Source organism: Glutamicibacter sp. Je.9.36, assembly GCF_051129975.1.
In the GTDB taxonomy this organism is placed as follows: domain Bacteria; phylum Actinomycetota; class Actinomycetes; order Actinomycetales; family Micrococcaceae; genus Glutamicibacter.
Genome location: NZ_JBCPSN010000001.1, coordinates 1 through 57245 on the forward strand (window position 1 = coordinate 1; position 57245 = coordinate 57245).

Consider the following 57245-nt stretch of genomic DNA (forward strand, 5'->3'; position numbering starts at 1 on the left):
CGTTATCCGCAGTGTTCACATCGGTGTTCGCATCGGTGTTCGCGTCAGTATTCGCATCCGTGTTGGCATCGGTGTTCGCATCAGCGTTATCCGCAGTGTTCACATCGGTGTTCGCATCGGTGTTCGCGTCAGTATTCGCATCCGTGTTGGCATCGGTGTTCGCATCAGCGTTATCCGCAGTGTTCACATCGGTGTTCGCATCGGTGTTCGCATCGGTGTTCGCGTCCGTGTTATCTGCAGTATTCTCATCACTGTTCTCAACTACCACGAAGCTCACGGAATCGGTTGATTCGTTCTCGTCTGTTGCAGTAGCTGTGTGGTCACCGGCTGGCATGTTAGGGAACGTGACAGCCCAGTTTCCGTCTCCGTCAACAGTGGTCACCTGATCATCCTGGCCCGGAATCGAGACAGTTACCTCGGTGCCAGTCTCACCGGTACCCGTCACCTCAACGGGGCCAACAGGAAGTACATCACCGTCGACCGGAGTCAGGATATCGACTACGGCCACTGCAGGCGCTTCATCAAGGGCCTTGATCGACGAAGATCCAAGATCAACACCGACACCACCAGCGATACCTGGTAATACATCAACTGCCAGTGCACGAACAGTGAAGCTGTCGGTTCCAAGGTCACCCACGGCGGGTTGCTCATTAATGGTGATGGCAACGACCTCTGACAGTACTGGATTCAGCGCTTCGTCAAGCAGACGACTAACAATTGGCTGGATTGCATCCATAACAGTAGGCTGCAGATCATCAAGAACAGTATCTATTGCCGGTTGCAACGCTTCACCGATGCCACTAACAAGACCAGTTAGAGCATCAGTAATTGGATCCAGAACTGTACCCACGGGAATTCCAGCAACATTAATACCGCTAACGTCGATGAGGTCCGTGCTGTTGTGCCCTTCCATACCTAGGAATCCGCCGAGGGTTCCGCTGACAGTCACCGGTGCATCCACGAGCAGAAGAACTTCTGCCTGAATGTCAACAGTCAGCTCGACATCGTAAATTCCCTCAGTAATCACTCCGGAAATCTTTGAGAGAAGCGAATTCTCTCCGGAACCGGTCAAAGCCTCGGTCACACCAGCCAGAATGGCGTTGACAGTGTCGCCGCTTAGAACCTCAGTATTCGGTTCCAAATCATTGAGGTTGGTTGCACCCGGCTGCCCATCTACGACGAACTCAGCCAAATCTACATGGATCGTGCCATTTGCAAGATCTAGGACTACGCTGCCCGACTCATTGGATACCGGGCTGGCAAGCAACTCCGCACTAATTGCGGAGATAAGTGGTGTCGCATTTATGGATAGGTCGTTTAGTTGAGCATTGGCGAGAGGTACCAAAACGGAGCCCAAAGAGTCAATAGTATCGACGACTCCTGAGACCAGAGTTTCGATTGTTCCACCCGTACCGATCAGACCGTTGATAGGTGTAATGAGATCGTTGACTAGGCCGTCAACTTCTCCCACAATCCCGCCGACTAGCGGCGAAGTCACGTCAAGCTGAAGGTCAGCTACACCGTATTCAGATTCAACAACGCCTTCTGTTTCCGTAGCCGTCGAGCCAAGCGCACCTAGCGTAATTGAAGCCTCGCTCAGAACTTCATCGACCAGCTCGTCGGATATAACCTGCGACAGCAGATCAGTCAGGTTGAGCTTTGATGGGTCAATGCCGTTACCTGGATCCCCATCAACATTCAAAGCGCCGTTTTCACCGAGAATACCGGCAGAAGCGGTGGAGGTGATTTCGGATTCCGAAATCGCGTAACTAGACAACGCGCCGAGGTTGCCCAAATGTAGCAATCCGGGTTCAGCATCCGATCCCTTAATCAGCGGCAGGTCCAAAGTACCCACGTTAAGCCCGAGGGTCTTCAACAGCTCAACGTCGATGTCGTTGCCATTTTCACCGACGTTATCTGGGAACTCGGAGTCCGCCTTGGCGCTTCCAACTACATCAAGGCCCAAGCCTTCAACGAAGATGCCATGACCGTGTGCGGCAGAGACTGCGCCCGTCTCCACAGTGTCTGCCATTGCTGGAGGAGCACAGAGCAGTGAGCCGAACACAACTGCTGCAGTCGTACCCAGGGCGACAGTGCCCGCCCCCTTCTTTCGACTTAGTGCGGGGTTTTTTTGATTCATCACAGTAATCTGTCCCGTTACCTTCCGATGGTTGTAACCTTCTCAAGTGCGTCGACCTATTGGTCACCAGGCCGTAGGACCGTAGACCACCGTTTAAGGTGCCGAGCGCGAAGAACGCACGGGTGCACGATCTCCATGTTTGACTCTACGGTTGATGAACCTCGGCTCACAGGTTTCTTTCAGTCATTTCTTTGCATACTCAGGTCAAATTTCTTAGCCACGCGGTCAGAATCGATGGCCAGCAGGTAATACTGAGCAGTAATTTAACTTCTTGCCATTAGAGAAAATAATGCATTTACAACAGCTGACCTGAAAATTTACCCAAACAGTGATGTAACAATATGACAACAACGCCGCAATGCTATCTGTCAAGCCAAGGGATTTGACTAGTTGGCCATAGACTGTGAATCACCTGCTAGCTATCCCCAACTCAGGATGCATTGAGAAGGATTGGCCAGGACAGTACCAGTTCGTAGTGATGGAGGATTCTTGTATGTCGCATATCCGTATTCATCTGGCTGATAGTGACCATTTCTCACGGGCCGGGATTGCTGGCGTCTTAGCCGAGGCCAGCGACATGATGATCGAGCATGTTTCGGATTGCATGTCCGAGGCCGTTCAAGCTGCAACCGAGTTGGAGCCGGACCTCGTCATCCTGGAATCGTCGCTGAATGGGACGGATCTATTCTCCTCGATCCGCGAAATCTCCGAGAGCGCACCGAATACCAAGATCGTGGTGTTGGCTACCCGATACCAGCGGGACGATATCGCCAAGGCCTACGATGCTGGCAGCTCGGGGCTGATCTCGAAAAGCTCCATCAGCGCGGAACTGCCCAGCGCACTGCGCATGCTCGCTGCAGGCTACCAACTTTTTGCCCAGCCGTCGGACGGTTGGGAATCGACCGCGAAAATCGTGCGCCGCTCAGACCAGCAATCCGTTGTACGCAAGCTCAGCGAACGCGATCGGAGCCTGGTGCGCCTGGTAGCAGCCGGGCTCACCAATTCTCAGATCGCCCGTATCGCTCACATCTCCGAGGGCTCGGTGAAGCTCCACTTGGCGCGCATCATGGAGGAACTAAGCGTCACCAATCGTGTGCAACTGGCAGTAGTGGCTACAGAATCCGGATTGGTTTCGTCTGCGGATCTGCAGATCGCCTGAAACAGAATCGAATCTGGTCAGTACACCGTACGAAGCTGGCTGGCAGGGATCCACATTTCTTCGCCATCGCGGTCAATCTGCCGCCACGCGCCCTGGCGCGCGACGATGACCACGGCCGTGTCTGCTGGGAGAATCCGCACTAGCGAGTAATGGTCGCCAGGACCGCGTCTCGCGTTCAATCCGATAGTGGTCAGTGCCCGCTGGTTGGGAACGGCGATCAGCCCGCCCTTGGCTGGACGGGACGGAATCTCCTGCAAGTACATGCTGGGAACCCAGCCCAGCAATTTGCCGCACTGCACCTGGGACCATAATCCCTGCTGGAGCATCGAGCGGACCTTGGACCCCTGGTCAATGACCTTGAGCACCGGATACCCAGTGCCGCTGCCATTGCGCAGATTCAACGTTGCCGTCGTGGCATGGGTGGCTTCGATCAATGAATAGCGTGAAAGAACTGGCTCGGCCAGCTCGTCATCGTCTTCGGCAACTACCGGCTCGTCAAAGACCGCCGGGATCGCTTCAAGATAGATATTCGGCAGCCAACCGTAGATCTGGTGCACGAGAACATGCGCCCACGAGCCGTTGACCTCAATCAGGACCAGCTCTGTGCCGTGCTCCAAATGGCTCTGCACTACGTAGTGGCGGCCGGCGCCCTTGCGCAGCTTGAGCGAGGCAGTCGTCCGGTGGGTATTGGCAATGGACGACGTCCGAGCCGACTGATGTGGATAGCCCACCTGGTTCACAACCACCTCAAATGAAAAAACTTAGGGAAGCAACCACCGGTTGCTTCCCTAAGTTTATTCCATTTTTAGAAGATGCGTGCCTCGCCGCCTCTTAGGATGCGGAAGAGCGCGAGCCGAGCTCTGCATCCAGTCGCAGCAGGCCGCTTCCATCGTTGCCGATCATCCTGACGCGATCCAGGATTTCACCAACGGTGGCTTCCTCTTCAACCTGCTCATCGATGAACCAGTGCAGCAGCGGCAGGGAGTCGATGTCGCCCTCGGTCTGCGCCAAACGGTACAGCTCGCGAATCGCTCCGGAGACCTTCTGCTCGTGGGCCAAGGAAGCTGCGAAGGCATCTGCAACGCTGTTCACATTCACAGTCGGGGCAGGCTGCTCGCCAATCTTCGGGTGGGCCGAGCGGTCGGTCATGTGGGTCATGAACTTTTCCGCGTGCACGATTTCCTCGCCGGCCTGGGCGCGGAACCAGCCAGCAATGCCGGGAAGGCTCAATACGTCCATTTCAACTGCCAGCTGACGGTAAACCGTTGCTGCGGTTAGTTCGAGAGTTACCTGGGTGCTGAAGGCTTCTGCCAGTTTTCCTGTAAGTTCCATGTCATCAGACTAAACCTGTTTTCCCACCTTGTCACCGAAGTTCGGACTCACTTAGTCAAACCTGAATTAGGGAATCATCCCAAGTTGGGATCGAGTTAATGTAGCCGATACTAACCTAACTTAGGCATGCCGATACGCTGCTTAACTACTTGCCCAGTCCTGCTCTGCGCAGCGCCTCGGCCATCGCGGTGTTGCCCGGTGCAGCCGGTTTGCCCTGCGCGGGCTGGGCCTTGCGGTTCTGCCCAGAGCGGTTCTGCCCAGTGCGGTTCTGGCCCGAGCGCGCCGAACGGCCAGCTCCCGGTCCCTTGCGTTCGCCTGGTCCGGAGTTCCTGGCCTCCGCGCCAGCAGCAGGCAGTTCGTCATCCAGCCGCAGAGTCAGCGAAATGCGCTTGCGCACGGTATCCACTTCAAGCACCTTGACCTTGACAATCTGGCCGGAACTGACCACTTCGCGAGGGTCCGAAATGAACTTGCTGCTCATGGCCGAGACGTGGATCAGGCCGTCCTGGTGGACGCCCAGGTCCACGAACGCACCGAAGGCGGCAACGTTGGAGACGGTGCCTTCCATGATCATCCCCGGCTTGACGTCCTTGATGGTCTCGACGCCTTCCTTGAGCGTGGCCGTCACGAATTCGCCACGGGGGTCGCGGGCAGGGCGGCGCAGCTCGGCAATCACGTCACGAATGGTTGGCTCGCCAAATTGGTCCGTGGCGAAGTCCTGCGGGTTCAGCTCTTCAAGCCGGCGGCCCTGCGCCTCGGCGCTGCTCTGCAGGGTCTTGGCCAGTACATAAGCTTCGGGGTGCACCGAGGAAGCATCGAGTTTTTCCTTGCCGCCGGTAATGCGCAAGAAGCCCGCGCACTGTTCAAAGGCCTTGGCTCCCAGACGCGGTACCTTCAGCAGATCCTTGCGGGTAGCGAAAGGGCCGTTGGCGTTACGGTGATCCACGATGTTGCGGCTCAGCAGCGGTCCCACGCCGGCTACCCGGGCCAGCAAGGCCGGGGATGCGGTATTCACGTCGACGCCTACGGCATTCACGCAGTCCTCGACCACCGCATCCAGCGCGCGGTCCAGCTTCGAGGCAGTGACATCGTGCTGGTATTGGCCCACGCCGATGGACTTCGGATCGATCTTCACCAGCTCGGCCAGCGGGTCCTGCAAGCGGCGGGCGATCGATACCGCGCCGCGCAGCGACACATCCATATCCGGCAATTCCTGGCTGGCCAGCTCGGAGGCCGAGTAGACCGAAGCGCCGGCTTCCGAGACGATGACCTTGCTGACGCCCTCGCCGCCAAGCATCTTGATGACCTCGGCAGCTAGACGGTCTGTTTCGCGCCCCGCAGTGCCGTTGCCTACCGCAATCAGCGTGGTGCCGTGCTTCTGGGCTAGCTTGGCCAGTACCGCGATGGATTCATTCCATTTATTGGCTGGCGCATGGGGATAGATCGTTGCCGTTTCCACCGATTGGCCGGTCAGGTCCACCACTGCAACCTTCACACCGGTGCGCAGGCCCGGGTCCAAGCCCAGCACGGCCTTGTTGCCGGCAGGCGCCGCCAGCAGCACATCGCGCAGGTTCGCCGCGAAAATCTTCACCGATTCATCTTCAGCGGCTTCGAACAGGCGTGAGCGCAAGTCTGATTCAAAGCGGGTCAGCAGGCGGGCTTTCCACGCCAAACGCACAGTCTGCGCAATCCATTTGGCAGCAGGCGCACCGGTGGGAACGTTCAGCCCCAGGGAGGAGGCGATAGCGTTTTCGTAGGCGCTGCGCGCTTCGTCCAAGGCCTGTTCGTCGCGTGGATCAGCTTCAGCGAGCTGCAGATTCAGCACGCCTTCGCGTTCACCGCGCAACAGGGCCAGGACCCGGTGTGATGGCAAGCGATCAAGTGGTGCCACATAGTCCAGGTAATCGGAGTACTTTCCCTGGCCCTCTGCGGTGGCGCCCGAGGCGACGCTGGCACCGATCTTGCCGCTGTTCCACAGGCGTTCTCGCAGTTCGCCGGCGAGAACGACATCCTGGGATACGCGCTCAGTCACGATGGAACGCGCTCCGGAAAGCGCATCTGCGTCGGTGGCAAATCCTGCATCCGGGTTCAGGTAGTCGGCAGCCGCCTGCACCGGATCCGTCATTGGGTCCGCGAGCAGCAGATCTGCCAAGGGTTCAAGGCCTGCCTCGCGGGCAATCTGGGCCTTGGTGCGGCGCTTGGATTTGAATGGCAAGTACAGGTCTTCGAGTTCCGCCTTGGTGCTGGCGGCGCGAATCGCTTCGGCAAGCTGGTCGGTCAGCTTGCCGGCTTCGGCGATGGCTTCCAGTACAGCTGCGCGGCGGTCTTCCAATTCACGCAGGTAGCGCAACCGTTCTTCGAGCAGGCGCAGCTGGCTGTCGCTGAGCATGCCGGTAACCTCTTTGCGGTAACGGGCAATAAAGGGAACGGTGGATCCGGAGTCCAGGAGCTCGATCGCTGCCTTGATCTGCCAGGGGGCTACCGCGGATTCCTCGGAGAGTTCCCGGGCCAGTTGGGCAATGATTTGCTGCCCCGTTGCGCTGTCATTTGCGGTGTTCTTCTGCTCGCTAGTCACCGATCCATTGTGCATCATGCCATCCGATCTTCAGATGATCGACTCGGTTGGCATTCAGCAGAAACTCAATCTCCATGGCTATGATTTATTGTTATGGGGATTGAGAAAGTTCGAAAGGCAACAGCGCTCGTTGCGATTTCGTGTATGGCTCTATTGAGCACCGGATGCGCATTTGTTGAAGACACCGCGGCCGACGCGGCTAACCAGCTGACCGATGCAGCGTCCAAGGAAATCGTGCGCCAAGCCTGCGCACCGGTCCAGGACGGCACCATCGACGCTAGCGAACTTCGTGTCCTCTCGTCCATTGTGAAATCGGTCCAGGGCGGTGGCCTGCCGCAAGACTTGGTCGATGTGCTCCAGGAGCTCGCAAATTCAGGAGACCAAGCACCCGAAGCGCTGCAGCAGCGCCTGATCGGGATTTGCGACGAGGCTGCGGTTTAGCAGCTTCAGCGGCACTAGCCATCCGCTGATCTAGAATTTTCCCATGGTCGAAATTCCAAGAAGCGGCAAAGTACGTCTCGATGCGTGGCTGTGGTCAGTACGCATCTACAAGACCCGTTCGTCCGCGACCACTGCCTGCCGTGCCGGACATGTTCGCTTGAACGGCGATCCGGTGAAGGCTTCGCAAACCGTTGTCTCCGGTGATCGCATCCGTGTGCGCAAAGACGGTTTCGACCGCGAGCTGGAAGTCAGCGGGCTGATTTCCAAGCGCGTCGGCGCGCCGGTTGCCGCAAAATGCTACATCGACCACACCCCGCCGCGCGAACGCCTGGTCATTCCCCAGGTGCCGATCCGCGAACGCGGCGCCGGCCGGCCCACCAAGAAGGACCGCCGCGAAATGGATCGCTTGCGGGATTCCTGGCAGGCCCCGGGTCCAGGTCCTGATTTGTCCTAGGACAGCACGATCGCCGGAACGTCCGACTGGAATTCGAAGACCTGCGCGTAGAAGGCCAATGAGCTTTCCAACGCCTTGATGATGTTCTCCGACTTCCTGAAGCCGTGCTGTTCTCCTTCGAAGAGGATGTAGGCATGGGCAATGCCGCGTTCGGCCAGCGCGTCCGCCACGATCTGGGACTGCGCCGGCGGCACCACCTTGTCTTCATCCCCCTGCAACAGCAATACGGGGCAGGAAATCTTCGCCACGTGGTTGATTGGCGCGCGCTTCTCGTAGAGATCAGCAGCTTCCGGGTACGGTCCGACCAACGTGAACATGTACTGCGATTCGAAGTCGTGAGTGTCCTGCACCAGGCCCACCAGATCCGAAACACCGTAGCGGCTGATGCCCGCGGTGAAGGCATTGGAGAAGGTCAGCGCGCACAGCACGGTCCACCCGCCGGCGCTGCCGCCTTCGATGCCGATGCGTGCGGGGTCGGCAATGCCCTGCGCTACCAGCGCGTTGACCACCGCGACGGTATCGGCAACATCGACTACGCCCCAGGAGCCGCGCAGGCGGTTGCGGTACTCGCGGCCATAGCCGGTGGAGCCGCCGTAGTTCACGTCGACTACCCCGATCCCGCGCGAGGTGTAAAAGGCAACCGCGGCACTGAGCGTCGGGGAAGCCTGGCTGGTCGGGCCGCCGTGCACGAAGGTGACGAAGGGCGGCAGTTCGCCCTCCATCCCTGAGTAGCCTTCCTGGGAAGGCCGGTAGAGCAACGCGTGGACGGACTGTCCGGCGAGGTTCTTGCACTCGAACTCTTCAACCTCCGGAAGCACCGCTGGATCCGGCAGCTGCGCGATCGCACGGGTCACCGGGTGGTGCTCCAAGGTGTCGAGGTTGATCAAGGTAATTTCTTCGCCCTGGGTCATCGAGGACGTGCCGGCGAGCAGCCACCCGTCACGCAGCGCGAACGGGCGGATGCCGGTGAATGGCAGCGCGAGGTCTTCCAATCCCCCGGTGTCCGCGTGCAGGCGTGCCAGCTTGGTGGTGCCGGTGCCGTAGGAGCACAGCAGGGTGCGGGCGCTTTCTGCCAGGTACCATCGTGTGCCCACCTGCCAGAGCGGGCCGGCGAATTCTGCGGCACGGTCAACCAGCCGGGTGGTGCGCGCCGAGCTGTCCTGGTAGAGGTAGGGGTTCCACCAGCCACTGGCATCGGAGATGAACGCCAACTGGTCATCATCGAGCCATTCCGGCTGCATGACCGAGACTTCTGCTCCACCGGCAATGACGGTGTCCTCCAGTACGCCTTCTTCGGCGAAATCAGCCAGATGCAGCTCGGTGGAGTCCCACGGCATATTCGGATGTTCCCAGCTGATCCAGGACAGCCGGGTTCCCGCGGGGTTCAGCCGTGGCGCGGCAACGAATCGCGCCGGAGCGCTGAGGATGCGGATCTTGCCCGGGTCCTCGGCTGCGCTGCCATCCAGGGGGATTTGCACGATGTGGCGTACCGGCTCTGCCCGCAGGTCTTCCATGATCGCCAGGATGCTGCCTTCTGGACCCGGGGTGAATTCGGCGAAGCGCAGCTGCGGGTCTGCGTCGGCTACGCTGGCGGGGGTCAGGGCCGCGGCATCGTGCTCCCCGACAGTTTGCCGGTAAACCCTCTGGTCAGCGAAGTTCGCAAAGACAATGGCCGGGGTGCCGCCCTCGATGAGCATCCAGCTGGAGCCACCGTATTCGTGGACCCGGGAGCGCACGTTGAATGGTGCTTGGATGAGCTCTGCACCGGCAGTGCCGTCGGTGGCGTATTCCATGAGCGTGATGCGCCCGCCTTCGGCAGGACGGCCTTCCTGGACAATGAGCTTTCCCGAGAAGAAGCAGGCTCCGCCCAGCGGCTTGGTTCCGGCAGCGACGTCATGCGCGGAAATCGATGATGGCCATGATCCAAAGGGTAAGTGCGTAGGCATATTCTTGATCCTAGCGATCTTTATGATTCATAACGACCCTCGACAAGCATCAATCCGATGCGCTTGGATTGATCCATGACTAGATACGCCGTATTCCTGCGCGGGGTGAATGTCGGTGGGGTCAAGGTCCTGATGAAGGACCTGGCCCAGCTGCTTCTCGCTGCTGGTTTCACCGACGTGAAAACGCTTTTGGCCAGCGGCAATGCGGTGCTCAGCGCATCCAGTTCTGATCCGTTGGAAGTCCAGGAGCACTGCAATGCGGTTCTGGCCGGGCACTACCAGCGGCCGATTCCCACGCTTGTCTGCACCGTCGCGGAAATCGAGCAGCTGTCCCAGCCCTTCCCGCTGCCCTTGCCCGATCCGGCCAGCGAACACCATGGCTACTTCACGCTCTGCGAATCGGCTGAGGATGCCCAAGCGGTGGGCGCCGCTATCCAGGGACTCGCTGGGCCAGGAGCCTACCTGGTCCAGGGCCGTGCCGTAGCGTGGATTGTCCGCAAGGGCGAAAGCACCGCGAATCCCATCGGGAAGCTCATGGCCGCACAGGCAAAGCAACGCATTGTGACGACCCGTAACCACAACACCCTGGTCAAGCTCGCCAAGATTCTTGGCTGAGCTCGCCGGTGAGCAATAATTGAGCCTTGACCCACTGATTGACCTGCAAAAGGCCCGGAATGTACATCCTGATCGAGCTCATTGGCATTTTCTTCTTCGCCGTCGCGGGTTCATTGATGGCCGCTCGCCGTGGCTTCGATCTGCTCGGTTCGGCCTTCCTCGGCGGGGTCTGCGGATTGGGCGGCGGAGTGGTGCGGGATTTGATTCTGAATCAGTCCCCGGCGACTTTCGCTCATCCGGTCTACTTTGTGCCTCCGGTGCTCGCGGCGCTGTGCGTCTACGCGTTTACCCCCGCGGTGCAGAAGCTGCACCGCCTGGTCCAGCTATTCGACGCGGCAGGCCTGGGCCTGTTCTGCGTCACCGGTACGCTCAAGGCCCTGGAACACGACTTCAATCCGGTCACCGCGGTCCTGCTTGGTGTCATCACCAGCGTAGGCGGCGGCTTGATGCGCGATGTCATTTCCAACGTCACCCCGGATTTGTTCAACCCGCGCGATATCTACGCGTTGGCCGCCATGGTGGGTGCCGCGCTCACCGCCGTGGCCTGGCATCTGGGGCTGATGAACGTTCCGGTGGGCGCCGGCATTGCCGCCTTGGCTTTTGCCATCCGCGTGGCTTCCATCCGCTTCGGCTGGTCGGTCCCGTTGGCCGCGGGCCATTGGCATCGCTCCCGCCCCACGCCACCGTCCAGCGAGGGTCCGCAGCGCCACTTCTAGTCGATGCGCTCGAGCTTGCCCAGGGCCTCGGTGCCTGGCGAATCGTCTTCGATGGTGCGCGGCGGGTTGATGATGATCGCCCCGACCAGCATCACGATGACGCAGCCGCCGAGCATCGAAAAGGCCGCACCCCATGAATCGGTGGCTTTCTGCACCACGCCGAAGAGCATGGGAACCACCGCGGCACCGGCATAGCCAAGGCCCTGGGCGAAGCCCGAGAGCACGCCTGAACCGTAGGTTGTGCGCGAGCGCAGGTTCATCATCAGCAGGGCAATGGCGAAGGTGCCCTGCCCGAGGCCGGCCAGGCAGATCCACAGCGCAGTGTTCTGGGTTGGCGACAGATAGATGCCAAGGTGCCCGGCAATCCAGCACGAGGTGAAGACCAGGACTGCAATGATCGGGTGCTTCAGCCGAGGCACCCAGAGCGGAACCAGCAGGCTGACCGGCAGGCCGAGGATCGCGAAGAGCGCCAGCATGTTGCCCGCTGCCATTTCGTCGAGGCCGCGGTTCTGCAGGTAGGGCGGAAGCCAGGTGAAGTAGACGTAGGTCTGCGCCGAGTTGCCGGCCAGGAAAATTGCCAGGCCCCAAGCCACTTTGGACTTCCAGGGGTTGATCTTGGCGATAGGTTGCGGATGCCCGCTGGCGTGGACCGGGTTATCCGGGCGCTGTGTCCCGCGGTCGGCAAGCAGCTGCACCAGCCATGGCACCAGCACGATGCCCGACAGGGCGGCCCAGGAACCAATGGAGATCTTCCAGTCGCTGAGATTGGCCAGTGGAACAGAGAACTGGGGGGCCATCCAGGTGCCGATGGCCAGCATCGTGACATAGCCGCTGGTGACCATGCCGATACGGTCAGGGAAGTACTTCTTGACCAATGGCGGCAGCACCACGTTGCCCATGCCGTAGCCGGCCAAGGTGATGATGGACAGGGCGAGGAAGGAGTAGACCTCGGGCATGAAGATCCGGGCGACCTGGCCGATGACAGCTAGGCCCAGCGAGATCATCAGGGTTTTTTCCAGGCCGAAAGCCTTGATCAGCCGCGGAGTGAGCAGGCCGAAGACTGCGAAAGCAATGGGCGCGAGCATCGCCAGCAGGCCGGTGGTGAACTCGGTGAACGCGATATCCGCTTCAATGCGGGAGAGCAATGGGGATACTGACACCACTGCGGCGCGCAGTGACAGTGCCAGCAGCAGGATGCCAAGCAGCGCTCCAACTCGTCCTCTGATTGGAGAAGCAACGCTCTTGTTCTTCATTGATTTCTACCTGCCCGCTATTCGTTGAGGTTTCCCAACTTTTTTATTCTCGAGACCAACTCTAGTAAGCGATTGAGCTCGCCATCAAAATTGCGCTCGTACCAAGTCCCGGGCAGGGCCAGGTTCGCGTAGAGCCCCTCGCCGGCGAGCATCACCAGATGCGCGATGTCCTTGCTGCCGACTTCATCCAGAATGCACCGGAACCAGCGCTCATTGGTGCTCTCGATTTTTTCCGTCGCGGCTTTGACCCCGGCCTGGGCCAGGCGTTGCAGGGCCACCAGGTGCCGATCCAATTCGGTATCGACTTCCGCGCTGGTGCGCACGTAATAAACGGACGCCCCTTCCGCTGAGGTGCGCATCCCCTCGACATCACGGGCGACATGTTCTTCCGCGGCCTCGATGACCGCGTCCGCCAGCGCATCCTTGGAGGCGAAGTGGTAGAGCAGCCCGCCCTTGGAGACTCCGGCGCGTGCGGCCGTGGCATCCAGCGTGGCTGCCCGCTCCCCCTCTTCGCACAAGAGCGCGATATAGGCGTCAAGCACTTTGCCGCGGGCGGCAGGTGGGCGAGCCATAGTTCTCCGTTCCAAGGTGTAGTTCGTGATCGATCTGACTTTACCAACAATTGTAACTATACCGTCTAGACGGTACAGTTAACAATTGCGGGCAAATCTCCGCGCATTCCACTACCTATCCAAGGGCGAACGTCATGACCTCGAATATCTCCGAACGCGTTACAGTGCTCAGCAAGCCGCGCCGTTGGGCGGCACTGGTGGTCCTGCTGTTCCCTGTCCTGCTCATTTCCGTCGACAACACCGTGCTCTCCTTCGCGGTCCCGGCAATCACCGGAGCCCTGTCCCCCTCGGGGAACCAGCTGCTGTGGATTATCGACATCTACCCGCTGATCCTGGCCGGGCTGCTGGTCCCCATGGGATCACTGGGCGACCGCATCGGCCGGCGCAAGCTGCTGCTGATCGGCGCGACCGGCTTCGCGCTGGTTTCCGCCCTCGCCGCTTTCGCCACGGATGCCACCCAGCTGGTGGCAGCCCGTGCCCTGCTTGGCGTCTTCGGCGCAATGCTCATGCCGGCCACGTTGTCCTTGATCCGCAATATCTTCCCGGACGATACCGAACGCCGGACCGCCATTGCGGTGTGGGCGGCGGCCTTCTCCGGCGGTGCGGTGCTTGGCCCCATTGTCGGCGGCGTGCTGCTCGAGCACTTCTGGTGGGGCTCGGTCTTCCTGATGGCCGTGCCAATGCTCCTGCCCCTGCTGATCGGCGGCATGATCCTTGTCCCCGAATCCAAGGACCCGAACCCGGGCCGCGTGGATCCGTTCTCGATCCTGCTGGTGGTCTTCACCCTCCTGCCTTTTGTCTACGCCATCAAGACCGCGGTAACTGCCCCGTGGTACTTCTCGGCCGCGGCCATCGTCCTGGCCATTGTCTGCGGCGCGGCTTTCGTACGCCGGCAGCTCAAGGCCGAACAGCCGATGCTCGATGTCCGCTTGTTCACCAACGCACTGTTCTCTGGCGCGTTGATGGTCAACCTGATCGGCATCTTCTCCCTGGTGGGCTTCATCTACTTCGTCTCCCAGCATCTGCAGCTCATTGCAGGATTCTCCCCGCTGGTGGCGGGACTGTGGATGACCCCGGGCCTGGTGCTGACCATGGGCTTCGGATTGCTCTCGGTGGCGCTCTCGCGCCGATTCGGCACGCCGAACATCATGGCCATCGGCCTGATCCTCTCCGCGGTCGCCTACCTGCTGGTGATCCTCGCCGGGGAGGGATCGAATTCCTTCCTGCTCATGACCGCATTTGCTGTTCTCGGTACCGGAATCGGCATGACCGAGACCTTGTCCAATGACATGGTGCTCTCCGCAGTCCCGGCTTCCAAGGCCGGCGCGGCATCGGCGATCTCGGAAACCGCCTACGAAGTGGGCTCGGTACTGGGCATTGCAGTGCTGGGTACCATCCTGAATACGGTCTACACCTCGCGGTTGCTCGCGCCCGGCTCGCTGACCGACGCCCAGCTGCAAACTGCCGGCGAGACCTTGGGCGGAGCGCACCAGGTCGCCGCCGATTTGAGTGCCGCCGACGCGCAAGCGCTGCTGGGCTCCGCAGCCATGGCCTTCGACCACGGAGTCCTGCTGACTTCCGGCATCGCCGCGGCGTTGTCCCTGATCGCTGCCGTGGTCGTATTCCGCGTCATCAAACCGGCATTTCGGTGAACTCGGCTCACCGCTTAACCAAATTTCTGATTAATTGGTTCAAAGTTATTCATTTGTCGTCACCAAACACGTAGGCTAGGCAATGTAGTTCCAAAGTAATTCGCGAAGTACCCGTTAGAAGTTTGTGAATGTCGTACCACCTCGGTTGACGCGAGCCCCCTTCTAGACGTGAAGTGAATGACTTGGCTGCTTCGCATTATCCGTCTTCCATCCTGGAATTCGGAGGATGCGCAGATTACAACCAAGCTCGCCAACTAAACCGGCGAGAAACGTCTGAAAGGACCAAATAAGAAAATGGCAACCGGAATCGTCAAGTGGTTCAACGCTGAAAAGGGCTTCGGCTTCATCGCTCCAGACAGCGGCGATCCAGACGTCTTTGCACACTTCTCTGCAATCCAGACCCAGGGTTTCCGCACCCTGGACGAGGGCCAGAAGGTGGAGTTCGAAGTTGTTGAGGGTCCAAAGGGTCTGCAGGCTGCAGACATTCGCGCTCTCTAAAGAAGGTCTTTGGCGCTAACGCCAGACTTAGCCAGGGAACGGCTATCCGCACTGCGGATAGCCGTTCCTTGCGTTTGAGGCGGAAGTTACTGGAATACTTCCCGTACGCCACCGGTTGTACCCAGTGTGAAGCTATCTATTCTGGATCTTGCTCCGGTTGAACCCGGAACAACTATTTCCGACTCTTTCAAGTCCTCCGTCCGCTTGGCGCAAACTGCAGAACGCCATGGGTATGAACGCGTCTGGTACGCGGAACACCACAATATGCCCACCATTGCTTCCAGCGCGACCTCGTTGCTGATCAGCCACATAGCCCACCACACCGAGAAGATTCGCCTCGGCTCAGGCGGCATCATGCTGCCGAACCACTCCCCTCTGGTGATCGCCGAGCAGTTCGGCACGCTGGCCGAAATCTACGGCGACCGCATCGATTTGGGCTTGGGCCGTGCACCGGGTACCGACATGACCACCCTGCGTGCCTTGCGCCGCGACCCGTCGGCCGCCGATTCCTTCCCGCACGATGTGCTGGAGCTGCAGGCCTATCTCGCCGGCGAATCCAGGGTTCCTACCGTTCAGGCGACCCCGGGAGCAGGAACCAACGTTCCGCTGTACATCCTGGGTTCCTCGCTCTTCGGTGCCAAGCTCGCCGCCCAGCTGGGACTGCCGTATTCCTTCGCCTCGCATTTCGCACCGGCTGCGCTGCATGAAGCGATCCGCATCTACCGCGAGGAGTTCACCCCCTCAGAGCAACTGGCTGAACCGTATGTCATTGCCGGCGTAGGCGTGCTGGCTGCGGAAACGGCTGAACGAGCGCATGAACTGCTGGACGTTGCCAAGCGCCATCGCGTGGCAAGCTTCATCGGCCGTTCCGCGAAGAAGGAATTCACCGAAGCGGAGATCGATATGCTCATGGATACCCCGCAGGCGCAGCAGATCCTGGACATGATGCGCTACACCGCGGTGGGCACCGGAGAACAGGTTGCCGAATACCTGCGCCACTTCGCCTCGGCAGCGCAGGCAGATGAACTGATCACCATCCATTACCCCACCGAGGAGCACGCTCGACTCGAATCGGTGATGATTACCGCCGAGGCCTGCCAGCTGGCTAGCGCCCGGTAATTCTGATCCAGCGCTTGGCTGCCATCAGCAGCAGCGCAACCAAAGCGAGGGTCAAGCAGAATTCCACGCCAATATAGGCGTAATGCCATAGCGATCCGCCATCGGAGACTCCTGCAAGCACCGCATCGGTACGCGCAGAGAGGCCCGGGCGGATCGCTGCGGTTTTAATCAGCAGCAATAGGCCGACCAGCCCTACGCCCCAGCCCCAGGCCTTGCCGGCAGCGCGCTTGGCCGAACCGGCCACCAGGGCAATGAAGAAGATGATCTCGACCATGTTCATGGCGAAGAAGACGCGGCGTCCAATGCCCAGTCCCAGAGGAATGGTGATTCCGGGTGCGGTGAATTTCAGTGGTGCCTCGATGAATGAAATGCCGATGATCAGGCCGAGCCACAGTGCAGGAATGTAGATGCGTGCAGCCACGGCCCACTGTGCGCCGCGGCTAGCAGGCGCTGGAAGAGGACTAGTCATGCCTCCACAGTACGCCCGGTTCTAGCGTGCTTTGCGCAGTCCTGCCAGTGCCCAGACGGCTAGCACTGCCGCCACCACGGCGCAGCCGATGGAGAAGACCAGGATGCTTTGCTGCTGCCCGAAGACCCCGACGGCCCAGCCCAGCGCGATGACTGGGACAGCACTGCCCAGGTAGGTCACCAGGTATATGGTGGACACGGTTTGGGCGTGCTGCTTGTCGTTGACCGCGTCCACCGCTTGAGCGAAGGCAGTGCGGAAAGCCATGCCCTGGCCCAGGCCCACGAAAACCAATGCCGCGATGGCCCATGCCAGCTGGCGATGCTCGGCAGCTACGGCCAGCACTACGGTGGAGGCCGCCATCAATCCCAGACCGATAGGCAGCAAGGCCTTGCCGCCGCGCACGACCAGCTGCGACAGGGCGGATATGCCCAATGGCAGGCCGGCAATCAGGCCAATGACCAGCACCGAATCCAGGCCGAAGGCCTGGGCGAAGTAGCCCGGTGCCAAGGACAGCACGAAGCCGAAGATGGCGAAGCTCAAGAAGCCAACGAGGGCAGCGAGCCAGAACGGTGCCCGGGCCGAACTGGGGACGCCCAAGCGGCGTGGGGCCAGGGCCTTGCTTCGCTGTCCGCGCTCAGCCAGCGCAATGGCCGGACGGGCCTGCAGTGTGCTCAATGGGACCAGGACCAGCAGCAGCAAGAACGCCTGCACCATGAACACGGTAGTGCGCCCGCCAGGCAGATGAGCCAGCAGCCCGCCCAAGACCGGTCCGAAGGCGACACCGCCCGATGAGGCCAAGAGGGTGAAGCGCGAAGCCCACGCAGGCCGCGCAGGAAGAAGTTCACGCAGGGCCGCGGCGCTAGCACCGGTAGCCAGCGCGACACCGGCGCCCTGCAAACCACGGCCAAGGCACAGTTCCAGAAGGTTGCCGGCCGATCCGAAGACCAGGGTTCCAGCGAAGGAAACAACGACCGCGATCACCAGCGCCGCCCGGCGTCCGATATGATCCGACCAATGCCCCACGGTGGAAAGGAAGAGCATCAGCGAACAGACGTAGCTGGCAAAGGCCACGGTGGTTCCCATGGCGCCAAGGTGCAATTCGGATTGGAGTGCCGGATACAGCGGGGTGGCCAGGTTGGCGCCGACCAGCAGCAGGAAACTGACGGACACGGTGATCACCAGTCGAGCGGTCAGCCCGGGGTTCCAGGAGAGTACGCGATGGTTCATTGGCTGCATGCGCAGCTCGCTGATAACCGACAAATTCACTCCCGGGATCAAAGTGGTCCAGACCAGCTGGGCACGAAGAATGCCCAGAAAGAGTTTTTACCGGTGGGGCCACTCGCTGCCCCACCGGTTAGTTGAGCGTTCTGCTTGCGTTTGTCTACTACAACAGAGCGTTCACTCACTAATATCCGCCTGCTGGAAGCAACGAGAGAGATTTCTTGCTAGCATTTGAGCAGATTGTTCAAAATTTTGTCCCCGCAGATAACCCGGAGTGAGCATATAGTGCGATTAGACGATGTAGACCTGAAAGTGCTGCTCGCACTGATCAAGGATCCCCGCATCCAAATCTCTGAACTCGCAGATGAGGTCGGTGTTGCGCGCAACACAGCGCAGTCGCGATTGCGTCGTTTGCAGCGTGCCGAAATCCTTCGCGACGGCGGCCGCGACATCGATCTGAGCAAGCTCGGCTACGACGTCCTGGCCTTCGTGACGTTGGAAGTGAACCACCGCGATCTGGATACCGTGGTCACTGCGCTGCGCCAGATCCCCAGCGTGCTGGAAATCCACGAGACCTCCGGACGTGGCGATCTCTGGGTGCGGCTCATCGCCACCGACACCCACCAGCTGCAATCAGCACTGCGACAGATCCTGCGCGTCAAGGGCGTCACCCGTTCGGAAACAACCTTCGCGCTCCATACGCACCTGGCCTACCGTGCCGCTCCCCTGCTGGAGCACTATGCCGAACATGACCACTGAGAAGTCATTCACTGTCAGCTGCAGAAAACAAGTCTTTCGTTTCCCGGAGCAGCGTCCTACTCTGGTGATACGAGAAGTCACGAGGTAAATCCCCGGCTTCCGGCGGATCCCTCGTATTCGACGAAGGAGTACGCAATGACGAAGGATTTCGACACCACAGAATTTGCGCCGGAGTTCGGCAACGACATCTACGAACCGGATGACGGACGCGATTCCCAGGCTTATGAGGGCTCAAGCGACATGCCGGAAACCATGCGCAACCTCGACCCGCTGGCACAGCGCAATTACCTCTACGACGATGATCTGGAAACCGAAGACCAGCTCGACAACGAATTCGCCGCAGACGATGACGACGACGAGGAAAGCACAGAGCTTGTTGACCTTGAGGACGAACTCTAGGCCGTGGGCTAAGCAAATCTTTGGCTAAAGGCCATAGACTTTAGAAGTGATTAATCCAGTTCATCTGCGCACATTGCTCGAAGTGGTGGCGCATCGTTCCTTTGCCACGGCCGCAACCCGCTTGGGCTACACGGCCAGCGCTGTCTCCCAGCAGATGACAGCGTTGGAGCGAAGCACCGGTACCACGCTGTTCCTGCGCGGCGCACGCTCCATCACCCCGACGCCAGGCGCCCTGCGCATGGTGCGCCATGCCAAACGGGTGCTGACCGACCTCGACGCCCTCATGGCAGACGTCGCCACCATCTCCACCGAAGCTACCGACCTTGAGGAAATCAAGCTTGGCATCTTCCCCTCGCTGGCGACCTACGCGCTGCCGCAGATCCTCAAGGCACCGGATTGGTCCTCCTTGGGCATCAACCTGCGCTTGTGGATCGGTGAACCCCAGCAAACTGTCGCAGGCCTTGGCACCGGCGGCGACCTCGATCTCGCACTGATCTTCCAGGTGGGACCCGGCGGACTGTCGTGGCCAGCGTCCCTGGAGCGCACCTGGTTGGGCGATGACCAGTTCCGGGTAGTGATCCCGGCGTCCTGGCCCATCGCTGAAGACGCCCAGCTGACCGTGGACCAGTTGGCCGAATGGCCATGGATCTTCCACCACCCGGGCACCTCGGATGCCACCTTGATTTCGCGCTTGTTCTCTTCCTACAACATCCACCCGCAGGTGGCTGCCTACTGCGACGACTTCAATGCCTCGCTGAGCCTGGTTTCCTCGGGACTGGGCGCCGCCCTGGTTCCCGATCTGGCCATGGCCAACGCTCCGGAAGGCATCCGCATAGTTGATGCCCCCGAGATTCGCCTGGCCCGCTCCATCTTCGCGTTGAAACCGGAGAATTCCAAGAAGCCGAAGGCCGCGCTGGTATTGGACCGGCTCGCCCAGGTGCTCTCCCGCTGATTCGTTGCGCCGCGGCGCCACGGGTGCCTGCATCCGTCCCAAGAAAGAGGAATGTCCCGGTGGAGAACCAGAACCCTGCATCTTCCAGCGATCGCGTAGTCATCTCGGCCGTGCATGGCCCAATCGGCCATATCGAGCTGAACCGTGCCAGCAAGCTCAATGCGTTGACCCTGGAAATGCTCACCGAGCTGGGCCGGGTGCTGCGTGCGTGGGCCGTGGACCCGTCGATTTCGCTGGTGCTGCTCACCGGCCGCGGCGAACGCGCCTTCTGTGCCGGCGGAGATATCGCCGATTTCCACGCAGCAGTCACCACCGGACGCCATCAGGACTTCGTCGATCTGCTCGCCAGAGAATTCGAACTGGATTACCTGATCTCCACCTATCCCAAGCCCCTGATCACCTTGGCCCATGGCATCACCATGGGTGGGGGCATCGGCTTGGCCTCGCACGCACCGGTGCGCCTGGTGACCGCGAACGCCACCATGGGAATGCCCGAAGCGAAGATCGGCTACACCCCGGATGTGGGAGGCAGCCACCTGCTGGCCAGCGCGCCGGGCCACTTCGGCGAGTTCTTTGCAATGAGTGCGCAGTCCTTCACCGGTGCCGATGCCGTACTTCTCGGTTTTGCCGATGCCGTTGTCACCGAGGACTTCGCCCAGAACATCCTCGATGAGCTCGATGAGCTCGCGGGGCTGAATGCCGGAGAGATCGCGGCTGCTATCGAAGTCATGCACGGTGCGCCCGAGTCCTTCGCCTGGGAACTGGACCGCGGCTGGATCGATCATGCTTTCAGTGCCGCCACCCCGCAGGAAGTCTTGGCACGCTTGGAGCAGATGGTCCATCCTTCGGCGCAGCGTGCCGCGCAGATGCTGGCAGCGAATTCCCCAACCAGCGTAGCCAGCGCGTTCTACAACGTGCGGGCTGCACGCGAAGAACAGGACCTGCGTTCGGCCCTGGACCGCGAACTGCGCCTGGCCCGCTACCTGATGCACCGGGCCGATCTTGCCGAGGGCATCCGTGCCCAGGTCATCGACAAAGACCGCAACCCCACGTGGATTCCGGCTTCGCTGGAGGAAGTGGACCACGAGGCCTTGCGGTCTCTGGCTGCTGATTCTGAAGGCTAGCTGTCAGCTCCCGGCTTGCCTTCTGGCCGGGTGACATCTGCATGCACCGGGCGCACCTTGGCTGAATCCCTGGGCTCGATGCGCGGTGCGTTCACTGCATCGGCTGGTTCGCGAACCACCGACGGGGTGATATCCACGCTCTTGGGCGCCGCGTAGTCCAGCGGTGCGTGCTCGCCGAAATGGTCCGCGTCTGCTTCATCCCAGTCTTCCTTCCAGGAACCTGGAATATCCTCGAGCAGCTCGCCGGGACGCAACCACTGGAACAGCGAGGCGTAGGAGCGAGTGGACTGCAGGTTCACCCGGCGGCGCAGCATCCGGGTGTTCAGCTGCTCCGGGCTGGTCAGTCCCATCGATGCCATGATCTGCGCGCATTCGGTGACGGTCAAGCGATGGTAGTTGTAGACACGGTGGCCCTTGTCTTCCACATCCAGGGCGCGCATCAGGCGCTTGTTCTGCGTGGCTACGCCCACGGGGCAGTGGTTGGTGTGGCACTGCTGGGCCTGGATGCAGCCGGTGGCCATCATCATGGAACGTGCCGAGAAGGTGAAATCCGCTCCCTGGATCAGCCGCTTGATGATGTCGGAACCGTTGGCGACCTTGCCTGCCGCGGCGAGGCGGATTTCGTCGCGCAGTCCGGCACCCACCAAGGTGTTGTGCACCAGCATCAAGCCTTCGGTCAGCGGGGCGCCAACATGGTCCTCGTATTCCAGCGGCGCAGCTCCGGTGCCGCCTTCAGCGCCATCAATGGTGATGAAGTCCACCAGGATGCCGGTTTCCAGCATGCCCTTGCACAGGGCCATGACGTCGGTGCGGGATCCAACGCAGAACTTGATGCCCACTGGCTTGCCGCCGGAGAGTTCGCGAAGCTTCGCTACGAAGTGCATCAATTCGCGCGGGGTGGAGAATTCTGCGTGGCTGGCCGGTGAAATGCAGTCCACGCCCATCGGGACATCGCGGGCCTCGGAGATTTCCGCGGTGACCTTGGCCGCCGGCAGCACGCCGCCGAGCCCGGGCTTGGCGCCCTGGGAGAGCTTGATGGTGATGCCCTTGACTTTTTCATGGTTCGCCTTGGCAGCGAAGGTTTCGGGGTTGAAGCGGCCCTGCTCGGTACGGCAGCCGAAGTAGCCTGAACCGATTTCCCAGAACAGGTCGGCCCCGTATTCCAGGTGGTACTTGGTCAGCCCGCCCTCACCGGTTTCATGGACGAATTCGCCCATCGCGGCGCCCTTGTTCATCGCCAGCACGGCGTTGGCAGAAAGCGAGCCGAAGCTCATCGAGGAGATATTCATCAGCGAAATCTCATAGGGCTGCGAGCACTGGCTGGACCCCACCCGTACGCGGTGCTGCGATGGCACCGGGGCCACCGGAGCTGCCGAATGCAGCAGGTATTCGTGGCCGACTTCATTGACATTCAGCTCCGTGCCGAAAGCCTTATGGCTATCGGCACCCTTGGCCCGCGCATAGATCAGCGAGCGGGTGTCGCGGTTGAAGGGACGGCCGTCGGTATTGCGCTCAATGAAATACTGCTGGATCTCGGGGCGGATGAATTCGAAGAGGTAGCGGGCGTGCCCGACAATCGGGAAGTTACGCAGGATCGCATGCTTCTTTTGCAGCAGGTCCCTGATGCCCAGAAGCACCAGCAAACCGGTGAGCACGACGAGGATCCACCACACCCATTCCCCGGAGGTGCCGGCAAGGATTGCGGTCACCACGAAGCCAGTGAATAGGACAGCCAGGAACAGGAGAACCACTATTCGCATCATGATGCGAGCCTAGTGCCTCCCCGCTGCCTTGTCAGTTCCATCCATTGGGCGGGGCGTGGATCAGCTCGGCAAAATCCGGTCCGCTTCACGCACGGCCATGCGGGAGAACAAGGATTGCCCATCGGCCAATAGCGCTGGCGCCGCACCGCGTTCCAGCACCGCTCCTTCATGGAGCACCAGCACGTTCTGCGCCCGGGACAGGATCGATAGCCGGTGGCTGATCATCAGCACCGCCATCCCTTCACCGCGGCGGCGTTCCACTGCTTCCAGGACCAGCTGCTCGCTGCGTGCATCCAGGGCGCTGGTGGATTCATCGAGGATCAATACCGCGGGGTTGCGCAGCAGCGCCCGGGCCAGGGCCACGCGTTGGCGCTGGCCACCGGAAAGCCGGGCAAAGCGATCCCCCAACCGGGTCTGCAATCCGGCTTTCTGCTGGCGCAGCCAGGAACCCATTCCCAGTTCATCGAGGACCTGCTCCATCTCGGCGTCGCTGATCCCGTCCGCACCCAGCAAGAGGTTCTCGCGCAGCGTGCCGCGGATCATCACCGCCTCTTGGGAGACCAGGATGATCCGGGTGCGCAGCTGCGCCAAGCTTGCGGCCTCCAGCGGCACATCGCCGAAGCTGGCGGTGCCGGCAGCTTCCACCGAGCGCACCAGGGCTGCCGCGACCGAGGATTTGCCGGAGCCGCTTTCGCCCACCAGTGCGAGCAGGGAGCCTGGTTCCAGTTCGAAATCCACGCCGCGAACTACCCGATGGCCCTCGAAGTCAACCGACAGATCCGCCACGCGCAAGGTGCCGGAAGCAGGAAGGGGAACCGGGTTGGCGGGTTCGGAAACCGGATGGCTGGTTATCGCGGTGGCGTACAGCCGGCGAGCGCTGGCCAGCGAATCCTGCAGGCCCAGGATGAACCCGTCTACCGCGCGCACCGCTTCATAGGAAGGGACCAAGGCACAGCACAGCACAATCAGCGTGCCGAACTGCCCGGTAGTTCCCAGCAGGACAAAGAGCGCGAGCAGGCTGCCCCAGACCACCAGCTGGGTCAGCGTGGCCCGTACCGCGCTCACGGTTCCGGCCGAGCGCGCCGCTTGCCGGCTTTCGTGCAGGCTTTCGCGCATCCGCGCCATGACGGGTTTGCCGGCATTGAATCCGTGAATCACGTCGATGCCGGCCAGCGCGTCGGCCAGCAGCTGGTTCTGGGTGCCGCGAGCACTGGCGGTGGCCCGCGCGGTACGGCGCAGGGCGCCAACGCCAATGGCCGGGATGGCCAGCCCGACCAGCACATAGCCGGCGAGCAGCACGAGGGCCGGTTGCATGCCGAATACGGCCCAGGTTCCCCAGGTTGCCAAGCCGCTGACTGCCACTGCCGCCACCGCCGGGGGCAGGGTATGGGCGAAGAACACTTCGACCTTGTCGATGTCGCTGGTGGCCTTGGCGAGCATGCCGCCGGAATTCTTGCTGTCCGCGGCAAAGGGCGCTTGGCGTTCAAATGCCTGGTACATGCGGTTGCGCAGCCGCGCCAGGGACAGGAAGGCCACCCGGTGCCCTACATACTGCTCCAGGTAGCGCACCGCGCCCTTGGCCAGCCCCAGCAGGATGGCCACGGCGATCAGCGCTCCCCACCCAAGGTCCATAGGCAGCTGCGCACCGCCCAGGTGCAAGGCCTTGGCCAGGCCGAACCCGGCCACGGCGTAGATCCCCAGCGAAGCCAGGCGAGTGGCGCAGGCCAGCACGCAGGCCAGCAGCAACGGCGGGAGCAGGTCCTTGGTGCTGCCAATCAGCCAGGCGACGGTTTTGATGGTGGAGATTTTCTGCGTGCGCATTAGTTCCCCTCCCCCAGCTGGCTCCGGCCACTGGCGTGCAGCGCATCAGCGCGTTGGCGGAATCCGTCCATGGCTTCCTTGAGATAGCCGTCGGCGGCCAGCAGCTCGTCACGGCGTCCGGCCTGGATGAGCTGCCCGTGGTCCATGACCAGCACATAGTCGTAGTCGGCCAGCAACCCCAGCCGGTGGGTGACGGTGATGACCGTGGTGCTGCGGTCCAAGGAGCGCAGGGTCCCCAGCACGTCCGCTTCGGTCTGGACGTCCAAGGCGCTGGTGGGCTCATCGAGCAGCAGCACGGGACGCTGCGCCAGCAGGGCGCGGGCCAGCGACAGGCGTTGGGCCTGGCCGCCAGAAAGCCGTGCCCCGCCCTCGCCCAGGCGTTGCGCCAATCCCCCGGGTTGCGCCTCGAACCACGCTCCCATGCCGACCTGGCGCAGCGCCAGGAGCAGTTCGCCGTCGGCAGCCTGGGGCGCACCGAGCAGGAGGTTCTCGCGCAGGCTCATGCCGAAGAGCGTGGCGTGCTGTTCCACCACGGCGGTATTGGCCTTCAAGGTTGCCGGGCCCATGGCTTGCCGGGCATCGCGGATGGTGCCGGAGGAAGCTTCGAGCTGGCCCTGGAGCACGCGCAGCAGCGTCGTCTTGCCGCTGCCCGAGGGGCCGATGATGGCAGTACGCGAACCGGCCGGGAAATGCCAGGAAATTTTGTCCAGCGCGTGGTGCCCGCTGTCGTAGCTGGCGCTGACTTCTTCCAGGATCAGATCGCGGTGGCGCAGGTCCACGTGCAGCGGGTTGGCCATGGAGCGGTGCATGGGGATGTCGGCGACTTCGGCCAGTTTCTTCTCGGCGGCCTTTCCGGTCATCCCGATGTAGAAGAAGCTGCCGACGTAGTTGACCGGGGCGAGCATCAGGAAGCTCAGGATCACCAGGGACAGGGCAGAACCCGGGGTGATGGCCCCGGAGCTGGCGCGCCACCAGGCCAGCAGGGCGGCACTGGCGAGCAGCAGCACGGCGAAGCTGGAATCGATGACCAGCAAGATCAGCTGGTTGCGGGCCAGCAGCTTCATCACTTGCTGGCGTACGCGTTCGGTGGCCTGCTCGATGCGCGATCCCATCCACCGGCTGCCGCCGTTGAGCTTGAGCATGCCCAGCGAGCGCAGTGCGTCCAGGAAGGTCGCCGAGAGGATGCCCTGGGCTCGGCGGTACTCGCCGTTCGAGGAGCCGAAGCGCCGCTGGAAGCCTAGGACGATGACCGGGACCAGCGCGGTGGGAACCAGCAGCACCAGTGCGCTGAGCGGGTCGATGGCAAAGGCGATGAAGCACAGGATCAATACCGGGGTGGCTACCGCGGAGATGGCCGGGCCGATGAAGCTGGAACGGTATTTCACGGACCGTTCCACCGAGTCCATCGCCGCATGGAGCAGCTCCCCGTCGCCGGAGGCGCGCACCGCCAGCGGGCCGATGGACAGATAGTGCTTGAGCAGCTTCGTGCGGTGGTACTCGGTCAGGTCGAGGCTGTTGCGCGAGATCACCACCGGGATCAAGAAGGTGGCAACCGCCATGATCAGCAGTTCGCCGAAGGCGCTGGCATACCATTGGGTGCCCAGCGGGCGATGGGCCATGAGTTCATCCAGGCCTTGGCCCACGACGATCACCAAGCCGGCGGTACCGGCCGCGGCACTGAGGCTCAGTGCCACCACGATGGCTGTTGCAGCCGAAAATATTCCAAAGACCCTACGCACCCTCCTATCCTAGGGCAGAGCCCACCGGCAGTTCCGCGCCGTGGGACTTGCCGGCAAGGCTGGGCCGCGAGGCGTCATACATTGCCCGTGATGCGCGATGTGCGCGAAACTGGAGTGCATGAGCACCCCGGAGCTGAAACAACGTCCGCATTCTGTCACCTTGCGATTCCTCGCGGCACCGACCGACGTCGATGTCACCGGGATTGTTCCTGCGGGCACCGTTCTGGAGTGGGTCGACAAGGCCGCCTACGCTGCGGCGGTGGGATGGTCCTCCAGCTATTGCGTCACCGCCTATGTAGGCAATATCCACTTCGAAGACCCGATCCACTCCGGAGATCTGGTGGAAGTGACCGCTTCGGTGGTGTACACCGGAACCAGCTCCATGCACATCCATACCGAGGTGTCCTTCAGCGATCCGCGCGAATTGCGTCCGGTGAAGTCCAGCAGCTGCCTGGTGATCTTCGTAGCCGTCGGCGAGAATGGCAAGCCAACCCCGGTTCCGGCATTCACCCCGGGGACGGCCCGGGAAATCGCCATGCGCGAGAATGCGTTGGCGCGCATTGAGATCCGCGAGCAGATCGTCGCGTCCATGAACGAACAGGTATACACCGATGAGGGAACCGCCGAACGCGTGACGCTGCGCTTTTTGGCGGCGCCCACCGATGTGAACTGGGGCGGCAAGGTCCACGGCGGCATCGTGATGAAGTGGATTGACGATGCCGCTGAGCTGTGCGCGGCCCGCTACTGCCAGCAGGAAACCGTTGCAGTGTTCTCCGGCGGCGTGCGTTTCTACCGCCCGCTGCTGATCGGCCACCTGGTGGAGGTCGAGGCGCGCCTGGTCTACACCGGGAACAAGGGAATGCACGTTGCGGTGCATGTGCGCTCTGGCGATCCGAAGACCCGGGAAATGCAGCTGACGACCTACTGCCTGACCGTGATGGTGACCCGCGATGAAACCGGCACCGCTGTTCCGGTCAAGCCCTGGGTGCCCGTCACCGGGGAGGACAAGCGGCTGTGGAATCACGCCCGCGACTTGCTGGCCATCCGCGCCAACGCGCCTGGCGGTTACACCCCAATCCATATGGCCAAGGAGAACGCCAAGTGAGTGCAGCAAAGCCCTTCGTCAAAGTGTGCGGCTTGTCCACGGCCCAGGACGTGCAAATCGCTGCGGCCCATGGTGCTGATGCCATCGGGTTCGTGCTCACGCCCAGTGCCCGGGAAATTTCCGCGCAGCGCGCCGCCGCATTGGTGGAGGCGGTTCCCGCAGGCATTGCCACCGTGGCGGTATTCCGCGGCGAAGAGATCCAGACGGTGCTTCAGCTTGCGGCGGACGCCGGCGTGAGTTGGGTGCAGCTGCACGGGCAGCGCACGGCAAAGGATGTGAGCACCGCCCATGAGGCCGGGTTCAAGGTCATCCGCGCGGTGCGGCGCGATGACCCGGAAGAGCAGTTTGCCGATTGGGGCGAAGATCTGCTGCTCATTGACGCCTCGGTCCCCGGCAGCGGCGAAAGCTGGGATTATGCGGCAGTGAAGGATCTGGCCGCTGGGCGGCGCTGGCTGGTGGCCGGCGGACTGTCCCCGCAGAATGTCGCTGATGCCTTGGCTGCGTCCAGCGCTTTCGGCGCCGATGTCTCCTCCGGCGTCGAATCATCGCGCGGAGTCAAGGATCCCGAGCTGATCGCCATGTTCATTGATGCGGCCAAGGCTTCGCCGAATCCCGCTCGTTGAGTCCCCCGGCGCCGTTCAGCAGGAATTGCGCGAGTGAATTAATTCAGCGGATCCAATTGTGCGGGGCCGGCTTGCGGGTGCTGGGCAGCGCTCCGTCCTGGCGCCACTGGTGCAGCCACTCGGGCAGCACCATGTCTGCTGGCAGCTCCAAGCCGACCGCTGCCAGGATCTCCTCGTTGGAAACCGCACCCTTTTTCGAGGTCATCCGGGTGGCGACATAGGCGCGAGCGTAGATTTCGCCCTTCACGACGATGCGCTGCTCGAAGAAGATGCACTTGTCGTCCATGCCGATCAGCCGGGTTTCCTGGGAGAACTTGGTTCCCAGGCGGACCGACTTGCGGAAGGTGATGGTCTCGGTCTGCACGACCGGAACCCATTTATTCCTGGACATGATGTCCCAGACGCCGGAACGGAACATCAAGTCGAAGCGTCCGAGATCGAAGATCGAGAAGTACATGCCGTTGTTGATGTGGCCGGCAAAGTCGATATCGGTCAGCGTGGCACGCATGCCCACTGAGCTGGTGTCGAACATGGACAGCTTGGAAGCCTTCTTGCTGTTCAGGTAAACCATGAGGATTCGGAAAATCATGTGCATACCATCACATTACTGCCTAGTAACCTTTCTGCCTAGCGCATTTCCTCCCGGCTCAACGCCAGGGGTAAGCCTCCAGGCTCATGCCCGGAAAACCGCAGACCGGTAAAGTCGTTTCCAATGCCTGGCCAACGAGATGATCAAGGAACACCATGTACCGACTCCCCGAGCTAGTGCACCGGAGGCTCCCCACGCTGCCTCCGGTGGATTGGGAACGTCCGTCTCCGGATAAGAAGAGCTTGCGCCGCGACATTATCGTCGCTTCGGGCTTTCTTCTGCTGGCGCTGGCCATGCACGAACTGCTGCTCTCCCTGACCGAGCAAGAGAACGCGCCCGATCCTCTTCTCGCCTATCTCGTGCTTGTGTCCCTGATCGTGCCGCTGATGTTCCGCCGGCGCTGGCCCATCACCATGATGCTCATCGGTTCGGCTGCGTTCGTGGGCGCCGGAAGTGAAAATACCTACCAAGTCGGCATGGAGCTCTGCGCGCAGCTGGCCTACTTCATCGGCATCTACACCGCGGTCACGTGGTCGAAGAACCGCCGGGGACTGTGGATAGCGATGAGCGTGGTGCTGCTGTTCATGGCCACCTGGGTGATCGTCACCTTCTTCACCTCCGACTTGCTCACGGCCACCGGAACTTCCATGGTCGAGGATCCAGCAGGCGTGCTGCCGACGTCAACGGCCTTCATCTTCTACAACCTGCTGATGAACCTGCTGTACTTCGGCGGCGCGATCTTCCTGGGCATGGTCAGCTGGACCAATGCCTACGCCAGCCAAATAGTGGAAACCCAGGCCCAGCGCATTGCCGACCAGTCCCAGCAGCTGGCAGACCGTGCGGTCAACGAGGAACGGCTGCGCATCGCCCGCGAGCTGCACGATGTCATTGCCCACCACATTGCCTCGGTGGGAATCCAGGCTTCGGCCGCCCGCATGGTGCATGAGCGCGATCCCCAGCAGTCCATCGAACTGATGCGCGGCATCGAGTCCTCGGCACGCAGTGCAGTCAGCGAAACGCGGGCACTGCTGGGCGTATTGCGCGAACATGGCGGACCGGAGGATTCGCCGAACAGCGCTGAGGGGGCACGGAACCCCGAACCCTCCATGGCGCAGCTCGATGAGCTGATCGCAGCCAATGAACGCCAGGGACTGAGCATCCAGATCTCCCGCGATGAACACCAGCCCGGCTTCATTTCCTCCCTGCCGGCAGGCCTGTCGCTCGCGCTCTACCGCATCAGCGGCGAAGCCTTGGCCAATGTCCGTGCGCATTCCACGGCCCGCACAGCTACCTTGTCGCTGCGTTCGGGAACCGATGCCGATGGCGCATGGATAGAAGTCGAGGTCACCGACAGCGGCCGTCCCCGGCCGGACTCCGCCGGTGGCGGCTACGGCCTGCGTGGCATTCGCGAACGCGCCAAGCTGCATCACGGGCTGGTGGAAATCGGCCCGCGCATTCCGCACGGCTGGCGTACCCGGGCCCGGTTGCGCGTGGTATCCGACGCGGCAACTAGACTGGCAACATGAGCAAAATTACCGTGGTGATCTGCGATGACCAGTCGCTGATCCTCTCGTCGCTGAAACTGATCTTGCAAACCGATCCGCAGATCCAGGTCATCGGCACGGCAGGCAACGGCCAAGCGGGCCTGGAAATGGTTCGCGAGCTGAACCCCACGGTGGCGCTGATGGATATCCAAATGCCGCAGATGGACGGCATCGAAGCCACGAAGCTCATCGCCAGCACCACCCAGACCAAGGTCATTGTGCTGACCACCTTCAACCGCGACGACTACCTCTTCGAGGCCATGGATGCCGGGGCCAGCGGGTTCCTGCTGAAGAATGCAGAGCCTGAAATGCTGGTGGCCGCCGTGCACCAGGTGGCCGCCGGCCACGGGCTGCTCTCCCCCGAAGTCACGCTCAAGCTCATCCAGCGTGGCACCGGCGCGGTCCCTGCCGCGGATTCGGCAGCGGCAACTACCGAGGCCCAGCAGCTGGAAAAACTCACCGAACGCGAACGCCAGGTACTCTGCGAACTGGCCCAGGGCAAGAACAACCAGGAAATCGCCGCAGTGCTCTCCCTGTCGGAAGCCACGGTGAAAACCCACCTGTCGAACCTGTTGGCGAAGCTGCACCTGCGCGACCGGGTGCAGGGCGTGCTATTTGCCCACCGCGCCGGACTCATCCAATAGTTTCATTCTCCAGACGGAGCGCAAATGCTGCTTCGTTTCCTAAGCTGATGAGTAGAAACAATACTTGGCAGAGGAAAACATGCTTGAGCTACACCATGTGTCACGGTCATTTGCACAGAATTTGGTGCTCGATGACATCAGCTTCACCGTACCTGGCGGCGCGCTCACCGGATTCGTCGGTGCCAACGGTGCCGGCAAGACCACCACCATGCGCATCATCATGGGATTGCTCAGCGCCGATTCCGGTTCTGTTTCGCTCAACGGCCGCCCGCTCGATGGAGCCACCCGCCCCAACTTCGGCTACATGCCCGAGGAACGCGGCCTGTATCCCAAGCAGCCGGTCATTGACCAGCTGGTCTACCTCGGACAGCTCCATGGCCTGTCCCGCACCGGAGCACGCAAACGGGCCATGGAACTGCTGGCCCGTTTCGGTTTGGCTGACCGCGCCAAGTCGAAACTCGAATCCCTGTCCCTGGGCAACCAGCAACGCGTTCAAGTCACCGCAGCACTGCTGCACGAACCCGACGTGCTCATCCTCGACGAGCCTTTCAGCGGACTTGACCCGATCGCGGTGGACGCAATGAGCTCCATCCTGCGCGACTATGCGGCGCGTGGCGTACCGGTGCTCTTCTCTTCGCATCAGCTGGATCTGCTCGATGTGCTGGTGGACCATCTGGTGATCATCCAGGACGGCAGGATCCTGGCCAATTCATCGGCAGCCGGGCTCCGTGCGACGCAGGCATCCCGGCACCGGTTGTCCCTGGGCTCCGACACGGGCTGGCTGCGCAATGAACCGGGGGTTACCGTTATCGATATTTCAGGCCATGACGCATTGGTGAATTTCGATTCCGAATCCGATGCCCAACGCGTGCTCGCCACCGCCATGAGCCGCGGGCCCGTCGCAGAGTTCGCAGTCCATCGCCCTTCGCTGGCCGACATCTACCGGGAGATCATCAAGTGAACACCACTACGGCTCCATGGCTCATTGTCGCCTTGCGCGAAGTCGAAACCAAGCTGCGCGACAAAGCTTTCATCATCAGCACCATCGTGACCTTGCTATTCATCATCGGATCGGTCGCCGTTACCGGATTCCTCGCCAATCGCACGTCGAATTTCGCCGTGGCGGCCACCGATGATGCCAGTTTCCGGGTGCTGGAGCAGGTGATCCAGGATCGCCCCGAAGACGTGGAACTGAGCATTTCCAGGCTCGCTCCTGAACAGGCGGAGCAGCAGCTATCCGCTGAGCGGCTGAACGCGACCTTGTCCGGTTCGGCCGATGCGCAGGAATTCACGCTGACCGGTTTCAACGCGGTCGACCAAGAGCTCAGTTCCCTGGTCCGCGAGGCAATGAAAACGGTGAAGACCGATCAGCTGCTGGCCGAGGCCGGACTGGAATCGGCTAGCCTGCCCGATAACGAAGACCTCATACTCGATCAGCTTCATGGCGATTCCGAACGGGCCGCGATGGCCAGTGCCATGGCGCTGGTCTTCTCATTCCTCTTCTACATGGCCGCATTCCTCTTCGGCATGCCCATCGCCAACTCGGTCATCGAGGAGAAGCAGAACCGCGTGGTCGAGATCCTGGCCAGCACCATCCGGCTGCGCCAGCTGCTGGCAGGAAAAATCATCGGGAATGTCGTTCTCGCAATGATCCAGCTCCTGGCCTTCCTCAGCATTGGCTTGCTGGCTGCCTACATTTCCCCGATCCAAATCCCGTTCCTCGGAGTTGTCACCCAGGTGGCCGGGTGGTTCGTGGTGTTCTTCTTCGGCGGTTTCCTGCTTCTGGCCGGGATCTGGGCAGCTTTGGGCTCCTTGGCTACCCGTACCGAGGATCTGCAGCAATCCAGCGGGCCCGTGGTGGGTCTCCTGATGGCGGTGCTGTTCATCGGGTTGTATGCCAAGGGCAGCTTCCTGGTGGTCGCTTCGTACATTCCCATCGTCTCCTCGGCGGCGATGCCTAGCCGCCTGCTCTCCGGCGAGGTAGCTATCTGGGAGCCGATTCTTTCGTTGGCAATTCTCCTGGCTGCCTGCTGGCTCGTGCTGCTGTTTGCCGAGAAGATCTACGGCAGGGCAGTGATGCACACCGGTGGCGCGCTGACCGTTCGCAAGGCACTGAAGCTCGAGGTCTGAGCCGGCCTGCCAAGAACAGGAAAAGGGATTGCACAGCCAGTTTCATTAGACTTGGCTAAGTGAGCGAAGAAAAACCACTGTTGCATCTGCCGGCCCGCCTGATCATTGTTTGGCTGGTGCTGATCGCCGGCATCACCGGATCCACGCTGCTGTCCACCGCCGACTATGTCACCGGCGGCAGCCTGCTCTCCCTGATCGCGTTATGGGTGATCAGGCTCGTGGCCATCGGCAGCTTCTGGTTGCTCGAAGCGCGCAAGGACACCAAGGTCTTCGCGATGCTGCTCGTCCTGCTGTCGCTGGTCCTGGACATCTTGCTGAAGCTGCCGGTCCTGGACACCGTGGAGTACGGCGATTGGTTCCTGGTCACCGCGCTTGATCTGCAGGGAATGTACACCGGCTACTTCACCGTCTGGGGCCTGCTCCTGCCGGTGCTTTCGCTGGTTGGCTGGTTCGTCTTGCGTCCCCGCAAGCTCGCTGGCTGGATCGTCGGCCTGCTCTCGGCGGTCGGCCTGGGATTTGCGGCACTGTCCGTGGCTGGTTCGGCCAGCGGATCCGTACTCGCCTTCACCCTGGTGACCTTGGCGCGCTACATTCTTCCGGCGGTCCTCTCCGCCACCGCGGATATTCTGGTCGCCAAATTCAAGGTACGCAAGAAGTAAAGAGCTTTCCAACATAAAGCAGTGGCCAGCATCCAAATGAATGGATGCTGGCCACTGCTCTATGCGCTTGCCTGCTAGATCAGCGAATCACTGAGGTGATTCGGGGTGCCGAAGCGGTGAGCGGTAATGGATACCGCCTGCTCATGCAGGAACGGAAGCATCTCCACCCGTCCGGCAGCGGTCACCGGCGAGGCGTAGATGGCCACATCCGGCTTGCCGTTGGCTGCCTCGGCGACAGCCTTCATCGAACCGCCGATCAGGCGGATGCGGGCAGCGGACTCCGGACCGGTCTTCGCAGCCAGCTTCGCAGCACGGGCGGCGAAAGCAGCAGCGTCTTCGCGCACCACGGTGACCGAGTTCTCGGCCAACAGGTTGCGCACGCCCAGGGGCAGCTGCACGTCAGCGGAGAAGATCACCCGGGAACCTGCGGTGACACCGGCGGCAATGACGCGCAGCGCCTCGGCCAGTCCGTGGCCGCTGGTGGCTTCTTCGAAGCGCACGGTCACGTCAACCGCGCGGTAGCGGAAGATGTTGCGCTCGGCGATCAGCCCCGAGCGGTCCTTGGCCTGGTTGAACTCGTTGTTCCACCACAGCTTGTCGCTGGCCAGTGCCGAGCCCAGCCACTGCGCCTGCTCCGAATCCAGTTCTGCGGTGTTCAGCAGGCGCTGGTCGAATGCCGAGAGCGCTGCGCCCTGCGTGGCGGGGGCGTCCACCCAGGAGCCCATGCCGACCAGGTAGTTCGGGCCGCCCGCCTTGGTGCCTGCGCCGATGGCCGATTTCTTCCAGCCGCCAAACGGCTGGCGCTGCACGATGGCACCGGTGATGCCGCGGTTGGCGTAGATGTTGCCCGCCTGGATGTTCTCCAGCCAGTAGCCCATCTCCGCCGAATCCAGCGAGTGCAGGCCCGAGGTCAGGCCGTAGTCCACCTCGTTGACGATCTCCACGGCTTCTTCCAGGGTCTTGGCGGTCATCACGCCGAGAATCGGGCCGAAGTATTCGGTCTTGTGGTATTCGCTGCCGCGGGCCACATCGTAGCGCACGCCCGGCGAGTAGAGCTTGCCCGAGTCATCGAGCTGCTTCGGCTCAATGGCCCAACGCTCGCCGGCGCCCAGGGTGGTCAGGCCGCGCTTGAGCTTTTCGCCCGGCTCGCCGATCAATGGGCCCATCTGGGATTCGGGGTTCCACGGGTAGCCGACCTTCAGCGACTTCACCGCATCGATCAGCTGGTTGTTGAAGCGGCGGGATTCAGCCACCGAGCCCACCAGCACCACCAGCGATGCTGCCGAGCACTTCTGGCCGGCGTGGCCGAAGGCCGACTGCACAACGTCGCGCGCAGCCAGATCCAGGTCGGCGTTCGGGGTGACGATGATGGCGTTCTTGCCGGAGGTCTCAGCCAGCAGCGGCAGGTCCTTGCGGAAGGAGCGGAACAGTTCGGCGGTCTCGTAGCCGCCGGTGAGGATCAGGCGGTCCACGCGCTCATCGGAGACCAGCTGCTGGCCCAGGGAGCGATCGCCCACGAAGACCAGCTGCAGCACGTCCTTGGGCACGCCGGCATCCCACAGGCACTGCACCATGACGGCTCCCACGCGGGCGGCCTGGCTGGCAGGCTTGATGATCACCGAGGAACCGGCGGCCAGTGCCGAGAGGGTGGAACCGGCTGGGATCGCCATCGGGAAGTTCCATGGCGGGGTGACCACGGTCAGCTTCGACGGGACGAACTTCGCGCCATCCACGGCATCCAGTTCGCGGCCCAGTTCCGCGTAGTAGTGCGCGAAGTCGATGGCCTCGGAAATCTCCACATCGCCCTGGTCAATGGTCTTGCCGCATTCGGAGCCCAGGACCTCGAGCAAGGTGGCGCGGCGCTCCTCGAAGAGCAGGCCGGCACGGTGCAGGATCTGCGCGCGCTGGGCCGAGCCCAGCTGCTGCCAGCCGGCGGCGGCATCCACGCCCATGGCGATGGACTCGTCGAGTTCGCCGGCGCTGTTCAGGGTGTTGTTCTTGACCAGTTCCTTGCCCAGCGGCGAAGCCTGCATCTTGGCCAGGATCTCGCGTCCCCAGGCACGGTTCTGGTTCAGGTCCGGGTCGGTATCCGGGGTGTTGAAGAATTCGGTGGAGCCGTCGGCGAAACCGGCCACGCGGGTGCTCAGCGACGGATCCTGGACCTGGCGGTTCTGCACGCGATGCGGGGCAGGGACCACGTTGGACATGGCTTCCAGGGATGCGAGGAAGCGGTTCTTCTCGCGTTCGAACAAGGCCTCGTTCATGGCCAGCTCGAAGACTGCGGACATGAAGTTTTCCTGGCTGGCGCCCTCTTCGAGGCGGCGGATCAGGTAGGCGATGGCCACGTCGAATTCCTGCGGGTGCACCACCGGGGTGTAGAGCAGCAGCGAGCCGACATCCTTGCGCACCGCTTCGGCCTGGCCGGTGGCCATGCCCAGCAGCATTTCGAATTCGATGCCGTCGGTGGCGTTGCGCGATTTGGCCAGCAGCCAAGCCAGCGCGACATCAAAGAGGTTATGCCCGGCGATGCCGATGCGGATGTTCTTCACGTGTTCCGGACGCAGCGCGTATTCCAGCACGGACTTGTAGCTGGTGTCGGAGTCCTGCTTGGTGTGCCAGGTGGCCAGCGGCCAGCCGTGGATGTCCGCTTCCATGGTTTCCATTGGCAAGTTGGCGCCCTTGACCACGCGGACCTTGATCGGTGCGCCGCCTTCGGCCACGCGGGCCGAGGAGAATTCCTGGAGCTGGATCATCGCGCCCAGGGCATCTGGCAGGTAGGCCTGCAGCACGATGCCGGCGGGCAGGTCCTTGAATTCGGGCTTGGACAGGATCTTGGTGAAGACCGCGATGGTCAGCTCCAGGTCCTTGTACTCTTCCATGTCCAGGTTGATGAACTTCTTCTTCGGGCTGTTGGCAGCCAGCTCATACAGTGGCTGCAGCTTTTCCACGATGTGCTCCACGGCTTCATCGAACGCCCAGTGGTTATGCGGGGCGACGGTGGAGGAGACCTTGATCGACACGTAGTCCACGTCATCGCGTTCCAGCAACTTGGTGGTGCCATCAAGACGGCGGGCCGCTTCGCCTTCGCCGAGGATGGCTTCGCCGAGCAGGTTGACGTTCAGATCCACGCCCTCGCGCTTGATCTTGGAGATCGCGCCGCCCAGCTTGGCATCCGAGGCGTCAATGATCAGGTGGCCGACCATCTCGCGCAAGACCTTGCGGGCGATGGGGACAACTACCTGCGGCACGATTGGGGCCATGGCGCCGCCAACTGCGACGGCCTTGCGCATGTACCAGGGCAGGAAGCCTGGAACCATCGGGGCCAGCGCCTTGAGGTTGGCTGCCGCGACGTTCAGGTCTTCGGGGCGGATCACGCCATCGACGAAGCCTACGGTGAAGTCCAGGCCCTTGGGGTCCTTGAGCACTCCGGCCAGGCGGGCGGCGGCGGCATCTACGGGGTATTCGGAAGCTTCGGTGAGCCAGCGGCGAACCAGCTTGATGACGTCGTCAGCGAGTTCGGCCGGCGAGGTGAGCGGGTTGCCGTCGGCATCTAGTGCGGCTGGCACTACGTGCTGGGTGGAGGTGAAAGACACTGGTGGTCCCTTCGATGCAATTCGTACTTGTGGTTCGGCACCGAACGCTGATGTCGTTATGGCTAATCCGGTGGCCCGCTGCTGCCAGAGGGCCGATAAGAAAAGCTGTGTGCAAGATCGAGTATGAACCTATATTGTCTTAAGCAAAAGTGAACAAAGCCGAAGATGTTCGTTCGGTTTTGCCGAAGTATTTGGACTCCGTGAGTCTCCATTAACTGAATGGCGGGAAAACCGTGCTTGAACTGAGAAGATTGCGCTTGCTTCGCGAATTGCATATCCGCGGAACCATTGCCGAGGTGGCCGATGCGCTGAGCTACTCCCCCTCCTCCGTGTCGCAGCAGCTGAGCCAGCTGGAAACCGAAACCGGGGTGGAGCTGCTGCGGCGCACCGGACGCACCCTCAAGCTCACCCCGCAGGCCCAGATCCTGGTGGCCCACACCGAAGAGCTGCTCGATTCCATGGAACGCGCCGAAGCGGACCTGTCCGCGGCCATGTCCACGGTGTCCGGAACCGTCCGGCTAGCGGTTTTCCAGACGGCCATGCTCCGGCTCATGCCGCCGGTACTGCGCGAACTGCGCACCAGGCACCCCAATCTGCGGGTGGAAATGAGCCAGCAGGAACCAGCCGACGCGCTGAATGAAACCAGCAGCCGAAGTTTCGATTTGGTGGTTGCGGAGCAGTACTCGGGGCATTCCGCGCCGCACTACGACAACCTCGATCGGCGTGTTCTGACTCACGATCCGATCCGTCTGGCCTTGCCGGCACGGGGCGCGGCCGGAAATGCGGAATTCGACCGGGTGCACACCTTGGAGCATGCCAACTCCCTGCCCTGGGTGGTGGAACCCGCAGGTGCCGCCAGCCGGCACTGGGCCCTGCAGGCATGCCGGCTTGCAGGGTTCGAGCCGGACCTGCGCTACGAAACCGCTGATTTGCAGGCTCACGTGCAGTTAGTCGCTTCAGGCAACGCCGTGGCGATGCTCCCGGAGCTGGTCCTGCGCGACCAGCGCAGCAGCCTGCGCACGGTGGATCTGCCCGGCTCTCCGGAGCGCACCATCTTCACCGCCATGCGGCATTCCTCCACCCAGTCCCCGGCCATCCGCGCGGTGCGCAAATCGCTGCACGCACAGCCCGGAATGAGTGATGCAAGCAACTCCGCGATTTTGGCTACCCCTGCAGACTTCGATACGGTCGAGTAGATAACAGAATGATCACAGACCTAATGGCACCCGGCGACAAACCGGAGAATTAGTGCCATAGTGGTGACTCGCACCACAGAAATCCGCGCCTATGGCGGCTGAGAAAAGCCCCAGGCACAAACGGTAATGAGGAAAAATGTCCGACCAGACTTTCCAGATGATTGCGATCGCAATTTACATGGCCGCCATGCTTGGCATCGGCTATATTGCATATCGCCGCACCAACAACATTGACGACTACATGCTGGCCGACCGCGGCCTGAAGCCGTGGGTCGCAGCCCTTTCCGCAGGCGCATCCGACATGTCCGGCTGGCTGCTCATGGGCCTGCCCGGCGCCATCTACCTCGGCGGCCTGCACGAAGCATGGATCGGCATCGGCCTGCTCATCGGCGCATGGCTGAACTGGAAGTTCGTCGCCCCGCGGTTGCGTTCCTACACCGCGATCTCGCAGAACGCCATCACCATCCCGAGCTTCTTCGAAAAGCGCCTGAAGGACAACAGCCACCTGCTGCGCATCGGCGCATCGGTGATCATCCTGGTGTTCTTCACCTTCTACGTATCCTCGGGAATGGTGGCTGCAGGCAAGTTCTTCGAGGCTTCCTTCGGCTGGCAGTACCTTGCGGGCATGTTCTTCGTTGCCGGAATCACCTTGCTCTACACCCTGTTCGGCGGCTTCCTCGGAGCATCCTTGACCGATATGGTCCAGGGCGTGCTGATGTTCACCGCACTGATTGCCGTGCCAATTGTGGCAGTCATCCAGATCGGCAGCATCGGGGACATCACCTCGAAGGTCACCGAAGTCAATCCCGAAGCGTTCAACCTGTTCTCCACCTTCAGCGACAACAGCGCGATCCTGGCCGCCGTGGCCATCTTCTCCACCGCAGCGTGGGGCCTGGGCTACTTCGGCCAGCCGCACATCATCGTGCGCTTCATGGCGCTGCGCACCCCGGGCGAGGCGAAGACCGCACGGCGCATCGGCATCGGCTGGATGTTCCTGACCACCCTGGGCGCCATCGCCACCGCGTTCATCGGCGTCGCGTACTTCGCCGATCAGCCGCTGGACAAGGCCAGCAGCGAAACTGTCTTCCTGCTGCTGAGCCAGATCTTCTTCCACCCGCTGATCGCCGGCCTGGTGCTCGCCGCGGTGCTGGCGGCCATCATGTCCACCATGTCCTCGCAGCTGATCGTCTGCTCCTCGGCACTGGTGGAGGACCTGTACAACATCACCGGCCGCAAGGCTTCGCCCAAGGCCCTGGTCATGCTGGGCCGCTCCGGCGTGCTGCTGGTGGCCGTCGTCGCCGCCCTGCTGGCGCTGAACCCGAACTCCTCCATCCTTGAGCTGGTCTCCTTCGCGTGGGCGGGCTTCGGCGCCGCCTTCGGCCCGGTTGTCCTGCTGGCCCTGTACTGGCGCAAGCTGACCGCCGTGGGCGGTTTCGCCGGCATGGTCACCGGCGCCGTCGTGGTGTTCATCTGGGGCAACGTGGACGTGCTGGCCTCGGCCATGTACGAGATCGTCCCGGGCTTCATCGCCGCACTGGTTGTCGCATGGCTGGTTTCCCGGGCAACCTACCGCCCGAACCCGACCATCGATGCCGAGTTCACCGAAATGGAACAGGAAGTCGGCGCGAAGGTTACCGCCTAGCCAACGCCCCGATGCAAAGCTCCCTTGGTCCGCATGGACCAAGGGAGCTTTTCCCGTTCCCGGACCCTGGTGTAACAGTTCAGGCAGGCTTCGATGTCTATCCTGCCGAAGTGCACCGGGCACAGTAGCCTAGAGCTATGCCCGAGAAACCGAGCTGGAAGGAACTATTCCAAGATGAGCACCACGAGTAAATTCACGCACTGGCAGCGCACCGAGTCACAGTTCCTGGCCGCTGACCCGCAGGCCGTCTACTCGATCGTGGGCAACCTGTCGCAGACCGGCCAGTGGATGAAGAGCTTCGACGGCTTCGTCGTGCATGACGACCAGCGCGGCGTGGGCACCAAGGTGGACCTGCTGCCGCCGGGCAAATTCTTCGGCCCGCTGCACCGCAGCACCGCGCCTTCGGGTTCCATCACCCGGCGCAACCAGGACACGCTCATGGTGGAGTTCACCCAGCCGCAGCCGGCCGGTGAAATGGTCTTGCGCTGGCAGGTAGAGCCCCATGAGCACGGATCCGTGCTGCGCTTCGCCGCTGAGCTCAACGGCCCGGGCACCACCGCTTTCAAATTCACCGTGGCCAACGCCCTGTGCAAGGACTTCGCCATCGCGGCGGCCCGCCTGTACCGGATCATCGCCCCGGGTGCGCACCGCAAGCGCGAAGCCCATGTGGTGATCTCCGGCGGTCGCGGATTCCTTGGCCGCAACCTCGTCGCCGATCTGGTCTGCCGCGGCATTTCCGTTTCGGTGCTGACCCGCAACCCGGAAAATGATTTCCCTGCCGAGCAGTACAGCTGGGATGGCGTGCACCAGGGCCCCTGGGCCCGTGCGCTGTCCAGCAAGAATCCGGTGCACCTGGTCAATCTGGCCGGCGAGCGCGTCGATAAGCGCAACACCCCGGAGAACATCGCAGCGCTCACCGACTCGCGCGTGGCCTCCACCAAGACCCTGGCCGAAGCCGCAGCCTCGGTGCCCCAGCTGGCCACCTGGATCCAGGCCAGCACCACCGCCATCTTCGGCGACGCCGGCGAGGAAGAGCTGACCGAGTCCAGCCCCGTGCCCAGCGACCAGCGCGCCCTGCCGGAAATGACCGGGGTCGCTTCGGCATGGGAGCAGGCCTTCGCCGAAGCCGCGGTCAACGCCGAGCAGCGCTATCTCTTGCGCACCTCGCTGGTGATGCACCCCGACGCTCCCCTGCTTGGCCCGCTGAACCTGCTGGTGAATACCGGCATGGGCGGTCCGCTGGGAGACGGCAAGCAGTGGTTCAGCTGGATTGGGCTGGAAGACTGGCTGCGCTTGATCCGCTGCCTGCTCGGCTTCGAAGAGCCTTCCATCCCTGCCGGCCTGGTCCATGCCGCCAGCCCGAAGCCGCTGCGCAATGCCGAGGTCATGGCCGCCTTGCGATCCATCGCGGGGTTGCCCGGCCTGCCCACCGGGTCGGTGCTGCCCAAGATCGGCGCCGCGGTCATGGGATCCAATGCCCGGGTCGCGTTGACCGGCCGCAAGGTCACCAGCGAAGTCCTGCAGCAGGCCGGATTCGAATTCCAGCAGCTGGATTTCGCCTCGACGGTCTCTGGCTAGCGGCGGCCAGTTGCCGCAATAAGGAGTAACCTTTACCTCGCCTTGAGCCCGAACCTGCCGTTGCATGCCAAGTCACAGGCCGCATCGGCGGGGGCGGGCTCAATGTTCACCACGCGTTAAGCAGAACGTGTGCCGGTGCTTACGATGAGCGCTGAGCATGAAACTGTCACGCATTGTGCCGTGCAACCGCCCTTCTCCGGACAGTTTCAAAGGACATCTCCACATCATGGCCAACATTCTTGAAGCCCACGCCCCGGCTTCTCGCCACCGCATGCCCAAACCCAGCGATCTGGACAAGCTGCGCCACAAGGCGCGCGTTGTTACCGATCAGCTCAGCGCCAACGTCGCCGTCGACGCGGCCTACAACGAGTCCGAACCCGCGAATCTCCCGGCCAAGGTCCTGCGCATGGACCGCAAGCTGAAGAACATGAGCGAAGTTCGCCATTTCTTCCGCACCAATACCACTCCGATCTTCTTCCTCGGCGCCACCCCGGTCAATCTGCTGGGCCTTGACCGCTGGGTCCGCAAATTCAGCTACATCACTTACTACGACGGCTGGGACGGCCACCACCCGCGGGTCTTCACCCCCGCCGAGAAGCCCTATGTCGATTTCCAGAGCGCCGAAGAGATCAACAACTGGCTGCTGGAGAACTCCGAGGTGCGCGAATACATCGATTCCCAGTGCACCCCGGGCGGTCCCCGGCCGAAGATCGCGATGGTCTTCTTCGACGAGGAAACCGAATCCATCTGCGAGGAACTGGGCTACGACCTGATCCTGCCCTCGGCCGCCCTGCGCACCGAACTGGACTCGAAGATCGTTACCACCAAGCTGGGCAACGCCGCCGGCGCGCCATCGGTGCCCAACGTGCTGGGCACCGCCGATAACTACGACGAGCTCATGGAACTGGCCGGGGAAGCCGGCTTGGGCAAGGACCTGGTGGTCCAGACCCCCTACGGCGATTCGGGCAAGACGACCTTCTTCATCGACTCGAAGGCACAGTTCAAGGCTCATGCCAAGAACATCATCGGCGAACAACTCAAGATCATGAAGCGCATCAACAACCAGCCGGTAGCCGTTGAGGCGGTGCTGACCGAATGCGGCACGGTGGTTGGGCCGATCCTGACCGAACTGGCTGGCTACAAGGAACTGACTCCGTACAAGGGCGGCTGGTGCGGCAATGAGATGCACCCGGATGTGGTCACCGACTCGCAGCGTTCGCGCGCCATCGATCTGGTCCGCAAGGTGGGCAACGGCCTGAAGGACACCGGCTACCGCGGCTTCTTCGAAGTGGACGTGCTGGTGGACACCGACACCGACGAGGTGTACCTGGGCGAACTGAACCCGCGCATCTCCGGGGCCAGCGCCATCACCAACGTCACCGCCGGAGCCTATGCCGACGTGCCGCTGTTCCTCTTCCACCTGCTTGAATTCCTTGATGTGGAATTCGAGCTGGACGTTGACGAGATCAATGCCCGCTGGGAAGAGATGAGCGGGGCTGATGTCTGGAGCCACATGATCATCAAGGAAACCGATGACATCCTGCAGTACATCACCCATGCCCCACGCACCGGAAACTATTACCTCGACTCGCGCGGCAAGCTGCAGTTTTCCCGTTCCGCATTGGACTGGCACCAGCTGCAGACCCATAAGGAAGCATTCTTCCTGCGCATCTACGGCGTAGAGGATTACCGATGGAAGGGAGCCGATCTTGGGGTCCTGGTCACCAAGGCCAAACTGCAGTACGAAGGCAAGAAGAAGACCAAGCTCAGCATCGATGCCAAGCACTTCATCTCCTGCATCCGATCCCAATACAAGGGAATTGACGTTCCGCCATCAGAGCATGGCAACTGAAGCGACTGATGCCGCCGGGCACATGGCGGCCAACTTGGCAGGTCCTCCCAGCAAGGCGCTGAACATCGCCACCTGGCAGTACCCGCAGAACATCAAGCGCTCATTCCAGAACATCGCCAGAATCCATCCCACCGTGAAGGTCTCGCGCGGCGATGGCCCGATCGTCAGGCTGCACCTGGCCGAGGAGAAGCTGGGCAAACTGGAAGTGGCCAAAGCGAGCATTACCGACCCGGCACTGACCGTGCGCGGGGTAATGCACGCGACCAATACCGACGCCGTGCTGGTCATGCACAATGGACGGATCCTCTGGGAGAAGTACTACAACACCATGACCTCGCTGACCGATCATCTGCTGATGTCGGTCAGCAAGACCCTGGTGGGTTCCCTGGCCGGGGCGCTGGTGGACGCCGGGATGCTTGATACCGAGCAGGCGGTAGCCACCTATGTGCCGGCGCTGGAACGCAGCGGCTATGCCGGCGCCCGGGTGCGCGACCTGCTGGATATGCGCTCCGGGATCAAATTCTCCGAAGAGTATCTGGATCCCAATGCCGAGGTGCGCCAGCTGGAGGAGGCCATCGGCTGGGCCCCGTCGCGTGGCGGCATCGGGCCTATCGGGATGTACGAGTTCTTGCTGACCCTGCAGGCCAAGGGACCCCACGGCGGGGTCTTCGAATACCGCTCTTGCGAGACCGACGCCCTGGGCTGGGTGCTGGAAGCCGCCGGCGGCGCCCCGCTGCAGGAGCTGCTTTCGGACTATGTCTGGTCCAAGCTCGGTGCCCAGCAGGACCTGGTGATGGGCGTTGACCAATTCGGCACCGGAATGTTCGACGGCGGATTCAACGCCTGCCTGCGCGATTTGGCGCGTTTCGGCCATCTCTATGTCAATGGCGGGCGTGCGCTGACCGGCAAGCAGGTTCTCTCCGAGGCATGGATCGCCGACACCTTCGTGTCCGACCCCGCGCTGGTCCAGGCGTTCGCCCAGTCCCCGGGCGAGAACATGATGCCCGGCGGGCACTACCGGAACCAGATCTGGTTCCCGAACCCTGCCACCGGGGCCGCGGTGGCCCTGGGCATCCATGGCCAGATGATCTACATGGATCCGGCAACCAAGCTGGTCGCGGTCAAGCTGTCCAGCTGGCCGCTGCCGCAGGATGCTTCCAAGCTGTTCCCGACCATTCGTGCGTTCGAAGCGATCTCGGCGCATCTGGCCGGACGGAAAATATAGCCTTCGGGCTGCCCTGGATTCAGGCCCTGATTTGCGCATTCGGTGCGCGAATCAGGGCCTTTGCCGTGACGGCACCTGTTCTTGCGTGCAGCGTTCTTCCCCGCGAAAGCCGGAACCTACCCGGGGATGCCGGGTGGGTTCGCAAGCTGTGACGAGCCGCTCTTCGCGCTCAGGATTGCTGCGCCGCGACCTGTTCCAGGGCTTCGCAGGTGAACACCTGGTAGCCCAGGTCCTGGTGGTAGCCGTGGATCTCTCTGGTATCGAGCCGGTCCATGTAATCCAGAATGCACAGGGTAATGACCTGGCCGGGGACCAGCACCGGGAATCCCGGCGGGTACGGGGTGACGAATACCGCCGACACCACGCGTTCTCCGTTCACCAGCTGGGTGCGGATCTGCGCCGATGACAGGAAATGCGTCGCCGGGTCCTGGTAGGTCAGGTAGTAGGCCGAACGCATGTCCCCGCTGCCGCCGCCTCCTGCGAATTCTGGAGCGAAGGCGCTGAAATCCGGCAAGGGAATCTGTTCGGCCGCAGGCTTCTTGCCCAGCGCCAGCACTCGCCCATCCAGCCGGCGTTTGCGGTCCAGTTCCTCGGCGATCTTCACCAGCACCTCGATCAGGTGCGCCACGGCCGAACGGGTGGTGCCGATATTGGTCATCAGCAGCACCGAGGTGCGGCTGGTCTTGTTGACCTGGATCGAATGCCCATCCATCAGGTACTCGTGCTTGAAGGTGTCCCCGTCCACGCCGGTGCGGCTGATGTCCAGGGTCAGGCGCGAGGGGTCCACCACGAACTCGTCTTCCGCCCAGGCTTCATCCCAGGCTGCCAGCCCGTCGCGCACCGGGTTCTGCGTGGTGGACTGGCGGTACTTCTGCGGGATCAGGTCCGTCGAATGCAGGATCTTGAAATACTTGCCCAGCAGCTCGTTGCGCGCCATGGCCCGCGAAATCGACTGCGCCAAATCGACCTGGCGCTGCACCAGCGCATAGCCTTCCAGCTCGGCCTGGCGCCGGCCGATATCCAGCGAGGCGAGGATCTGGTAGTTCGGCGAGGTGGAGGTGTGGGTCATGTAGGCCTCGCGGAAGGCGTTGAGGTTGCGCACCGCGAAGTCCTGGTCGTAGATGTGGATCATCGAGCCCTGGCGCAACGAGGTCAGGGTCTTATGCGTGGACTGGGTGGAGTACACCCGCAAGCGGACCTGCTCCGGATCCGGAATCAACCGGGTCTCCAGCCAGGCCTGGTCATTCTCCGGGTGCTCCACGGTGCCCGGTGCTGGAAGGGCCGCACGCTGCGCGGCGTAGCGCTGGTGGTAATCCGCGGTTTCCAGCTGCTTTTCCAGCACGGCCGCCACGGTCATGGCGGTGCGCTGGCGGTACACCGGGTGGAACCCTGCGAAGGCGAACCAGGCCTCGTCCCAGAGGAACACCAGATCCGGCTTGATGGCCAGGCATTCTTCCATCACCCGGCGCGGGTCGTAGATGATCCCGTCGAAGGTGCAGTTGGTCAAGGTGAGCATCTTGACCTTGTGCAGCAGGCCCTCGCGGCGCAGCTGCAGCAGCCGCCCCTTGATCTCCTCCAGCGGCACCGCCCCGTACATCGAATGCTCGTTGAGCGGGTAGGCCTCCAGGTAGCTCACGTTCGCCCCGGCGAGCACCAGCGAGTAGTGGTGGGACTTGTGGCAATTGCGGTCCACCAGCACGATGTCCCCCGGGGCGAGAATCGACTGGTGCACGATCTTGTTGGCGGTCGACGTGCCATTGGTGACGAAGTAGGTGCGGTGGCTGCCAAAAGCCCGGGCCGCCAGCTCGTGGGCCTTCTTGATGGAGCTTTGCGGGTCCAAGAGGGAATCGAGCCCGCCGGAGGTGGCCGAGGTTTCGGCCAGCAGCAGGTTCTTGCCATAGAAGTCCACCAGGTCCCTGGCCCAGGGAGAGTTCTGCACCGAACCTGCGCGGGAAATCGGCATGGCGTGGAAGACCCCGCCAGGCCGCTTGGCGTACTTCTGCAGGGCGTTGAAGAACGGGGTCTGGTAGCGTTCGAGCACTTCCGAGACAATCGACAGGTGCAGGTCCATCCGGTCATTGCGCGAGAAGATCCGGCGGAAACGCCCGGTGATCTCGTGGGCAATGGATTCCAGGGCGACCCCGGCGATCAGGTACACCGGGACTTCGGGGCGCAGTTCATCGAGGATGTTTTCCAGGTCCAGCAGGCCCTGGATCTGCCGGGTGGATTGGAAGTAGCCTTCCATCCGCCGGGCTATGAAATTCTTGAGCGTCGAGGAAAGCCGGCGGCGCGTGCGCACATCAAAGCGGGCGGTGAGCACGACGGACTGGATGCCGGGATTGATCAGGATCGCGGCCAGGGCGTCTTCCACGCTGGGCACCACCACGAAGTTGTAGTGGAACGGATCGGTGCGCTGGCGCTGTTCGGCGATTTCTTCCTTGAAAAGCTCAATCTCTTCCGCCGGGCCATTATCCACCAGCAGGATTTCCACCATCGGGGCCTGCACCTTGGCGTTGCCAGGTGCACCGTTGCCCAGCTGGGATGGATCCTGTTCCGCCTCGTCATGGCCTTCAAGGTCAATGTACTGGGTCAGCGTCCTGAAGGTCTGGTTCGCCTGGTAGACCAGCTTCATCGCATCTTCGTACTGGCCGCCGGACATGAGCCGGGAAACCTCGTTGAAGTATTCGATGCCTGGATTCGCCCAGTACGGTTCTATGGCTGCCAGCAGCCCCAGCAACCGGCCGGCTTCCAGCTCATGCTCCGTGCGGCGGTCTTCCTCCTGGTATTCAGAAGAGATCTCGCTGAGCACATAGCCCAAGTGCTCCCACGCGTCCTTGCGTTTGCGCCACGCGCTTTCAGGCGTAGCCGTTCCCTGGTTCGTCCCGTAGGTCAACCTCTTGCTCACGGTTGCCGGTATTCCTTTCACCCCTGCAGCGTTAACTGGTTGTTAACAGCGCGAGCGAAGCCATGCCGCCCGGTATCGTGAGACTATGCCACTTCCGAAGCGGTTCCGAACCGTTGAGGCGATATTACGCATTATTATCGCCTTTCGGCGAAGTGTTCACCTTGCGTTTACCGCCGCTGGCTCCCTTGGGCTGCGGGGGCGAAAAACCGGTGAATTGTTGCTGAACACCTTATCCGGCGGCAGGTTCAGGCGCCGGCCAGCTGTCCGCCGCGCTTGCGGGCACCGAGCACCATCGAGGTGCGCAGCTGGACCATTTCGCCCCAGTTCGTCGTGGCAATGAATTCGTAGAGATCGCGCTGGGTTGGCACCGTGACGTCCACGAGCAATTGGGCATCGCCAGCCACCGCGGCAACATACCTCACCTGCGGCAAGCCGGTGAGCAGGGTCCCCAACGCGTCTACATGGGCCGGGGAGACCTGGACCCAGAGCAGCGCTTCGACCTTGAATCCCATCAGCGCGGGGTCAACCAGCGCACGAATGGTGATGTGCTCGCCGCGCAGCAGCCAATCCAGCCGGCGGGAGACCGAGGTTTCGCTCAGGCGCACTTGGCGCGAAATGGTTTCGATGCTTGCCCGGCCATCCTTGCGCAGCACGTCGATGATGAGGTGATCGCTGTCCCCCAGCTCGCCGACGGGGTTCCACGTAGTCAGCTCCCCTCCGGCGCTGGGGGCCAAAGCCGCTTCCTGCGCTGGGCTCAGTTTCCCGCCGCGCCAGGCGCGAATGGTCTTGAAGTATTTAAGGATCGGGTAGATCTGGATATTGCTCAGGCCCGGGGTGGCCGGAAGCTGCAACGTCAGGATGTCCTGCAACCCGCCGTCGTAGTGCAGTTCGCTGACGACGTCGCTTTCACCGGTGACCATATAGGTGAAACTGGTGTCGGTTCGCGCGGACAGCGCTTGGCTGGCTACCGGGATCGTTCCAGGCGCGCAGCTCACCGAAGCAATCACGGCGCCGGCGCGATGGGCAATAGCCGCGATCTTCACCTTCCGCTGCTCGAGCAGCGCTGAACCGTAGCGGGCAACGGTACGTTCCGGTTCGCCAATCACCCGGGCTATCTTGCGCCACGTCGCACGGCCATCGACCTGCAAGGCGACGATGATTTGCCGTTCCAGGTCGCTGAGGATGTTTAAATCGGACATAATTCCTGCTTTCAGGCCACAACCGCCGCATGGCGCCGGTGCCACTGCGATCCATATGGAAAAGTTCAGATTATTTCGTCTAAATCCCCACTTCTAAGGCGCAGAGCTGGGGTGATTTGGAGGATTTAGCCAGAATTATGGCTAATCAATCCATATCTTGCCAGAAACATTCTAATCACGGATCGTTGGTACTCGATAGAGATCCAGCTCACATCCACAGTTTCCAGCCCAAGGAGCACTCATGAATCCGCAACTCGTCATGGCAGCAGGTGATCCCGGATCAACCGACATCTGGGCTTTGGCCAACTCGCCGGTCCTCTGGCTTTGTGCGCTGGGTGTCTTCGCTGTCATCTTCGTGCAGTGCATCTTGTATTCGCGGGCGGCAAAGAAAGCAGCCCCGCATGTGGACATGCCGCTTAACGAAGTCAAGGAATCCTTCCGTGCCGGCATGGTCGCGTCCATCGGCCCGTCCCTGGCGGTGGTCCTGGTAGCTATCGCACTGCTGGCCCTGTTCGGCACACCCGCGGTCCTGGTGCGCATCGGCCTGATCGGCTCCGCCGCGGCTGAAACCGGTTCTGCGAGTATCGCGGCCAGCACCATGGGTGCATCCCTTGGTGGCGGCAGCTACACCCAGCAGGTCTTCGGAGTCGCCTTCTTGGCCATGAGCCTGTCCGGCGCGATGTGGATGATTTGCACGCTGATCATGACCCCGCTGCTGAAAAAGGGCGGCGCGTCCATGTCCAAGCGCAACCCGGCAATGATGGCGCTGATCCCCACCGCGGCCCTGCTCGGCGCGTTCTCCGCACTGACCATTGCCGAACTGCCAAAATCCAGCATCCACGCAATTCTGGTGGGAATTTCCGCAGCCTGCATGGGATTGTGCCTGTACCTGGCCAAGGTGCTGAGCATCAAATGGCTCAAGGAATGGGCCTTGGGCATCTCCATCGTCGCTTCCATCGTCGCCGCCTACTTCCTGCACACCGCCTAAGGATCAATCATGACTACGACACCTCAATTGACCGGCGCCGACGCATCAATGGCGCGATTCGAGAAGCAGACCTCGCGCTACGGCTCGATCACCATGGTCATCGGACTGGTGCTCTCGCTGATCGGCCCGATCTACATCGCGTTCTTCAGCGGCCTGCAGATCACCCCGTCCATGATTTGGGTCGCCTTCCTCGCCGTGGGTGCAACCTTCGGCGTGCTGTGGATCGTCGAACCGCTGACCTACTTCCCCATCCTCGGTTCGGCAGCCATGTACCAGGCGTTCATGATCGGCAACATCTCCAATAAGCTGCTTCCGGCGGCGATCGTGGCCCAATCCACCATTGGCGCCAAGCCCGGATCCAAGCGCGGCGACCTGGCCGCGGTCATGGCCATCTGCGGTGCCGCCACCGTCCACCTGACCAGCTTGCTGCTGTTCGTCGGCCTGCTGGGCACCTGGCTGGTTTCCATGATCCCCCTCGAAGTCATCGAGGTGGCCCGCCTGTACATCCTGCCTTCGCTGATGGGTGCCGTACTGGTCCAGAGCATCGTGGCAATGAAGTCGCTGCGCCCCACCATCATCGCCCTGGCGTTGGCCCTGGCCATGAACTTCGTGGTCGTTCCGGCGGCACCAGCGGTGGGCATGTTCGCCACCGCCATCGTGGTCATCAGCTCCATCGTCTTCTCCTGGGTCCTGCGCGACCGCAAGAAAACCTACACCGCAGAAAGCTAGAGGATCATTCCATGCTGAACACCTTCGGGCTCACCGATACCGAAACCCAAACCCTGCACGAGGACTACCTGCACCTGCACCGCACCCCGGAGCTGTCCATGCAGGAGCACAACACCGCAGCGTTCATCGAGTCCAGGCTCGAAGACCTGGGCATCGAGCACTTCCGCTGCGGCGGCACCGGCGTGGTGGGCATCCTGCGCAACGGCGAGGGGCCAGTGGTGGCCTTCCGCGCCGACAGCGACGGGTTGCCCATCGCCGAGGACACCAAGGTGGACTACGCCTCCACCGCCAGGGGCCTGCTGGCTGATGGCACCGACGTGCCGGTGATGCACGGCTGCGGCCACGACACCCACGTGGCCAGCGCCCTGGGCGCGGCCCGCGTGCTGGCCCGCAGCACCGGCCAGTGGGCCGGCACCGTGGTGTTCATCTTCCAGCCCGGCGAGGAAACCAGCGCCGGCGCCGCCGCCATGCTCGCCGATGGCCTGTGGGAGCGGGCCCCGCGGCCATCAGCAGTCCTCGGCCAGCATGTCTTCCCCTTCCCCACCGGAATCATCCACATCACCCCGGAGTCGGCGATGGCGATGGCCAACTCGCTGGAGGTTACCCTCTACGGCAAGCAGGCCCATGGTTCCCAGCCGCAGGATTCCATCGACCCGATTGTCCTGGGAGCCAATATCATCACCCGGCTGCAGACCATCACCTCGCGCGAACTGCATCCGCTGGATTCCGCCGTGGTCACCTGCGGCTCGTTCCATGCGGGCCTGAAGGAAAACATCATCCCGGACACGGCGGTGCTCACGCTGAACATCCGCACGCTTACCGAACCGGTCCGCGAGAAGGTGCTGGATGCGGTCACCCGCATCATCAATGCCGAGGCGCAGGCCTCCGGTGCTCCGCAGCCGAAGATCGAGCAGCTCTACACCTTCCCGCGGCTGTACAACGACCCTGAGCAGACCGGCAACGTCGTGGGCGCACTGCGCGGGGAATTCGGGCAGGAACAGGTCCGCCTGGTGCCGCCGCTCATGGGGTCCGAGGACTTCGGCTCCCTGGGCGATGCCATCGGCGTGCCGAACGTGTTCTGGATGTTCGGCGGTGCCGACCCGCAGGATCCAGCACCGGCTGGCAACCACTCCCCGTTCTTCCTGCCCGAATACCGTGGCGCATTGGATTCGGGGGTACGTGCCGCCCTGGCGGGAATCCGCCACTACCTGGGCAACTAGCCAACGCGAAAAGCCGGGGTCCAGGTGAAGGAAAAACCTCCACCCAGACCCCGGCTCGTGCAGATCCGCCCGAACGCTAGCCCTTGGACTTGCGATCGAAAACCCCGCAACCGATCAAGGCGATAAGCACCAGGACTGCGCCCATGATGGCTGTTGTCGATTCCATGGTCCATTCCCCTTTTGCCCAATAGCACCCAGCAGGTTCACTCGAGGCCCGAGCCTAGCGGAAATCGGCCGCCGCCGGCATCGGCCCCAAGAGGTATCTTGCCCGTAGCTTCAGAGCCGGGTACGCCCATCGAGGTAGGCGCCGAGCACCTGCAGCACACCGTGCTCGAGGTTGGAAGGCGCGGTGAAGTTCGCGGCTTCTGCCACCACAGGATGCGCATTGGCCATGGCGAAGGAGTACGTGGCGGCCTTGATCATTTCCAGGTCATTGGGGTAGTCGCCGAAAACTGCTGTTTCATCCGCGCTGATTCCCAGCTTGTCCTGCAAGGCTGCCAGGGCCAGTCCCTTGTGCACGCCGTGGTTCATGGCATCCACCCAGTGGCTGCCGGAGATCACCACCTGCAGCGGCACCTGCAGCGCTGCCGCCATTTCCTGCACGGCGCCGGTGCCGACGTTGACGGCCATCTTGATGATCTGGTCCTGGACCTGGGCCAGGTCGTCAACCACCTGCACGGCGCGGTAGTACGGGGCCACGGCGTTGGCAAACCGCTCATCGGCGCGCTCCACATAGGCGGTGCGGCGTCCGCACAGCACCAATCCGGCATCCAGCGCCGCTTGCCTGCGCACGGCCTGGATCACGGCGGCTACCGATGGCGGGTCGATGATGTTGGAGTAGATCTCATTCTCGCCGTGCATCACGACGGTCCCGTTCTCGGCAATGATCGCGATCTCCCCCAAGGGGGCGAACTGCTCGCGCAGGGTCGCGAACTGGCGCCCGGATGCTGGCACGAACTTGATGCCGCGGGCCTGGAGCTTGTCGATCACAGCCCACGATGCCTCGGGGATCTTGCCCTCGCCGTCCAGGAAAGTGCCGTCCATGTCAACGGCGACGAGCTTGATCTGGGCCTTCGGGTCAATCGTATGCATAGGTTCCTAGTTGCCGGGTTTCAGCGCGCGATGCGCAGCGCCCAAGACCCCGGCGGCGTTGTTGAATTGGGCAGGCACGATCCTGGCTCGCAGTTCCAGCTGCGGCAGGAACTTTTCGTGGTCTTCGGAGATCGCTCCGCCGATGATGATCAAATCCGGGCTGCACAGGAATTCCACGTGGGACAGGTAGCGTTGCAGGCGGGCAATGTACTGCTCCCAGCTGAGGTTTTCCTCGTGCATGACTCGCGCGGCGGCCTTGCTCTCGGCATTGAATCCGTCGATTTCGAGGTGGCCGAATTCGACATTCGGGAAGAGCACGCCGTCGCGGAAGAAGGCCGAGCCGATGCCCGTGCCCAGGGTCAGCAGCAAGGTGCTGCCCTTGACCGGCTTGCCCTGCTCGGCTCCGGCACCCGCGTAGACCTCGGCCACGCCGGCGGCATCCGCGTCGTTGAGCACAAAGACGTCGCGGCCCAGGATCGCGCTGAAGGTAGCGGTGACGTCTAAGCCGATCCAGGCCTTGTCGATATTGGCCGCCGAGTGCACGACGCCGTCGATGACGATGCCAGGCACGGTGACGCCAGCGGGGATTCCTGCCAACTCGTCGCCGGTGAGCTCCTGCAGGTCGGCAACGATGCCCGCCATCACCTGGGCGACAGCATCCGGATGCGCGCCCTCAGGGGTAGCTGCCTTGCTGAAGGTGCTCTCAACAAGCTTGCCGTCGGTTCCAACCAATCCGTACTTGATCGACGAGCCGCCCAGATCAAGGCCGATGGCAGCGAACTGCGACGTGGATGCCGATGCGTCAGATGGTGCCATCAGTGGTCTCCCCGGTGAAGCAAATAAAATTTTAAGGACTCTTTACAATATATAGCTTGGATCACTTTGGTCAACGTACCCGGTAGTTTTCCCATAAGTTGGCCAAGGCCAGCTCCCGGGCGCCGGCCAAAGCGCCCCGTGCCGCGGCCTCGGTTCCCAAGGTGGACAGCTGAACATGAACCGGTTTGGGCAGCAAGCTGTTCAGTTCGCTTTCCAGCGCCGCGCACAATTGCGGGGTGAGCCCCGGGCCGATTGCCACCACTCGCTGCGGATCAACGAAGCCGATCAGGTTGGCCAGGACGCGGCCGAACGGGGACAAGAAGGCTGGCCAGTTCCGTTCATCGGCCAGTTTTTCCCAGAGCACGCGGGTCTGGAACATCCCGGCCTCGCCGAGCGCATCGCGCAGGTTCGCGGTGCCCACCAGCTGGGTCTCCAGCTCGCCGGCGGTGCCGTGCTTGCCGCGGTGCAGCGCACCGTCGATGACCAGGCCTGCCCCCAGGCCGGAACCGATGTAGATCATCATCAACGAACCGGCCAGCTCCCCGGCTTCGGCCAAGGCCATCCAATTCACGTCGTTGTCCAGCAGCACCGGAACCCCGCCGGCGAACTGGCCGGCAAGGTTGGCCCCGGAGGAAGGGAAAATCGGGGTGGCCAGGACTCGCAGCCCGCCATCGCGCTGCACCGGGGCTGACTGGCTCACGGCCCCGGCCAGCAATGGGGAGCCGAGCTCAGCGGCCACGCGGGAGATCTCGCGGGCTCCCATTTGCTCTACCTGCGCTGCGGTGGTTTGCGCCGTCAGCGGGTAGAAGCGGTCCACCAGCGTCTTTCCGGCCAAGTCGGTGGCGCGCACCTGCAGGAATTCCGCTTGCAGGCACAGTGCCAGCAGGTGGCCGAAGCCGCTGTCCAGCGCATAGTGCTCGGGAACGCGGCCGCGCTTGGGCTCGTTGTCCCGCTCGATGGCCGAGGCCAGGCCGTTCTCCTGCAGGCGCGAGATCGCCTGCGATGCGGTGGGCTTGGAGATCCCCAGATCCGCAGCGATCTGGGTACGGGTCGCCGGGGCTTGGCAAAGGTAATCGAATACCCGGATGTCAGTCAGCGTTGCCAGGGCGCGGGGCCCCGCAGTGGAATCAGTCACCCACCAATCCTACTGGCCTTCTGCCCTGATTTCAGGGCAGCAGAACTTGGCGCACCGACCGTCCCTCGGCTAGTGCATCCAGGGCGTCGTTGACCTCGGCCAGCGGCCTGGTTTCCACGAGTTTCTCCACAGGGAGCCTGCCGGAGCGCCAGAGCTGCTCGTAGTAGGGAATATCCTTCTTCGGCAGGGCAGAACCCATGTAGCTGCCGATGATCGTGCGCGCTCCTGCGGTCAGGCCCAGGGGTTCGATGCTGCTCAGCGCGCCCGGAGCCGGAAGCCCCACGGTCACCAGGGTTCCGCCCACGCCGGTGGCCTGCAAGGCGGTTTCGAAGGCCCGCGGATGCCCGGCGGCCTCGATCACGATTTCGGCGGTGCGCTGACCCAGGGCCTGCGGCGTGCAGGCTTCATCGGCGCCCAAGGCCAGCGCGGTGGCCAGCTTGTCCTCATTGGCGTCAACGGCCAGGATCCTGCCGGTGCTCCTTTGCCCCGCGGCCACCAGCAAGGCGGCCATGCCTACCCCGCCCAGGCCGACGATGGCAACATCCTGGGCGCCGGTTGCCCCGGCGGCATTGCGCAGTGCGCCGCCGCCGGTGAGCACCGCGCAGCCCAGCACCGCGGCCACTTCAGCAGGAACGTCCGCGCCCACCGGGATGAGGCTGCGCGCATCCATTACCGCATAGTCGGCAAAGGCCGAGACGCCGAGGTGGTGATGGACCGGCTGGCCATCGAGGGCCAACCGGCGAGCGCCGGTCAGCAGGGTCCCGGCGCCGTTGGACGCGGTGCCGGCGCTGCACGGCAGCTTGCCGCCCTTGGCGCAGGCTTCGCATTGCTCGCAGCGCGGCAGGAAGACCGAGATCACCTGCTGGCCGATGTCCAGATCCACCCCATCACCCGCCTGCTCGACGATGCCTGCTGACTCGTGGCCCAGCACCATCGGCAGCGGACGCGGCCGGTTCCCGTCGATCACCGACAAGTCCGAATGGCACAGTCCGGCCGCGGTGATGCGCACCAGTACTTCGCCGGGCCCGGGTTCTTCGAGCTGCAGCTGGCGCATCGCCAGCGGCCGGTGCTCGGCATAGGGCCGCTGGTTCTGCCGGCGCTCAAGCACCGCGGCATGGATCCGGCGCATGCTCAGCCCGCGGCTGGCTGGTTGGCTTCGGCCGGCTCCGGGTTCCACCCGCGCACGCCGCCTTCTGGCAGCAGGTTCTTCACGATCAGCGAGCAGTCCTTGTCCCCCAGTCCCTGCTCGATCAGTTCGTCGAAGTGCTCGCGGGCCAAGCTGGCTGCCGGCAGCTGCACCCCGGTGCTTGCGCCCGCGTCCAGGGCCAGTCCGATGTCCTTGCGGGCCAAGTCGGTGCGGAAGGTGGCCTCGAAGTTGTTGTTCGCCGCGGCGGTATCGATGATGCCCGGCACCGGGTACCAGGTCTGCTGCGCCCAGGAGCGTCCCGAGGAGACCGAGGCGATCTGCCAGAAGACTTCCGGGTCCAGGCCCAGGGCTTCGGCCAGCTGGGAGCCTTCGGCGCTGGCCATCAGGTCGATGAACAGCATCATGTTGTTGCAGATCTTGGCGGCAATGCCCATGGAGGGGCCCCCGGCGACGATGGTCTTCCCGCTCATCGGGGCGATGAATCCGGTGGCCTGCTCCATCAGTTCTGGTGCCCCGCCGAGCATGAAGGCCAGGGTCCCGGCCGCGGCCCCGGAGATGCCGCCGGAGACCGGGGCATCGACGAAGTGCAGGCCGCGCTGCGCGGAGCCCGCGTGGATGTAGCGGGAGGTTTCGATGTCCACCGTGGAGGAATCCAGCAGCAGCATGTCCTTGCTGGCGTTGGCCCAGATGCCCGCGTCGCCTTCGTAGACCGCGCGCACGTGCTCGCCTTTGGGCAGCATGGTGAACACGGCGTCGGCCTGGTCCATGGCTTCGGCGATCGATCCGGCGATCTGGACTCCGCCGTCGGCCGCGGCGGCGCAGGCCTGCTCGTCCAGGTCGTAGCCGCGCACGGTGTGCCCTGCGGCCACCAGGTTCGCGGTCATCGGTCCGCCCATGTTGCCCAGGCCAATCCAT

At 62.5% G+C, this 57245-nt stretch carries 48 protein-coding genes (1 of these 48 running past the window's edge); 27 read left to right on the forward strand and 21 right to left on the reverse strand.

The annotated features are described in order from the left end of the window. A partial coding sequence (locus tag AAZQ98_RS00005; protein WP_434688984.1) for a choice-of-anchor G family protein occupies window positions 1-2140 on the reverse strand: 2140 nt, incomplete at its 3' end. Between the two features lie 493 nt (window positions 2141-2633). Here AAZQ98_RS00005 and AAZQ98_RS00010 point away from each other — a divergent pair. Next, a complete protein-coding gene (locus tag AAZQ98_RS00010) occupies window positions 2634-3299 on the forward strand; it encodes a LuxR C-terminal-related transcriptional regulator (protein ID WP_434688985.1) in 666 nt (221 codons plus the stop codon). 17 nt (window positions 3300-3316) lie between these two features. Here the strand turns inward: AAZQ98_RS00010 and AAZQ98_RS00015 are convergent, their stop codons facing one another. The 3 genes from AAZQ98_RS00015 to AAZQ98_RS00025 all read right to left on the reverse strand — a co-directional run bounded on the left by AAZQ98_RS00015 (window position 3317) and on the right by AAZQ98_RS00025 (window position 7221). Further along, window positions 3317-4030 (reverse strand): SH3 domain-containing protein, encoded by a 714-nt coding sequence (locus AAZQ98_RS00015; RefSeq protein WP_434688986.1) that lies wholly within the window; start codon window positions 4028-4030, stop codon window positions 3317-3319. Window positions 4031-4130: 100 nt separating this feature from the next. Next, the gene (locus tag AAZQ98_RS00020; protein ID WP_133834868.1) at window positions 4131-4631 is read right to left on the reverse strand and encodes a ferritin; all 501 of its coding nucleotides are present in this window, start codon (window positions 4629-4631) and stop codon (window positions 4131-4133) included. 145 nt (window positions 4632-4776) lie between these two features. Further along, the gene (locus AAZQ98_RS00025; protein WP_434690080.1) at window positions 4777-7221 is read right to left on the reverse strand and encodes a Tex family protein; all 2445 of its coding nucleotides are present in this window, start codon (window positions 7219-7221) and stop codon (window positions 4777-4779) included. A 129-nt stretch (window positions 7222-7350) separates the two neighbouring features. Here AAZQ98_RS00025 and AAZQ98_RS00030 point away from each other — a divergent pair, with 129 nt between their 5' ends. After that, entirely contained in the window at window positions 7351-7647 is a 297-nt protein-coding gene (locus AAZQ98_RS00030; protein WP_434688987.1) for a hypothetical protein, read from the forward strand. Window positions 7648-7690: 43 nt separating this feature from the next. Then, window positions 7691-8101, forward strand: a complete 411-nt coding sequence (locus AAZQ98_RS00035) for an RNA-binding S4 domain-containing protein (RefSeq protein WP_434688988.1) — start codon at window positions 7691-7693, stop codon at window positions 8099-8101. Here the strand turns inward: AAZQ98_RS00035 and AAZQ98_RS00040 are convergent. After that, a complete protein-coding gene (locus AAZQ98_RS00040) occupies window positions 8098-10047 on the reverse strand; it encodes a prolyl oligopeptidase family serine peptidase (RefSeq protein ID WP_434688989.1) in 1950 nt (649 codons plus the stop codon). The two genes, AAZQ98_RS00035 and AAZQ98_RS00040, sit on opposite strands and share 4 nt — an antisense overlap. A 75-nt stretch (window positions 10048-10122) precedes the next feature. Here AAZQ98_RS00040 and AAZQ98_RS00045 point away from each other — a divergent pair, with 75 nt between their 5' ends. Continuing rightward, complete coding sequence (locus AAZQ98_RS00045; protein WP_434688990.1) at window positions 10123-10662, forward strand: DUF1697 domain-containing protein; 540 nt, start codon at window positions 10123-10125, stop codon at window positions 10660-10662. A gap of 59 nt (window positions 10663-10721) precedes the next feature. Further along, window positions 10722-11378, forward strand: a complete 657-nt coding sequence (locus tag AAZQ98_RS00050) for a trimeric intracellular cation channel family protein (RefSeq protein ID WP_105658855.1) — start codon at window positions 10722-10724, stop codon at window positions 11376-11378. Here AAZQ98_RS00050 and AAZQ98_RS00055 read toward each other — a convergent pair. Together AAZQ98_RS00055 and AAZQ98_RS00060 are read right to left on the reverse strand one after the other, a co-directional pair. Further along, window positions 11375-12631, reverse strand: a complete 1257-nt coding sequence (locus tag AAZQ98_RS00055; RefSeq protein ID WP_434688991.1) for an MFS transporter — start codon at window positions 12629-12631, stop codon at window positions 11375-11377. The two genes, AAZQ98_RS00050 and AAZQ98_RS00055, sit on opposite strands and share 4 nt — an antisense overlap. Before the next feature lie 17 nt (window positions 12632-12648). Further along, window positions 12649-13203, reverse strand: a complete 555-nt coding sequence (locus tag AAZQ98_RS00060) for a TetR/AcrR family transcriptional regulator (protein WP_434688993.1) — start codon at window positions 13201-13203, stop codon at window positions 12649-12651. 134 nt (window positions 13204-13337) lie between these two features. On the opposite strand from AAZQ98_RS00060, the gene AAZQ98_RS00065 reads away from it, so the two are divergent. From AAZQ98_RS00065 to AAZQ98_RS00075, 3 genes are all read left to right on the forward strand, one after another. Then, a complete protein-coding gene (locus tag AAZQ98_RS00065; protein WP_434688994.1) occupies window positions 13338-14855 on the forward strand; it encodes an MFS transporter in 1518 nt (505 codons plus the stop codon). A 294-nt stretch (window positions 14856-15149) separates the two neighbouring features. Continuing rightward, window positions 15150-15353 carry a cold-shock protein gene (locus AAZQ98_RS00070; protein ID WP_013349999.1) on the forward strand — a complete coding sequence of 68 codons (204 nt, stop codon included), beginning with the start codon at window positions 15150-15152 and terminating at the stop codon, window positions 15351-15353. A gap of 126 nt (window positions 15354-15479) precedes the next feature. Further along, window positions 15480-16472, forward strand: a complete 993-nt coding sequence (locus AAZQ98_RS00075) for an LLM class flavin-dependent oxidoreductase (RefSeq protein ID WP_105658859.1) — start codon at window positions 15480-15482, stop codon at window positions 16470-16472. Here the strand turns inward: AAZQ98_RS00075 and AAZQ98_RS00080 are convergent. Both AAZQ98_RS00080 and AAZQ98_RS00085 read right to left on the reverse strand, forming a co-directional pair. After that, on the reverse strand, window positions 16459-16941 hold the full coding sequence (locus AAZQ98_RS00080) for a hypothetical protein (protein WP_105658860.1): 483 nt from the start codon (window positions 16939-16941) through the stop codon (window positions 16459-16461). The genes AAZQ98_RS00075 and AAZQ98_RS00080 overlap by 14 nt on opposite strands. A 21-nt stretch (window positions 16942-16962) precedes the next feature. Then, a complete protein-coding gene (locus tag AAZQ98_RS00085) occupies window positions 16963-18201 on the reverse strand; it encodes an MFS transporter (RefSeq protein ID WP_434690082.1) in 1239 nt (412 codons plus the stop codon). A 243-nt stretch (window positions 18202-18444) separates the two neighbouring features. Here AAZQ98_RS00085 and AAZQ98_RS00090 point away from each other — a divergent pair, with 243 nt between their 5' ends. The 4 genes from AAZQ98_RS00090 (at window position 18445) to AAZQ98_RS00105 (ending at window position 21396) form a co-directional block, all read left to right on the forward strand. Continuing rightward, window positions 18445-18921 (forward strand): Lrp/AsnC family transcriptional regulator, encoded by a 477-nt coding sequence (locus tag AAZQ98_RS00090; protein ID WP_133834920.1) that lies wholly within the window; start codon window positions 18445-18447, stop codon window positions 18919-18921. 135 nt (window positions 18922-19056) lie between these two features. After that, window positions 19057-19320, forward strand: coding sequence for a hypothetical protein (locus AAZQ98_RS00095; protein ID WP_105658861.1), 264 nt, complete (start codon window positions 19057-19059; stop codon window positions 19318-19320). Window positions 19321-19366: 46 nt separating this feature from the next. Beyond that, complete coding sequence (locus AAZQ98_RS00100; RefSeq protein ID WP_105658862.1) at window positions 19367-20272, forward strand: LysR family transcriptional regulator; 906 nt, start codon at window positions 19367-19369, stop codon at window positions 20270-20272. 59 nt (window positions 20273-20331) lie between these two features. Next, window positions 20332-21396 (forward strand): enoyl-CoA hydratase/isomerase family protein, encoded by a 1065-nt coding sequence (locus AAZQ98_RS00105; protein ID WP_434688997.1) that lies wholly within the window; start codon window positions 20332-20334, stop codon window positions 21394-21396. On the opposite strand, the gene AAZQ98_RS00110 is transcribed toward AAZQ98_RS00105, so the two are convergent. Genes AAZQ98_RS00110 through AAZQ98_RS00120 form a run of 3 tightly spaced genes read right to left on the reverse strand, consistent with a single transcriptional unit; the run spans window position 21393 to window position 26719 of the window. Next, window positions 21393-23159: an FMN-binding glutamate synthase family protein gene (locus AAZQ98_RS00110; RefSeq protein WP_434688998.1), complete on the reverse strand. Its 1767-nt coding sequence runs from the start codon at window positions 23157-23159 to the stop codon at window positions 21393-21395. The genes AAZQ98_RS00105 and AAZQ98_RS00110 overlap by 4 nt on opposite strands. Window positions 23160-23219: 60 nt before the next feature. After that, window positions 23220-24980: an amino acid ABC transporter ATP-binding/permease protein gene (locus tag AAZQ98_RS00115; protein WP_434689000.1), complete on the reverse strand. Its 1761-nt coding sequence runs from the start codon at window positions 24978-24980 to the stop codon at window positions 23220-23222. Continuing rightward, window positions 24980-26719: an ABC transporter ATP-binding protein/permease gene (locus AAZQ98_RS00120; RefSeq protein WP_434689002.1), complete on the reverse strand. Its 1740-nt coding sequence runs from the start codon at window positions 26717-26719 to the stop codon at window positions 24980-24982. The genes AAZQ98_RS00115 and AAZQ98_RS00120 overlap by 1 nt, the downstream gene beginning before the upstream one ends. A gap of 118 nt (window positions 26720-26837) precedes the next feature. On the opposite strand from AAZQ98_RS00120, the gene AAZQ98_RS00125 reads away from it, so the two are divergent. Together AAZQ98_RS00125 and AAZQ98_RS00130 are read left to right on the forward strand one after the other, a co-directional pair. Then, complete coding sequence (locus AAZQ98_RS00125) at window positions 26838-27824, forward strand: acyl-CoA thioesterase (RefSeq protein ID WP_434689003.1); 987 nt, start codon at window positions 26838-26840, stop codon at window positions 27822-27824. Further along, on the forward strand, window positions 27821-28447 hold the full coding sequence (locus AAZQ98_RS00130; RefSeq protein ID WP_434689004.1) for a phosphoribosylanthranilate isomerase: 627 nt from the start codon (window positions 27821-27823) through the stop codon (window positions 28445-28447). The genes AAZQ98_RS00125 and AAZQ98_RS00130 overlap by 4 nt, the downstream gene beginning before the upstream one ends. Before the next feature lie 43 nt (window positions 28448-28490). Here the strand turns inward: AAZQ98_RS00130 and AAZQ98_RS00135 are convergent, their stop codons facing one another. Next, entirely contained in the window at window positions 28491-29042 is a 552-nt protein-coding gene (locus AAZQ98_RS00135) for an acyl-CoA thioesterase (protein WP_105658869.1), read from the reverse strand. 149 nt (window positions 29043-29191) lie between these two features. Here AAZQ98_RS00135 and AAZQ98_RS00140 point away from each other — a divergent pair, with 149 nt between their 5' ends. The 5 genes from AAZQ98_RS00140 to AAZQ98_RS00160 all read left to right on the forward strand — a co-directional run bounded on the left by AAZQ98_RS00140 (window position 29192) and on the right by AAZQ98_RS00160 (window position 34013). Continuing rightward, entirely contained in the window at window positions 29192-30562 is a 1371-nt protein-coding gene (locus AAZQ98_RS00140) for a sensor histidine kinase (RefSeq protein ID WP_434689005.1), read from the forward strand. Beyond that, the gene (locus AAZQ98_RS00145; RefSeq protein ID WP_105658871.1) at window positions 30559-31224 is read left to right on the forward strand and encodes a response regulator; all 666 of its coding nucleotides are present in this window, start codon (window positions 30559-30561) and stop codon (window positions 31222-31224) included. Before AAZQ98_RS00140 ends, AAZQ98_RS00145 begins: the two co-directional genes overlap by 4 nt. Before the next feature lie 79 nt (window positions 31225-31303). Next, window positions 31304-32185: an ABC transporter ATP-binding protein gene (locus AAZQ98_RS00150; RefSeq protein ID WP_434689006.1), complete on the forward strand. Its 882-nt coding sequence runs from the start codon at window positions 31304-31306 to the stop codon at window positions 32183-32185. Next, window positions 32182-33354: an ABC transporter permease gene (locus AAZQ98_RS00155; protein ID WP_434689007.1), complete on the forward strand. Its 1173-nt coding sequence runs from the start codon at window positions 32182-32184 to the stop codon at window positions 33352-33354. The genes AAZQ98_RS00150 and AAZQ98_RS00155 overlap by 4 nt, the downstream gene beginning before the upstream one ends. Window positions 33355-33413: 59 nt before the next feature. Next, window positions 33414-34013 carry a hypothetical protein gene (locus tag AAZQ98_RS00160; RefSeq protein WP_434689008.1) on the forward strand — a complete coding sequence of 200 codons (600 nt, stop codon included), beginning with the start codon at window positions 33414-33416 and terminating at the stop codon, window positions 34011-34013. A 74-nt stretch (window positions 34014-34087) separates the two neighbouring features. On the opposite strand, the gene AAZQ98_RS00165 is transcribed toward AAZQ98_RS00160, so the two are convergent. Next, the gene (locus AAZQ98_RS00165) at window positions 34088-37606 is read right to left on the reverse strand and encodes a proline dehydrogenase family protein (RefSeq protein ID WP_434689009.1); all 3519 of its coding nucleotides are present in this window, start codon (window positions 37604-37606) and stop codon (window positions 34088-34090) included. Window positions 37607-37839: 233 nt separating this feature from the next. On the opposite strand from AAZQ98_RS00165, the gene AAZQ98_RS00170 reads away from it, so the two are divergent. From AAZQ98_RS00170 to AAZQ98_RS00190, 5 genes are all read left to right on the forward strand, one after another. Further along, complete coding sequence (locus tag AAZQ98_RS00170) at window positions 37840-38802, forward strand: LysR family transcriptional regulator (RefSeq protein WP_359192602.1); 963 nt, start codon at window positions 37840-37842, stop codon at window positions 38800-38802. A gap of 136 nt (window positions 38803-38938) precedes the next feature. Then, complete coding sequence (putP, locus tag AAZQ98_RS00175; RefSeq protein WP_434689010.1) at window positions 38939-40444, forward strand: sodium/proline symporter PutP; 1506 nt, start codon at window positions 38939-38941, stop codon at window positions 40442-40444. Window positions 40445-40618: 174 nt separating this feature from the next. Further along, window positions 40619-42022 carry an NAD-dependent epimerase/dehydratase family protein gene (locus tag AAZQ98_RS00180; RefSeq protein WP_434689011.1) on the forward strand — a complete coding sequence of 468 codons (1404 nt, stop codon included), beginning with the start codon at window positions 40619-40621 and terminating at the stop codon, window positions 42020-42022. Window positions 42023-42248: 226 nt separating this feature from the next. Then, a complete protein-coding gene (locus tag AAZQ98_RS00185) occupies window positions 42249-43874 on the forward strand; it encodes a biotin carboxylase (RefSeq protein WP_105658878.1) in 1626 nt (541 codons plus the stop codon). Continuing rightward, a complete protein-coding gene (locus tag AAZQ98_RS00190; protein ID WP_434689012.1) occupies window positions 43864-45099 on the forward strand; it encodes a serine hydrolase domain-containing protein in 1236 nt (411 codons plus the stop codon). The genes AAZQ98_RS00185 and AAZQ98_RS00190 overlap by 11 nt, the downstream gene beginning before the upstream one ends. 169 nt (window positions 45100-45268) lie before the next feature. On the opposite strand, the gene AAZQ98_RS00195 is transcribed toward AAZQ98_RS00190, so the two are convergent. Both AAZQ98_RS00195 and AAZQ98_RS00200 read right to left on the reverse strand, forming a co-directional pair. Then, window positions 45269-48004: an aminotransferase class I/II-fold pyridoxal phosphate-dependent enzyme gene (locus tag AAZQ98_RS00195; protein WP_434689013.1), complete on the reverse strand. Its 2736-nt coding sequence runs from the start codon at window positions 48002-48004 to the stop codon at window positions 45269-45271. A 245-nt stretch (window positions 48005-48249) separates the two neighbouring features. Continuing rightward, window positions 48250-49203 (reverse strand): Lrp/AsnC family transcriptional regulator, encoded by a 954-nt coding sequence (locus AAZQ98_RS00200; RefSeq protein ID WP_434689015.1) that lies wholly within the window; start codon window positions 49201-49203, stop codon window positions 48250-48252. 241 nt (window positions 49204-49444) lie between these two features. Between AAZQ98_RS00200 and AAZQ98_RS00205 the strand changes: the two genes are divergently transcribed. The 3 genes from AAZQ98_RS00205 to AAZQ98_RS00215 are packed head-to-tail and all read left to right on the forward strand — an operon-like array spanning window position 49445 to window position 52140. Next, window positions 49445-50191, forward strand: a complete 747-nt coding sequence (locus AAZQ98_RS00205; protein ID WP_434689017.1) for a DUF5058 family protein — start codon at window positions 49445-49447, stop codon at window positions 50189-50191. A gap of 9 nt (window positions 50192-50200) precedes the next feature. Continuing rightward, window positions 50201-50920: a hypothetical protein gene (locus AAZQ98_RS00210; protein ID WP_434689018.1), complete on the forward strand. Its 720-nt coding sequence runs from the start codon at window positions 50201-50203 to the stop codon at window positions 50918-50920. An 11-nt stretch (window positions 50921-50931) separates the two neighbouring features. Continuing rightward, window positions 50932-52140 (forward strand): amidohydrolase, encoded by a 1209-nt coding sequence (locus AAZQ98_RS00215; protein ID WP_434689020.1) that lies wholly within the window; start codon window positions 50932-50934, stop codon window positions 52138-52140. A 276-nt stretch (window positions 52141-52416) separates the two neighbouring features. On the opposite strand, the gene AAZQ98_RS00220 is transcribed toward AAZQ98_RS00215, so the two are convergent. The 5 genes from AAZQ98_RS00220 to mmsB all read right to left on the reverse strand — a co-directional run. Further along, window positions 52417-53232: a Cof-type HAD-IIB family hydrolase gene (locus AAZQ98_RS00220; protein WP_434689021.1), complete on the reverse strand. Its 816-nt coding sequence runs from the start codon at window positions 53230-53232 to the stop codon at window positions 52417-52419. A 6-nt stretch (window positions 53233-53238) separates the two neighbouring features. Then, the gene (gene ppgK / locus AAZQ98_RS00225; RefSeq protein WP_332727753.1) at window positions 53239-54048 is read right to left on the reverse strand and encodes a polyphosphate--glucose phosphotransferase; all 810 of its coding nucleotides are present in this window, start codon (window positions 54046-54048) and stop codon (window positions 53239-53241) included. 70 nt (window positions 54049-54118) lie between these two features. After that, window positions 54119-55183 carry an ROK family transcriptional regulator gene (locus tag AAZQ98_RS00230; protein WP_105658888.1) on the reverse strand — a complete coding sequence of 355 codons (1065 nt, stop codon included), beginning with the start codon at window positions 55181-55183 and terminating at the stop codon, window positions 54119-54121. 31 nt (window positions 55184-55214) lie between these two features. After that, complete coding sequence (locus AAZQ98_RS00235) at window positions 55215-56312, reverse strand: alcohol dehydrogenase catalytic domain-containing protein (protein WP_434690084.1); 1098 nt, start codon at window positions 56310-56312, stop codon at window positions 55215-55217. A gap of 2 nt (window positions 56313-56314) precedes the next feature. Beyond that, window positions 56315-57245, reverse strand: partial view of a 3-hydroxyisobutyrate dehydrogenase gene (gene mmsB / locus AAZQ98_RS00240; RefSeq protein ID WP_434689024.1) — the 3' portion only. 14 nt of this gene lie beyond the right edge of the window; the window shows 931 of its 945 coding nt (coding positions 15-945); the start codon falls outside the window, past its right edge — the gene reads right to left on this strand; it ends in the stop codon at window positions 56315-56317.

What these genes read in the sequence shown, in the direction of transcription:
- AAZQ98_RS00010 (WP_434688985.1), top strand. Translation starts at nt 2,634, where the DNA reads ATGTCGCATATCCGTATTCATCTGGCTGATAGTGACCATTTCTCACGG.
- AAZQ98_RS00020 (WP_133834868.1), bottom strand. Translation starts at nt 4,631, where the DNA reads ATGGAACTTACAGGAAAACTGGCAGAAGCCTTCAGCACCCAGGTAACT.
- AAZQ98_RS00025 (WP_434690080.1), bottom strand. Translation starts at nt 7,221, where the DNA reads ATGCACAATGGATCGGTGACTAGCGAGCAGAAGAACACCGCAAATGAC.
- AAZQ98_RS00030 (WP_434688987.1), top strand. Translation starts at nt 7,351, where the DNA reads ATGGCTCTATTGAGCACCGGATGCGCATTTGTTGAAGACACCGCGGCC.
- AAZQ98_RS00035 (WP_434688988.1), top strand. Translation starts at nt 7,691, where the DNA reads ATGGTCGAAATTCCAAGAAGCGGCAAAGTACGTCTCGATGCGTGGCTG.
- AAZQ98_RS00040 (WP_434688989.1), bottom strand. Translation starts at nt 10,047, where the DNA reads ATGCCTACGCACTTACCCTTTGGATCATGGCCATCATCGATTTCCGCG.
- AAZQ98_RS00045 (WP_434688990.1), top strand. Translation starts at nt 10,123, where the DNA reads ATGACTAGATACGCCGTATTCCTGCGCGGGGTGAATGTCGGTGGGGTC.
- AAZQ98_RS00050 (WP_105658855.1), top strand. Translation starts at nt 10,722, where the DNA reads ATGTACATCCTGATCGAGCTCATTGGCATTTTCTTCTTCGCCGTCGCG.
- AAZQ98_RS00055 (WP_434688991.1), bottom strand. Translation starts at nt 12,631, where the DNA reads ATGAAGAACAAGAGCGTTGCTTCTCCAATCAGAGGACGAGTTGGAGCG.
- AAZQ98_RS00060 (WP_434688993.1), bottom strand. Translation starts at nt 13,203, where the DNA reads ATGGCTCGCCCACCTGCCGCCCGCGGCAAAGTGCTTGACGCCTATATC.
- AAZQ98_RS00065 (WP_434688994.1), top strand. Translation starts at nt 13,338, where the DNA reads ATGACCTCGAATATCTCCGAACGCGTTACAGTGCTCAGCAAGCCGCGC.
- AAZQ98_RS00070 (WP_013349999.1), top strand. Translation starts at nt 15,150, where the DNA reads ATGGCAACCGGAATCGTCAAGTGGTTCAACGCTGAAAAGGGCTTCGGC.
- AAZQ98_RS00080 (WP_105658860.1), bottom strand. Translation starts at nt 16,941, where the DNA reads ATGACTAGTCCTCTTCCAGCGCCTGCTAGCCGCGGCGCACAGTGGGCC.
- AAZQ98_RS00095 (WP_105658861.1), top strand. Translation starts at nt 19,057, where the DNA reads ATGACGAAGGATTTCGACACCACAGAATTTGCGCCGGAGTTCGGCAAC.
- AAZQ98_RS00110 (WP_434688998.1), bottom strand. Translation starts at nt 23,159, where the DNA reads ATGATGCGAATAGTGGTTCTCCTGTTCCTGGCTGTCCTATTCACTGGC.
- AAZQ98_RS00115 (WP_434689000.1), bottom strand. Translation starts at nt 24,980, where the DNA reads ATGCGCACGCAGAAAATCTCCACCATCAAAACCGTCGCCTGGCTGATT.
- AAZQ98_RS00125 (WP_434689003.1), top strand. Translation starts at nt 26,838, where the DNA reads ATGAGCACCCCGGAGCTGAAACAACGTCCGCATTCTGTCACCTTGCGA.
- AAZQ98_RS00135 (WP_105658869.1), bottom strand. Translation starts at nt 29,042, where the DNA reads ATGCACATGATTTTCCGAATCCTCATGGTTTACCTGAACAGCAAGAAG.
- AAZQ98_RS00140 (WP_434689005.1), top strand. Translation starts at nt 29,192, where the DNA reads ATGTACCGACTCCCCGAGCTAGTGCACCGGAGGCTCCCCACGCTGCCT.
- AAZQ98_RS00145 (WP_105658871.1), top strand. Translation starts at nt 30,559, where the DNA reads ATGAGCAAAATTACCGTGGTGATCTGCGATGACCAGTCGCTGATCCTC.
- AAZQ98_RS00150 (WP_434689006.1), top strand. Translation starts at nt 31,304, where the DNA reads ATGCTTGAGCTACACCATGTGTCACGGTCATTTGCACAGAATTTGGTG.
- putP (WP_434689010.1), top strand. Translation starts at nt 38,939, where the DNA reads ATGTCCGACCAGACTTTCCAGATGATTGCGATCGCAATTTACATGGCC.
- AAZQ98_RS00180 (WP_434689011.1), top strand. Translation starts at nt 40,619, where the DNA reads ATGAGCACCACGAGTAAATTCACGCACTGGCAGCGCACCGAGTCACAG.
- AAZQ98_RS00185 (WP_105658878.1), top strand. Translation starts at nt 42,249, where the DNA reads ATGGCCAACATTCTTGAAGCCCACGCCCCGGCTTCTCGCCACCGCATG.
- AAZQ98_RS00190 (WP_434689012.1), top strand. Translation starts at nt 43,864, where the DNA reads ATGGCAACTGAAGCGACTGATGCCGCCGGGCACATGGCGGCCAACTTG.
- AAZQ98_RS00200 (WP_434689015.1), bottom strand. Translation starts at nt 49,203, where the DNA reads ATGTCCGATTTAAACATCCTCAGCGACCTGGAACGGCAAATCATCGTC.
- AAZQ98_RS00205 (WP_434689017.1), top strand. Translation starts at nt 49,445, where the DNA reads ATGAATCCGCAACTCGTCATGGCAGCAGGTGATCCCGGATCAACCGAC.
- AAZQ98_RS00210 (WP_434689018.1), top strand. Translation starts at nt 50,201, where the DNA reads ATGACTACGACACCTCAATTGACCGGCGCCGACGCATCAATGGCGCGA.
- AAZQ98_RS00215 (WP_434689020.1), top strand. Translation starts at nt 50,932, where the DNA reads ATGCTGAACACCTTCGGGCTCACCGATACCGAAACCCAAACCCTGCAC.
- AAZQ98_RS00220 (WP_434689021.1), bottom strand. Translation starts at nt 53,232, where the DNA reads ATGCATACGATTGACCCGAAGGCCCAGATCAAGCTCGTCGCCGTTGAC.
- ppgK (WP_332727753.1), bottom strand. Translation starts at nt 54,048, where the DNA reads ATGGCACCATCTGACGCATCGGCATCCACGTCGCAGTTCGCTGCCATC.
- AAZQ98_RS00235 (WP_434690084.1), bottom strand. Translation starts at nt 56,312, where the DNA reads ATGCGCCGGATCCATGCCGCGGTGCTTGAGCGCCGGCAGAACCAGCGG.